Raw genomic sequence first — 54,682 nt, forward strand, 5'->3', positions numbered from 1 at the left:
CGGTCTTGCCCTCCACCAGGTACTGCGACAGCGTCGCGGTATGGCGGAAGTTGGAGGCGATCTGCGGCAGGTCCCGAATGATGAGGCCCGCGGCATGGATCTTGTCGGCTTCGATGTCCTCGGGATTGACGCCGTAGTTGCCGATGTGCGGATACGTGAGCGTCACGATCTGCTGGCAGTAGCTCGGGTCGGTGAGGATTTCCTGGTAGCCGGTCATCGCGGTGTTGAACACCACTTCACCGACGGTGGAGCCGGTGGCTCCGATCGAGTTGCCTTGAAAGACCGTGCCGTCTGCGAGCGCCAGGATGGCGGGCGGGAAACTTCCCTTGAGAGACAAAAGCACTGGGTTCTCCGGATGGTTACGGTCGCCCGGCATCCAGGGCTTTGAAGCCTTGGGACTGCTGCTTAAGGGGAAGATGGCGTGGAATGCGGCCGGGCGACGCTGATTTGCGAGTAAGCCCCCGATTGTAGCCCGGCGGCCGTCGCCTCTTGCCTCGCGGGGCATGAAGATTCGCTCGCCCGTACACCAGCCATGCGTCAATGGCATGAACCCGGCGGGCAACTGAGAATGTTTCTTATCTTTTCAGGGTGGCCGCGCCGCTGGCATGCAGGCAGATGGCCGCGGCCGCGGCCACGTTGAGCGACTCCTCGCCCCCGGGCTGCGCGATCCGGATGTGGTGCGTGGCCAGCGCCTCGAGCGCGGCCGACACGCCCTGCCCTTCATGGCCCAGCAGCCAGGCGCAGGGATGCGGCAGCTTCGCCGCGTGCAGCCAGTCGCCGCGGTGCGAGCTGGTGGCGACCAGCGGCACCGCCAGCGCCTCGAGCGCGGTGGCATCGACACCCTCGATCAGCCGCAGGCCGAAATGGGCGCCCATGCCGGCGCGCAGCACCTTGGGCGACCAGAGCGCCGCCGTGCCCTTGAGCGCGATCACCTGCTGGAAACCGAAGGCCGCGGCACTGCGCAGCACGGAGCCGACGTTGCCGGCGTCCTGCAGTCGGTCGAGCACCACGGTGGGCGCCTCGGGCAGCACCGCGGGCCGTTCGGGCAGCTCGAGCAGGAAGCCCATCGGTGCCGGCGATTCCAGCCCGCTCGCCGCCTTCAGCAGCTCGTCATCGACGACCACGGTCTTGGCGGCATCGCGCGACCACTCGGCCGGTGCCTGCGGCCAGAACGACAGCGAGAACACGGCCACCGCGGGCGTCACGCCGCGCGCCAGCGCAGCGCGGCACAGATGGTCGCCTTCGAGCCAGATGCGACCCAGCTTGCGGTAGGCGCCCGGATCCTGCGCCAGCTTGCGCAGGTCCTTGAGCAATGGGTTGTCGCGCGAGCTGATGCGGCTCGGGCCGGCGGGCGTGGTCATCGGATCAGGGCGCCGGGCGCAGTTCGATGGCCACGACCTGGGTCTGCACCGACACCGCGGGCAGCTGCGACTCGACCTGGGCGACCTGAACGACCGGCACCGCCGGCGCCATGCGCGCCAGCGCGGCCGCCACCGGGCTGAACGAGCGCCGGTGGTGCACGCAGGCGCCGTGCTGCAGCAGGGCCTCGAGATGCTCGGGCGTGCCGTAGCCCTTGTGGCCCGCGAAGCCGTAGTGCGGAAACTCCTGGTGCAGCTGCTCGCAGAGCCGGTCGCGGTGCACCTTGGCCAGGATCGACGCGGCCGAGATCGCCTTCACGCGCGCGTCGCCCTTGACGATGGCCTCGGCCAGCACGTCGAGCTGGGGCAGCCGGTTGCCGTCCACCAGCACCTTGGCCGGCTTCAGGCGCAGGCCCTCGACCGCGCGGCGCATCGCCAGCATGGTCGCCTGCAGGATGTTGTGGGTGTCGATCTCCTCCACGCTGGCCTGCGCGATCGAGCAGCACAGCGCCTGGGCCATGATCTGGTCGTGCAGGCGCTCGCGCTGCAGCGCGGTCAGGGTCTTGGAGTCGGCCAGGCCGCGGATCGGGCGCTGGTCGTCGAGGATCACGGCCGCGGCCACCACCGGCCCGGCCAGCGGACCGCGTCCCGCTTCGTCCACGCCCGCCAGCAGGCCGGGCGCGTCCCAGGCCAGGGGCGCCTGTTCAGCCTTCAAGAACTTTCTGGATCGCATCGGCGCACAGTGTCGGCGTATCGCGCTGCAGTTGCACGTGGAGTTCGGCGAAACGCGCCTCGAGCGCGCGCACCCGCTCGGGAGCGTCGAGCCATTCGAGCGTGGCCTGGGCCAGCGCCTCGGGCGACGCGGCCTCCTGCAGCAATTCGGGCACCACGAAGTCGCGGCACAGGATGTTGGGCAGCCCGACCCAGGGCTGGAGCTGCTTGCGCTGCATCATCCGCCACGAGAGGCTGTTCATGTTGTAGGCGATGACCATCGGCCGCTTGAACAGTGCCGCCTCGAGCGTGGCGGTACCGCTGGCGATCAGCGTGACGTCGCAGGCGGACAGCGCGGCATGCGACTGGCCGTCGAGCAGCGTCACCGCGTCGCCCAGGCCGCTGGCCTTCAGCAGCGCCTCGACCTCGGAGCGCAAGCCCGGCAGGATCGGCGCCACGAAGCGCAGCGCGGGGCGCGCCTTGCGCATCAGCGCGGCGGCCTCGAAGAAGCGGTCCGCCAGGTAGCGGACCTCGGAGCGCCGGCTGCCCGGCAGCAGCGCCACCACCTGGGCGTCGGGCGCGAGGCCCAGCGAGGCGCGCACCGCCGCGCGGTCGACCGTCATGGGAATCACGTTGGCCAGCGGATGCCCGACGTAACTGGCCTGCACGCCCTGCGAGGCCAGCAGCTCGGGCTCGAACGGGAAGATGCACAGCACGTGGTCGGCCGCGGCGCGGATCTTCTCGATGCGCTCGGGCCGCCAGGCCCAGATCGACGGGCAGACGAAGTGCACCGTCTTCATGCCGCGGCCGCGCAGGCCGGCCTCGAGGTCGAGGTTGAAATCGGGCGCATCGACGCCGATGAAGAGTTCGGGCCATTCGCGCAAGAGCCGCGCCTTGAGCTGGCGCCGGATGCCCGCGATCTCGGCGTAGTGGCGCAGCACCTCGATGTAGCCGCGCACCGCGAGCTTTTCCTGCGGCCACCAGCTCTCGAAACCGTGCGCCAGCATGCGCGGGCCGCCGATGCCTGCGGTTTGCAGATCGGGCCAGCGCGCCTGAAGGCCGTCGAGCAGCAGGCCCGCGAGCAGGTCGCCCGAAGCCTCGCCCGCGACCAGCGCAAAACGGCGCGGTTCGGGCCGCTGTGCGTCCTTCTGCATCGCCCTCACCTCAGCGCGCGATGCCGCGCGTCGAGTTGGCGATGAAGGATTCCATCAACGCGATGTCCTCGGCCGCTTCCGGCATCTCGGCGGCCAGCGCGGCAATGCCCGCGCGCGCCTCGTCGAGCGTCTTGCCTTGGCGGTACAACAGGCGATGCATCTGCTTGACCGCCGCGAGCCGCTGGGCCGAAAAGTCGCGCCGACGCAGCCCCACGATGTTGAAGCCGCGAACCGCCAGCGGATTGCCGTCGACCAGCATGAAAGGCGGCACGTCCTGCGACACCGCGCTGGCGAAGCCGACCATCGCGTGGGCACCGATCGAAACGAACTGGTGAATGCCCGTCAACCCGCCGATCGTGACCCAGTCGGCCAGGTGCACATGACCGGCCAGCGTGGTCTGGTTGGCCAGCGTCGTGTGGTTGTCGACATGGCAGTCGTGCGCGATATGGGTGTAGGCCATGATCCAGTTGTCGTGGCCCACGCGGGTCACTCCACCCGCCCCCGGCACGCCGAGGTTGAAGGTGCAGAACTCGCGGATCAGATTGCGGTCGCCGATGACCAGCTCGGTCGGCTCGCCGGCGTATTTCTTGTCCTGCGGGATCGCGCCGAGCGAGGCGAACTGGAAGATCCGGTTGTCGCGGCCGATGGTGGTCCGCCCCTCGATCACGCAGTGCGGGCCGATGGTCGTGCCCGCACCGATACGCACGTGCGGGCCGATCACGGTATAGGGACCGACCGCGACCGACGGGTCGAGCTCGGCCTTGGGATCGACGATGGCCGTCGGATGAACCTGCGTCATGCGCCGATCGTCAGGCGTTGATCTGGCGCATGGCGCACATCAGCGATGCCTCGCAGGCCAGCTCGCTGCCCACCAGTGCCCGACCCTTGAACTTCGAGATGCCGGCCTTCATGCGCTCGATCTCGACCTCCAGCGTGAGCTGGTCGCCCGGCTCCACGGGGCGCTTGAAGCGCGCGCCGTCGATCGCGGCGAAGTAGTAGACGGTGTTGTCGTCGGGCACGATGTCGAGCGAACGGAACGACAGCAGCGCCGCGGCCTGCGCCATGGCTTCGAGCATCAGCACGCCGGGCATCACCGGGCGGTGCGGGAAGTGGCCGTTGAAGAACGGCTCGTTCATGGTCACGTTCTTGAGCGCCGTGATGCGCTTGCCCTTCTCCATGTCCAGCACGCGGTCGACCAGCAGAAAAGGATAGCGGTGCGGCAGCAGCTTGAGGATTTGATGGATGTCGAGCGTCGTCGTCATGGTGGTCTGTTCCTGCATCGTCTTCATTGTTGGGAGGGAGCCTTCTCCAGCGCCTTCAGTCGTTCGCGCAGGCTGTGCAACTGCTTGAGCGTTGCAGCGTTCTTTTCCCAGGTCGCATTGTCATCGATGGGGAACATGCCGGTGTACTGGCCGGCCTTGCGGATGGAGCGTGTCACCACCGTGGCGGCGGACACGTGGACGTTGTCGGCCACGCTCAGGTGGCCCAGCACGATGGCGCCGCCGCCGAAGGTGCAGTTGGCACCGATGGTCGCGCTGCCGGCCACGCCGACGCAGCCCGCCATCGCGGTGTTGCGGCCGACGCGCACGTTGTGGCCGATCTGGATCAGGTTGTCGAGCTTCACGCCGTCCTCGAGCACGGTGTCGTCGAGCGCACCGCGGTCGATGCAGGTGTTGGCGCCGATCTCGACGTCGTTGCCGATGCGCACCGCGCCCAGTTGCTCGATCTTGACCCAGCCCTCCTTGCTCGGCGCGAGGCCGAAGCCGTCGGCACCGATGACCACGCCCGGATGCAGCAGGCAGCGCTCGCCGATCGTGCAGTCCTCGCTCACGGTGACGCGCGACTTCAGCACCGTGCCGGCGCCGATGCGCGCACCGCGCTCGATCACGCACAGCGCGCCGATACGGGCCGTGGGATCGACCTGGGCCTCGGGATGAACCACGGCCGAGGGATGGATGCGCTCGGCCTCGGGCCGCGCATGGCTCGCCTTCCACAGCTGCGTGAGCCGCGCGAAGTACAGGTAGGGGTCGGGCGTGACGATGCAGGCGCCGCGAGCGGCCGCCGCCTCGCTCATCGCGGGCGACACGATCACGCAGCCGGCCCTGGAAGCCGCGAGTTCCTGCTGGTATTTGGGATGGCTCAGGAAGCTGAGCGCATCGGGCTGTGCATTCTGGAGCGGGGACAAGCGCTCGATGGACAGCGTCGCATTGCCACGAAGCTCGCCCCCGAGGGCGTCAACGATGGCTCCTAGCTGCAGTGCCACGCCGGTACGCGGCGTTACTTGCCGCCCGTGGGCGAGGAAGCGGACGAAGGCGTGCTCACCGAGGCGTTGAGCGCCTTGATCACCTTGTCGGTGATGTCGTGCTTCGGGTTGATGTAGATCGCTTCCTGCAGGATCGCGTCGTACTTCTCGGCTTCGGCGACCTGCTTCACCACGCGGTTGGCGCGGTCGTAGACCTGCTGGAGCTCTTCGTTCTTGCGGGCGTTGAGGTCTTCCTGGAATTCGCGGCGGCGGCGCTGGAAGTCGCGGTCCTGCTCGATCAGCGTGCGCTGGCGTGCGTTGCGCTGGCTCTCGGGCAGGGCCGCGGCCTCGCGCTCGAACTTCTCGGACGCGGCCTTCAGGGCGTCGCCCTGCGTGGTCAGGTCCTTCTCGCGCTTGAGGAACTCGGCCTCGAGCTTGGCCTGCGCCGCCTTCGCGGGCTGTGCCTCGCGCAGCACGCGGTCGGGATTGACGAAGCCGATACGAAATGTTTCCTGCGCCTGCGCCCATGCAGGCGCCGCGATCCATGTCATCGCGGGAATCAGCAACGCGCCTGCCGCGGCGCGAATCAAATGCGTCATTAGAAAGAGGTTCCGATCTGGAATTGCAGGCGCTGGATTCTATCCTTCGGGATCAGGATGACGCCCGTGTTCGGGTCCTGCACTTCCTTCTGCTGCCGCACCGGAACGGCGTAGGCGATCCGCAGCGGGCCGAGCGGGGAGATCCAGCTGATGCCGAGACCGACCGACGCGCGGATCTTCTTCGAAGCCTTCCACTGCTCGTCGGTGAGGCCGGCCGAGCGCGAGCCGAACACGTTGCCGGCGTCGAAGAAGCCGTACAGGCGCAGCGTGCGGTCGTTGCCGGCGCCGGGGAACGGCGTGCTGAGTTCGGCGTTGAAGATGGCCTTCTTGGTACCGCCGAGCGCGGCGCCTTCGGTCTGGCCGAGCAGGGGCACGTCGCGCGGGCCGAGCGAGTTCTGTTCGAAGCCGCGCACCGAGCCCAGGCCACCGGCGTAGAAGTTCTTGAAGATCGGGTAGACCTTGCCGCCGAGCGCCTTGCCGTAGCCGACTTCGGAGTTGATCGCGAAGGTGTACTGCTTGTTGATCGGGAAGAACTGCTGGTACTGGTAGTTGGTCTTGAAGTACCGCATGTCGCCGCCGATGCCGACCTCGAGGTTGGCACGTTGCAGGCGGCCCTTGGTCGGGACCAGCGCGCTGTCGCGGTCGTCGCGCGCCCAGCCCACGGTCAGCGGGATGCCCCAGACGCTGTCGTTCGAGCAGCCGTCGATCACGTCGAAATTGAGGCCCGGCACCAGGCTCGGGATCGGACGCGTCGTGCAACCGAAGTAGTTGCGGTAGGAGTTCGGGGTCAGGAACGCGTAGGTGTTCTTGGCGTTGAAGGCATAGCGCTCCACGCCGATGCCGAAGAACACGGTGTCGAGTTCGCTGAACGGCACGCCGAAGCGGATCGAGGCGCCCTGGTTGACCAGTTGGTAGTCGCCGTCGACCGCCGTGTTGTACGGGCGGGTCGTGTTGTGATAGACGCTGATCGTGCGCGAGATGCCGTCCTTGGTGAAGTACGGATCGGTGGTGGTCACCGAGATCGTGCGGTTCGACTTGCTGGTGTTGACCTGCAGGCCCAGGTAGTTGCCCGAGCCGAACACGTTTTCCTGCTGGATGCCGAAAGTCAGCGAGACGCGTTCCGCGCTCGAGTAGCCGGCGCCCAGCTGCAGCGAGCCGGTGGGCTTCTCGGCGACGGTGATCAGCAGGTCGACCTGGTCGGGCGAACCCGGCAGTTCCTGGGTCTCGACGTTCACCTCGGTGAAGTAGCCCAGGCGGTCCACGCGGTCGCGCGAGAGCTTGATCTTGTCGCCGTCGTACCAGGAGGCCTCGTACTGGCGGAATTCGCGGCGGATCACTTCGTCGCGCGTGCGGGTGTTGCCGCCAACGTTCACGCGGCGCACGTAGACACGGCGCGAGGGCTCGCCCTGCAGCACCAGCGTCACGCGGTTGTTGGTGCGGTCGATCTCGGGCTTGGCCTGCACGCGTGCGAAGGCGTAGCCGAAGGTGCCGAAGTAGTCGGTGAAGGCCTTGGTGGTCGCCGTGACCTGCTCGCCGTTGTAGGGCTCGCCCGGCTTGATCGTGACCAGGGTCTTGAATTCCTCGTCGCGGCCGAGGAAGTTGCCGTCGAGCTTGACGCCCGCGACGACGAACTTCTCGCCTTCGGTGATGTTGACCGTGACCGTCAGGTCCTGGCGGTCGGGCGAGATCGCGACCTGGGTCGAGTCGACGCGGAACTCGAGGTAGCCGCGCGTGATGTAGTAGCTCTTCAGCGTCTCGAGGTCGGCATTGAGCTTGGCGCGCGAGTACTGGTTCGACTTGGTGTACCAGCTGAGCCAGCCGCCGCTGTCCTGGTCGAACAGGTCGAGCAGCGTGCTCTCGCTGAAGTCCTTGTTGCCGACGATGTGCACTTCGCGGATGCGCGCCGAATCGCCTTCGGTGACCGTGAAGGTCAGGTTCACGCGGTTGCGCTCGATCGGCGTGACGGTGGTCACGACCTGCGCGTTGTAGAGGCTGCGGCTCACGTACTGGCGCTTGAGCTCCTGCTCGGCGCGGTCGGCCAGGGCCTTGTCGTAGGGCCGGCCTTCGGTCAGGCCCACTTCGCGCAGCGCCTTCTGCAGCGCGGCCTTGTCGAATTCCTTGGTGCCGACGAAGTCGACGTCGGCGATGGTCGGGCGTTCCTCGACGATCACCACCAGCACATTGCCGTTGACGTCGATGCGCACGTCCTTGAACAACCCCAGATCGAACAGCGCACGGATGGCGGCCGAACCGCGATCGTCGCTGTAGGTGTCGCCCACGCGCAGCGGCAGCGACGCGAAGATGGTTCCGGGCTCCACGCGTTGCAGGCCTTCAACGCGGATGTCGCGCACGGTGAAAGGCTCGACGGCCCAGGCTGCCGTGGCCGCCAGCGTGCTGGCCACCAGTGCGGCAACGCTACGCAGGCGAAAGCGACTGAAGTTTTTGTTCATCTGTGAATTGATCCGGCGCGGAAAGGGCCGGCAAGATAGTTAACCAAAGAGCCGCGATGTGTCGTTGAACAAGGCAATCGACATCATGACCAGGAGCAGGGCAACGCCACCGCGCCCAAGCCAGTCCATCCAGACGTCGGAGACGCTTTTACCGGTCAGGCCCTCCCAAAGATAATACATCAGGTGCCCCCCATCGAGGACCGGCAGCGGGAGCAGATTCAGCACGCCCAGGCTCACGCTGATGAGCGCGAGGAACACCAGGTACTGCGTGAAACCGAGGCTGGCGGACTTGCCGGCGTAGTCGGCAATGGTGATCGGGCCGCTGAGATTCTTGATCGAGGCCTGGCCGATGACCATCTTGGCCATCATGCGCACGGTCAGCGCCGAGACCTCCCAGGTGCGGACCACGCCACGCCAGACGCCGTCGACCGGGCCCTGCCGCACGGTCACCATGTCGGGCGGCGCCCCCACGTAGGCGCCGATGCGGCCGACCTTCAGGCCGCCCTCGTCGCGCACCTCGGGCGTGACTTCGAGCGTCTGGACGCGGCCTTCGCGCTCGATCTGCCAGGGCAGCGCGAGCGCCTTGCCCTCCTTGACCGAAGCGCGGATCGCCTCGCGCAGCTGCTGGCCGTCGACGATGGCGGTGTCGCCGATGGCGCGCACCAGGTCGCCGCGACGCAGGCCCGAGCGCTCGCCGGCGCCGCCGGCCATCACCTCGCCGATCTCGGGACGGGTCATGGGCGCGAGCACGCCGATCTTGCGGAACATCTGGGCGTCGGCGTCCTTGGCCTCGATGCGGCTCAGCGGCAGCACCAGCGTGCGGGCCGGCTGGCCGCCCTGCCCCGCCACCTCGAGCGTCAGGTCGTGGCCGTCGAGCGCGCCGCGGGTCATGCGCCAGCGCAGGTCCTCGAAGGACTGGACCTCGGTCAGGTCGTCGCCCTCGAAGCCGGCGCGCGCGATGTGCTCGCCGCCGCGCAGCCCGGCCTGCTCGGCCAGCGAAGCGGCCACCGGCCGCGCCAGGGTCGCCACCGGCTCCTGCACGCCGATCCAGTTCACGGCCGTGTAGAGCACCACCGCCATCAGCAGGTTGGCGATCGGACCGGCCGCGACGATGGCCGCGCGCGAACGCAGCGGCTGGGTGTTGAAGGCGCGATGCCGCTCCTCGGGCGCCACCGGGGCCTCGCGCTCGTCGAGCATCTGCACGTAGCCGCCAAAGGGAAACAGGCCGATGGCGAACTCGGTGTCCTGGCCCGGATGCTGGCGCCGCGGTTTCCAGGCGTAGACGGGCTTGCTGACGCGCCACAGGATGCGGCCGAGCAGCGAGGGGCTGTCGGGGCTGCCGAACGGCAGCGTGGCCACGCCGAAGCGCTTGACCTTCACCCCGCAGGCGACCGCGACCCGGTAGTGGCCGTATTCATGGACGGTGATCAGCAGGCCGAGCGCGACGATGAATGCAACGAGGGTGAGCATCCGGAACCTTGCTTCTTGAAATCGGTGACGCGCGAGGTGTCAGGCGGAAAGGCGCAGCGCCGCGGCATTCGCGGCAGCGCGGGCGCTGGCGTCGAGGGCCAGCAGATCGGCCAGCGACGCCGGCTTGGAGGGCGCGACCGCCTCCAAAGTTTCCATGTTGACCGCATGAATGCGATCGAAGCGCAGCCGGCGCGCCAGGAAGGCCTCGACCGCGACCTCGTTGGCGGCATTCAGCACGGCCGTGGTGCCGGGCACCGCGCGCAGCGCCTGCCAGGCCAGGTCCAGGCCCGGGAAGAGCGCCGCGTCGGGCGCATCGAAGCTCAGGTCGGCCAGTTGGCGGAAATCCAGCCGCGCCGCGCCGCTCTCGATGCGCTCGGGCCAGGCCAGGCCGACGGCGATCGGCACCCGCATGTCGGGCGTGCCGAGCTGGGCGAGGATCGACGCGTCGGTGAACTGCACCATCGAATGGACCACGCTCTGCGGATGGATGACCACCTCGATCTGCTCGGGTGCCACGCCGAACAGGTGCCGCGCCTCGATCACCTCGAGGGCCTTGTTCATCATGGTGGCCGAGTCGACCGAGATCTTGCGCCCCATGACCCAGTTGGGATGGGCGCAGGCCTGCTCGGGCGTGACGCTGCCGAGGGTGTCGGGCGCACGGGTGCGGAACGGGCCGCCCGAGGCCGTGAGGATGATCTTGTCGATGCGCCGCGCCCAGGTGGCGGGATCCTCGGGCAGCGACTGGAAGATGGCCGAATGCTCGCTGTCGATCGGCAGCAGCGTCGCCCCGCCCTCGCGCACCGTGCGCATGAACAGGTCGCCGCCGACCACCAGCGCCTCCTTGTTGGCCAGCAGCAGGCGCTTGCCGGCGCGCGCGGCCGCCAGGCAGGGGCCGAGGCCCGCGGCGCCGACGATGGCCGCCATGACGGCATCGACCTCGTCGTGCGACGCTATCTCTTCGATAGCACCGGCACCCGACAGGACCCGGGTCGGCAGATTGTTCTGCTGGAGCTTTTCGGCCAGCGCGGCCGCATGGGCCTCGCTCGCCATGACCGCGAAGCGCGGCGAGAAGCGCGCGCACTGCGCGAGCATCTCGTCGACCTTGGTGGCGGCCGAGAGCGCGAAGACCTCGAAGCGCTCGGGATGACGCGCGATGACGTCGAGCGTGCTGACGCCGACCGAACCGGTCGAACCGAGCACCGTCACGCGTTGTCTGGGGGAAGTGTTCACAGAAAAGCCAGCATCATTGCAATGGGGAGCGTGGGCAAGAGGGCATCCACCCGATCGAGCACCCCGCCGTGGCCGGGCAGCAGCCGGCTGCTGTCCTTGGCGCCCGCGCTGCGCTTGATCAGCGATTCGACCAGGTCGCCGACCACGCTCATCGCCGCCAGGAAGACCACGCCGAGCAGCAGCAGCCACCAGCCGCGCGTCGCCAGCCGGCTGTAGAGGCTGGCCACCGCGGCCTGCGCCGAGGCATCGGCCCAGACCCAGGCCAGCGCCAGCACCACCACGCCCGCCATGCCGCCCCAGACGCCTTCCCAGCTCTTGCCGGGACTGATCGCGGGCGCGAGCTTGCGCCGCGTGAACTTGAGGCCGAAGGCCCGGCCGGCGAAATAGGCGAAGACGTCGGCGACCCAGACCAGCACCAGGATCGAGAGCAGGAAGTTGATCCCGATCAGGCGCGCCTGCACCGCGGCCAGCCAGGCCACCCAGAGCGCCAGCAACCCGCCCACGAGGCGAATGCCGCGCGGCACCTTGGGCCAGCCCGGCACCGCGGCGCGCAGCAGCGCCGCGCCGCCGAGCACCCAGGCGGCGCTGGCGAGCGTCCACAACAGCAGCAGCGGCCGCTCGAGCAACCCGAGCCACCACGAGAGCGCGCACAGTAGCACCATCTCGAGGCCGAGGAACACGGACACCCGCTGGCCATAGCCGTTGAGGCGCCCCCACTCCCAGGCCGCGGCGCCGATCAGCACCAGCATCACGCAGCCGAAGGGAACGTAGGAAGGATAGAAAAGCGCCGGCAGGAGGATCGCCAGCAGGACGATCGCCGTGAGGATGCGTTGCTTGAGCATGCAGCGGGGTCGTCCGGGGAGAGAGGTTCAGGCCGTCTGGCGCGATCGGGCGTTGGTCGTGACCTGTGCCGATGTCTTGCCGAAGCGGCGCTCGCGGTTCTGGAATGCGGCGATGCCCTCGTCGAGCGCGGACTCGTCGAACTCGGGCCAGAGCTTGTCGCTGAAGAACAGCTCGGCGTAGGCGCTCTGCCAGAGCAGGAAGTTCGACAGCCGCTGTTCGCCGCCGGTGCGGATGAACAGGTCGGGATCGGGCACGTGGGCGAGTGCCATCGCGCGGTCGAGGTTGAGCTCGGTCAGCGGCTCGCCGCGCTCGGCCAGCTTGGCGGCCGCCTGGGCGATGTCCCAGCGGCCACCGTAGTTGAAGCACACGTTGAGCACCAGGCGATCGTTCATCGCCGTGGCGTTCTCGGCGTCGATCAGGCCCTTCACCATCTTCGGCGACAGGCCGCCGCGCTCGCCGACGAAGCGCAGCTGCACGCCGTCGCGGCCGAGCTTCGGCACCTCGCGGGCCAGCGCGCCGACCATCAGGTCCATGAGGCCCGAGACCTCCTCGGGCGGGCGGTTCCAGTTCTCCGAGGAGAAGGCGAACACGGTCAGCACCCGCACGCCGCGGTCGACGCAGGCCTTGACGCAGCGGCGCAGCGACTCCACGCCCTGCTTGTGCCCTGCCACGCGGGGCAGGAAGCGCCGCGTGGCCCAGCGGCCATTGCCATCCATGACGATGGCGATGTGGTGGGGAATGGTCTGCGGCTTGGAGGCGGCCATGGGCAGCCTCAAACGGCCATGATCTCCGCTTCCTTGGCCGCGATCAGGCGATCGATTTCCGCGATGTGGCGGTCGGTCACCTTCTGGATCTCGGCTTCGGCACGCTTCTGGTCGTCTTCCGAAGCCAGCTTGTCCTTGACCAGCTTCTTGACCGACTCGTTGGCATCGCGGCGCAGGTTGCGCGTCGCGACCTTGGCGCTTTCGCCTTCGTTGCGCACCAGCTTGGTCATCTCGCGGCGGCGCTCTTCGCTCATGGCCGGCAGCGGCACGCGGATCAGCTCGCCCATCGAGGCCGGGTTGAGACCCAGGTCGCTTTCGCGAATGGCCTTCTCGATCTTGGCGCCCATGCCCTTTTCCCAGGGTTGCACGCTCAGCGTGCGCGAGTCGAGCACCGACACGTTGGCCACCTGGCTCAGCGGCACCTGCGAACCGTAGTACTCGACATGGATCGAGTCGAGCAGCGCGGCGTTGGCACGGCCGGTGCGGATCTTGGTGAGGTTGTTCTGGAAGGCAGCGATCGACTGGTTCATCTTCGCGTCGGTCGTGCTGCGGATATCGGCAATGGTCATTCTCAAATACTCCTAGGCATGCACCAGCGTGCCCTCGTCCTCGCCCATGACGACGCGCTTGAGCGCGCCGTTCTTGAAGATCGAGAACACCTTGATCGGCAGCTTCTGGTCGCGGCACAGCGCGAAGGCTGCCGCGTCCATGATGCCGAGATTCTGCGCGATGGCCTGATCGAAGGTCAGGCTGGCGTAGCGCGTCGCGTCGGGATGGGTCTTCGGGTCGGCGCTGTAGACGCCGTCGACCTTGGTCGCCTTGAGCACCAGCTCGGCGCCGATCTCGGCGCCACGCAGCGCGGCGGCGGTGTCGGTGGTGAAGAAGGGGTTGCCGGTGCCGGCAGCGAACACCACGACCTTGCCCTCCTCGAGGTACTGCAGCGCCTTGGGCCGCACGTAGGGCTCGACCACCTGCTCGATGGCGATGGCGGACATCACGCGCGCCACCAGCCCCTGCTTGTTCATGGCATCGGCCAGCGCCAGCGAGTTCATCACCGTGGCCAGCATGCCCATGTAGTCGGCCGTGGCGCGGTCCATGCCGACCGAGCCGCCCGCGACGCCGCGGAAGATGTTGCCGCCGCCGATCACGACCGCCACCTCGACGCCCATGTTCACGACCTCGGCCACTTCCGCGACCATGCGCACGATGGTGGCGCGGTTGATGCCGAAGGCGTCGTCGCCCATCAGTGCCTCTCCCGACAGCTTCAACAAGATTCGCTTGTGGGCTGGGCGGGGATCAGACATGGGCAATTTCCTTTAAGAGTGAGCGGGGGCGAGTGTAGAGCTTGGCGGTGAAAAGGCGACAGCATGCACCTGCACGCTGTCGCCTTCTGGCGGGGGACGGTCTCAGGCAGCGGCCTTGGCGGCTGCGACCTGGGCCGCGACTTCGGCAGCGAAGTCGTCGACCTTCTTCTCGATGCCCTCGCCGACCACGTACAGGGTGAAGCCCTTGACGGTGGTGTTGACGGCCTTGAGCATCTGTTCGACGGTCTGCTTGTCGTTCTTCACGAACGGCTGGTTGTGCAGCGAGACTTCCTTGAGGAACTTCTGCACGCCACCCTCGATGCGCTTGGCAACGATGTCGGCGGGTTGCGGCTTCTTGCCTTCGGCTTCGGCGGTCTTGCGGTCTTCTTCCGCCTTGCCCGCGGCCACGGCGCGTTCCTTCTCGATCAGCTCGGCCGGCACGTCCGACGCGGCAACCGACACCGGCTTCATGGCGGCGATGTGCATCGCGACGTCCTTGGCGGCGGCATCGTCACCCTCGAACTCGACCACCACGCCGATGCGCGTGCCGTGCAGGTACGAAGCCAGCTTGCCGTTGCCGGCGAAGCGCTTGAAGCGGCGGAAGCTCATGTTCTCGCCGATCTTGCCGACCAGGCCCTTGCGCACGTCCTCGAGCGTGGGGCCGAAACCGTCCTGCTCGTAGGCCAGCGCGCCCAGCGCGGCGATGTCGGCCGGGTTGTTCTGCGCGACCAGCTTGGCGGCGGCATTGGCCAGCGCCAGGAAGCTGTCGTTCTTGGTGACGAAGTCGGTTTCGCAGTTGATCTCGATCATCGCGCCGGCGGCGTCGTCCACATAGGCAGCCACCACGCCTTCGGCGGTGATGCGGCTCGATGCCTTGCCGGCCTTGTTGCCGAGCTTGATGCGCAGCAGCTCTTCGGCCTTTTCCATGTTGCCGTCGGCCTCGGTCAGAGCCTTCTTGCACTCCATCATCGGCGCGTCGGTCTTGGCGCGCAGTTCGCCGACCATGCTTGCGGTGATTGCAACCATTGTTTCTCTCCGTATTCAGAAAATCAGATTAAAAAAAAGGGGCAACGAAGCCCCTTCTTCAGGCGCGGGGACGCGCAGCTCAGGCCGAAGCGCTTTCTTCGACTTCGACGAATTCGTCGCTACCTTCGGCGATGGCCTTGACCACGTCGCTGGTCGCGCTGTTGCGGCCTTCGATGATCGCGTCGGCGATGCCACGGGCGTACAGCGTGACAGCCTTCGACGAGTCGTCGTTGCCGGGGATCACGTAGTCGATGCCTTCGGGCGAGTGGTTGGAGTCCACCACGCCGATCAGCGGAATACCGAGCTTCTTGGCTTCGGCCACGGCGATCTTGTGGAAGCCCACGTCGATCACGAAGATGGCGTCGGGCAGCGCAGCCATGTCCTGGATGCCGCCGATGTCCTTCTCGAGCTTCTCGATTTCACGGGTGAAGGTGAGCTGCTCTTTCTTGCTCAGGCTGTCGAGGCCGGCTTCCTGCTGGGCCTTCATGTCCTTCAGACGCTTGATCGAGGTCTTGACGGTCTTGAAGTTGGTCAGCATGCCGCCGAGCCAGCGGGTGTCGACGAAGGGCACGCCTGCGCGGCGGGCTTCGGCGGCGACGATTTCGCGCGCCTGGCGCTTCGTGCCGACCATCAGGATCGTGCCGCGGTTGGCCGTCAGCTGCTTGGCGTACTTGGCCGCATCCTGGAACATCGGAAGCGACTTTTCCAGGTTGATGATGTGGATCTTGTTGCGATGACCGAAGATGAACGGGGCCATCTTGGGGTTCCAGAAGCGGGTTTGGTGACCGAAATGGACACCGGCTTCCAGCATTTCGCGCATGGTGACGGACATTGAAGTTACTCCGAAGGTTGGGTCTAAAATCCAGCCCGTTTTTGCACTCCGCTGGACACTGCATGCCGGCTTGGCCGGCAACGCTGCATCAGCGAGGTCGCAACACCTTGATTGGGCTGGTTTGCGAATGTGTTTCGTCGGCGTGGCGCTCCGTCTTGACAGATGAAGTACCGCGTGAGCGAAACCCAAAGAGTATAGCACGCACCTCGGACACCCCTGCCCCGCACGCCTTGCCAGATCCCGAAGCCCCACCTTCCAGCCACCCGTCGGACGCCGTTCGACGGATGCGCGCCCCCGATGCCCCGCCGTGTACCCGGGGAACGCCCCGGGGCGCCAATGCTCTGGCATGCTGCGCTGCACGACGAGACGGCATGGCTGCTGCAAAAACAATAGCTAGGCACCTTCGTCAGATGGGCGTCAGCACTCTTTTTTATCCTGAATCTCAATGAAAATCGCGATCGTGGGCGCCGGCATCATCGGTGTCACCACCGCCTGGGAGCTGGCGTCCGACGGCCATGAAGTGACCGTTTTCGAACGCCGGGGCGCCGCCGCCGAGGAGGCCAGTTTCGCCAATGCCGGCGTGGTGGCGCCCGGCTACGTCACGCCCTGGGCGGCGCCCGGCATGCGCCTGAAGGTGCTGCGCTCGCTGCTGTCCTCGCACGGCGCCATCAAGCTGCGCTGGCCGCTGACCTCGCGCGACCTCGGCTGGATGTCGCGCTGGCAGAAGGCCTGCAAGCTCGAAACCTACCTCGCGAACCGCGCACGCATGCAGCGCCTGGCCTTCTACAGCCGCACCCGGCTGCACGAGGTGAGCGAGGCCCGCGAACTCAGCTACGAGCGCAGCGACGGCTACCTGGTGCTGCTGCGCTCCAAGCGCGAGCGCAAGCTGGTCCAGCCCGGCCTCGAGGTGCTGCGCGGCGCGGGCAGCGTGTTCCGCGAGGTCGATGCCGACGAGGCCCGGCTGATCGAGCCCGCCCTCAATCCCGACACGCCACTGGCCGGCGCGATCCACCTGCCCGAGGACGAGGTCGCCAACTGCCGCCAGTTCGCGCTGCTGCTCAAGTGGGAGGCCGAGTCGCTCGGTGCGCAGTTCCACTTCAACTGCGACATCGCGCCGCTGAGCCGCGCCGCGCCCACCTCGGTGTCGCTGGCCAGCGGTTCCGATGCGCTGTACTTCGATGCGGTGGTGGTCTGCGCCGGACTCGGCTCGGCCTCGCTGCTGCGTCCGCTCGGCCTGCGGATTCCGATGGCGCCGGTCTACGGCCATTCTGTGAGCGCACCGGTGCGCGAGCCGCTCAACGCGCCGCGCAGCGCGATCATGGACGAACGCTACAAGGTCGCGATCTCGCGGCTCGGCCAGCGCGTGCGCGTGGCGGGCAGCGCCGAGATCGGCGGCTCGGCCGACACCTTGAGCCAGCCCGCGATCCTCACGCTCTACAAGGTGCTGCAGGACTGGTTCCCGGGCGCGGCGACCCTGCAGTCGGGCGTGCAGCAGTGGAAAGGCGCGCGGCCGATGCTGCCCGACGGGCCGCCGGTGCTCGGCGCGAGCGGCATTCCGGGCGTGTGGCTCAACCTCGGCCATGGCTCCAGCGGCTGGGCGCTGTCATGCGGCAGCGCGCGCGTGGTGGCCGACCTGATCGCCGGGCAAGACCCCGGCGTGGACCTCGAAGGCCTGGGCGTCGAACGACTGGCAAGCTGAGGCTCAGGCCCCGTCCTTGGGGCCCCACTGGCGCGGATGGGCGGCCGGCCTCTCGACTGGCAGGGGTGGCGGCTCCGGCGGCCGCAGACGCCGGGCCAGCCCGAACAGCAACGCAGGCGCAACCAGCACGCAGACGGCCAGGCACAGCAGGTCCGCCGCCATCAGCAGCCAGCGCCACGCACCCGCGGCGCCATCGATCATGGGATCGAGCCAGCGGATCAGCCCGAAGCCCCAGCCGACACTCGCGGCCCAGGCCAGGTCGCGCAGCGGCACCCATCGCAGCGATTCGGCCAGCAGGAACACGGCCCAGACGATGGCCAGCCACCCCAGCGCCCAAGCCAGGCCTTCACTGAGCACCATGCTGGTGACAACGAAGGCCACGAACCACGCAAGCAGCAGCGCGATCAGCCAGCCGAGAAGCCCGAGACGTTTCATCGCGCGATCATAGGCAGGGGCAGAATCGCCCGATGCACCGCATCACCTCCGCCACCGCAGCCGACCTGTTCGACCTCGCCGCCACGCGCCGCATCGAGCAGGCCGCCGCGGCCGCCCTGCCCGCTCACGCGCTGATGCAGCGCGCCGGGCTGGCCGTGGCACGGCTCGCAATGGCGATCGCGCCGCACGCCCGCACGGTCTGGGTGGCCTGCGGTCCGGGCAACAACGGCGGTGACGGCTTCGAGGCGGCCGCGCAGCTGCGGCAGCGCGGGGTCGAGGTCGAGGTCGTCGTCAGCTTCGCGGGCGACGAGGCCCGCCTGCCGGCCGACGCGAAAGCCTCGCTGCAGCGGGCTCGCGATGCGGGCGTGACCTTCGCCACGGAGCCGCCCGCGCGCTACGAGCTCGCGATCGACGCGCTGCTCGGCATCGGCGCCACCCGCCCGCCCCAAGGCGCGATGGCCGAGTGGCTGCGCCGCATGCATGGCGAGGCGCATCCAGTGCTCGCGGTGGACGCGCCATCGGGCCTGAATGCGGACACCGGCACGCTTTCGCACGGCGACGATCTTCTCGCGCAGAGCGCGGCATCGCGGCGCATCTGCCTGAGCCTACTGACCCTGAAGACCGGCCTCTTCACGGCCCAGGGCCGCGACGCAGCCGGCGAGATCTGGTTCGACGACCTCGGCTGCGGCGTGACAAGCGAACCGCCCGTGGCGCGCCTGCCGGGCGCCCCATCGCTCCCCCCGCGCGCCCACGCCTCCCACAAGGGCAGCTATGGCGACGTGGCCGTGATCGGCGGCGCATCGGGCATGGCCGGCGCGGCATTGCTGGCGGGCTCCGCCGCGCTGCACGCGGGCGCGGGCCGCACCTTCGTCGGCCTGCTCGATCCGGGCGCGGCGCCGGTCGACCTCGCGCAACCCGAACTGATGCTGCGCGACGCCCGTTCGCTCGATCTCTCGGCGATGGCCGTGGTCTGCGGCTGTGGCGGCGGCACCGCGGTGCGCGAGCTGCTGCCGCGCGTGCTGTCGACCGCCCGCGCGCTGGTGCTCGATGCCGATGCGCTCAACGCGATCGCGAGCGACGACGGTCTGCAGACTCAGTTGAAGGCGCGCACGAAACACGGCCGCCCCACGGTACTGACGCCGCATCCGCTCGAGGCGGCGCGGCTGCTCGGCGGCACGGCCGGCGAGGTGCAGGCCGATCGCCAGGCGGCCGCGCGCCGGCTGGCGGCGCAGACGGGCGCCGTCGTGGTGCTCAAGGGATCGGGAACGATCGTGGCCGACGACGCGGGCACGGTGCCCGTCCTCAATCCGACCGGCAATGCCCGCCTCGCGAGCGCCGGCACCGGCGACGTGCTGGCCGGCATGATCGGCGCGGGCCTGGCGGCGGGCCGCAGCGCGTTCGACGCCGCCTGGGAAGCGGCCTGGCACCACGGTCACCTGGCCGACACCTGGCCGGCCGACGCGCCGCCGCTGACGGCCGGCGCGCTCGCGCGCCAGTCGCCCCGCTGACCAGCTTCTAGCCGCGGCCGACGAAGGGCATCTTCGTCGCCATCACCGTGTGGAACAGCACGTTGGCCTCGAGCGGCAGATTCGCCATGTAGAGCACCGACTGGCCGACGATCTTCACGTCGATCAGCGGCTCCACCGCGAGCTCGCCATTGGCCTGCGGCACGCCCTTGGCCATGCGCGCGGCCAGTTCCGTCATGGCATTGCCGACGTCGATCTGGCCCACCGCGATGTCGTGCTTGCGCCCGTCGAGCGACGCCGTCTTCGTCAGACCTTCGACGGCATGCTTGGTCGCCGTGTAGGCGGCCGAGTTCGGCCGCGGCGCGGTGGCCGAAATCGAGCCGTTGTTGATGATGCGGCCGCCCTTCGGCGTCTGCGCCTTCATCGTGCGGAAGGCCTGCTGGATGCAGAAGAACATCCCGTTGAGGTTGATGTCGACCACGCCGCGCCATTGCTCGGGCGTCCAGTCCTCGAAGGAACCGGGCGGGTTGCCGACGCCCGCGTTGTTGAACAGCAGGTCGACGCGACCGAAGCGCTCGACGGTGGCGCCGAACAGCGCCTGCACCGACTCGGCGCTGGCCACGTCGGTCGGCACCGCGAAGGCGCGCGCACCGGCGCCCGATTCCTCGGCCACCTGCTCGAGCGGCTCGAGGCGGCGGCCCGCCAGGGCCACACTCCAGCCGTCGCCCAAAAGGGCCAGCGCCGCGGCGCGGCCGATGCCGGTACCGGCCCCCGTGACGATCGCGATGCCCTTGTTCTTGTCTGTACTCATGCCTGTTGTCTCCTTCTCGGCGTGTTCATGGATTCGAATGGAATGGATGTCGATGAAAGGGCACTCAACCACGGCGCGTCTTGCGCCCCTTCATCTTGTTGGCGGCCTTCTTGACCGCCGACTTGAAAGCCTGCATCGCGGACTGCGGACCGCCCGCGGCCGGTTCCCGTCCGGCGGCGCGAGTGCCGCCGCTCGGCGCCTCGGCCTTCTGGCGCGAACTGCGCTTGGCCGAGGCCTTGACCGGCACGCCGCCGGACGCGGCACCCTTGTCCTTCATGGCGCGCGCGGTGAGCTCCTCGCCCTCTCGCACGAGGCGGAAATCGATCTTGCGGCCGTCGAGGTCGACGCGGCTGACCTGCACCCGCACCCGCGTGCCGATGGCATAGCGGATGCCGGTGCGCTCGCCGCGCAGCTCCTGGCGCATCTCGTCGAACTTGAAGTATTCGCCGCCGAGCTCGGTGATGTGCACCAGGCCCTCGACGTACATCGCATCGAGCGTGACGAAGATGCCGAAGGTGGTGGCCGCGGTGACCACGCCGCCGTATTCCTCGCCGAGGTGCTCGCGCATGTACTTGCACTTGAGCCAGGCCTCGACGTCGCGGCTGGCCTCGTCGGCGCGGCGCTCGTTGGCGCTGCAATGCAGCCCGGCGGCTTCCCAGGCCTGCACTTCCTTGGTCGGTGCGACCGTGGCCTTCTGCGGCTTGGTGGTCGGAGCCTTCACGCGCGAGGCCAGCCGCTTGGCGAGCTTGGCGTGCGCCTCGCCCGGCGTCGGCAGCATCGGCAGCTGGTAGCGCGTCTTGCCGAGGATGGCCTTGATCACGCGGTGCACCAGCAGGTCGGGATAGCGCCGGATCGGGCTCGTGAAGTGCGTGTAGGCCTCGTAGGCCAGGCCGAAGTGGCCGCTGTTGATCGGCGTGTAGATCGCCTGCTGCATCGAGCGCAGCAGCATGGTGTGGATCTGCTGCGCGTCGGGGCGCTCCTTGGTCGCCTCGGCAATGGCTTGGAACTCGCCAGGCGCCGGATCGTCGGTGATGCTCAGGCCCACGCCCATCGCCTTCAGGTAGCCGCGCAGGATTTCCTTCTTCTCGGGCGTCGGGCCCTCGTGCACGCGGTACAGGCCCGGGTGCTTGCCCTCGGCGATGAAGTCGGCGCTGCAGACGTTGGCCGCGAGCATCGCTTCCTCGATCAGGCGGTGCGCCTCGTTGCGGGTGCGCGGTACGATCTTCTCGATGCGGCCGGCGTCGTCGCAGATGATCTGCGTCTCGGTGGTCTCGAAGTCGACCGCGCCGCGCTTGCCGCGCTGCTTGAGCAGGGCCTTGTAGACGTCGGCGAGGTTCAGCAGGTCCTTGACGCGCTCCTTGCGCTTGGCCGCCTCGGGGCCACGCGTGTTGCCGAGGATGGCCGCCACTTCGGTGTACGTGAAGCGCGCGTGGCTGAACATCACGGCCGGATAGAACTGGTAGGCGTAGATCTCGCCATCGGCCGCGACCAGCATGTCGCAGACCATGCACAGGCGCTCGACCTCGGGGTTCAGCGAGCACAGGCCGTTCGAGAGCTTCTCGGGCAGCATCGGAATCACGCGGCGCGGGAAGTACACGCTGGTGGCGCGGTCGTAGGCATCGATGTCGATCGCCGAGCCGGTGCGCACATAGGCGCTGACGTCCGCAATCGCAACCAGGAGGCGCCAGCCCTTGCCACGGCCGACCTTCGCGGGCTCGCAGTACACGGCGTCGTCGAAGTCGCGCGCGTCCTCGCCGTCGATCGTGACCAGCGGCACGTCGGTGAGGTCGACGCGGCCCTTCTTGTCGGCCGGACGCACCTTCTCGGGCAGCGCCTTGGCCTCGGCCAGGCACGCTTCGGAGAACTCGTGCGGCACGCCGTACTTGCGCACCGCGATCTCGATCTCCATGCCGGGGTCGTCGATCTCGCCGAGCACTTCCTTCACCCGTCCCACGGGCTGGCCGAAGAGCGCGGGCGGCTCGGTGAGCTGCACCACGACCACCTGTCCCACCTTGGCGGGACCGGTCGCGCCCTTGGGAATCAGCACGTCCTGGCCGTAGCGCTTGTCCTCCGGTGCCACGAGCCAGATGCCGCCCTCGTGAAGCAGGCGGCCGATGATCGGCTGCTCGGGGCGCTCGATGATCTCGACCACGCGCCCTTCGGGGCGACCGCGGCGGTCAAGCCGCACCACGCGCGCCTTGACGCGGTCCTTGTGCAGCACCGCGCGCATCTCGTTGGGGGGCAGATAGATGTCGGCTTCGCCGTCGTCGCGTTGCACGAAGCCATGTCCGTCGCGATGGCCCTGAACCGAGCCTTCGAATTCATCCAGCAAGCCGCTGGAAGTGACATTATTTTTGATATGATCTCCTTCTTTCCTGAAATTCAAAGCGTACCTGCTTCGGCAAGTATGCGGGCCCAGATGGCGGAATTGGTAGACGCACTAGTTTCAGGTACTAGCGAGTAACATCGTGGAGGTTCGAGTCCTCTTCTGGGCACCAAGTTTAAATAGACTCTCATCGAGTCCTTCGATTCAAGCCACCGGTCTCCGGTGGCTTTTTTCTTGCCCGCTCCGATCATGGTCGTCATCGACATCGTCCGATGGCGCGCGGTCAGTCCGCGCACCCGAGCCTGTGTCGTGAACGCATCATCGTGCGCACAAAATTGCGAGGCCGCGAGAAAATCGTTTTTGATTTGATATACTCGTAGGCTTTCCTGAAATGCCCAGATGGCGGAATTGGTAGACGCACTAGTTTCAGGTACTAGCGAGTAACATCGTGGAGGTTCGAGTCCTCTTCTGGGCACCAGATCCAAGAGCAGCTTCAAAAGGTTCTTGAGATTCTTCGAATGAAGCCACCGTTTCACGGTGGCTTTTTTCTTGTCCGTTCGAATCATCAAACGGGCAACGCGATCAGGTCGTGCCCCTCGGCGCCCACGATGCGCGCGCGCGTGAACTCCCCCACCTTGAGCGTCTTGCTGATCTTCTCGGGCGGCAGCAGACGCACGGTGCCGTCGATCTCGGGAGCGTCGGCGTAGGTGCGTCCCACGCCGCCCTTGCGGCCCATCGCCGGTGCGGAATCGACCAGCACCTGCATCGTCGCGCCCACGCGCTCCTGCAGCTTGGCGATCGACACCGCCTCGGCCACTTCCATGAAGCGCGCACGGCGCGCCTCGCGCTCGGCCTCGGGCAGCATGCCGGGAATGTCGTTGGCGCTGGCGCCCTCGACCGGACTGTAGGCAAAGCAGCCCGCGCGATCGATGCGCGCTTCGCGGATGAAGTCGAGCAGGTGCTCGAATTCCTCTTCCGTCTCGCCGGGAAAACCGGCGATGAAGGTGCTGCGGATCACGAGCTCCGGGCACACCTCGCGCCAGCGCGCGATGCGCTCGAGGTTCTTCTCGCCGCTGGCCGGACGCTTCATGCGACGCAGCACATCGGGATGGCTGTGCTGCAAGGGCACGTCGAGGTAAGGCAGCACCTTGCCGCTGGCCATCAGCGGAATGACCTCGTCCACGCTCGGATAGGGGTAGACATAGTGCAGCCGCACCCAGGCGCCGTAGGGCTCGGCGATCTCGCCGAGCGTGCGCACCAGCTCGAGCATGCGGGTCTTGACCGGCTTGCCGTCCCAGAACCCGGTGCGGTACTTGACGTCCACGCCATAGGCCGAGGTGTCCTGGCTGATCACCAGCAGTTCCTTCACGCCGCCCTCGAACAGCGCCTTCGCCTCGCTCAGCACGTCGCCCACGGGCCGCGACACGAGGTCGCCGCGCATCGAGGGAATGATGCAGAAGGTGCAGCGGTGGTTGCAGCCCTCGCTGATCTTCAGGTAGGCATAGTGGCGCGGCGTGAGCTTGAGGCCCGCCACGCCGAAGCTGTTGGGCACCAGGTCGACGAAGGGATCGTGCGGCTTCGGCAGGTTGGCGTGGACCGCATCCATCACCTCCTGCGTGGCATGCGGGCCCGTGACGGCCAGCACGCTGGGGTGCATCTGCTTCACCAGATTGCCGCCCTGGTCGCCGGTCTTGGCGCCCAGGCAGCCGGTGACGATCACCCGGCCGTTCTCGGCCAGCGCTTCGCCGATGGTGTCCAGGCTTTCCCGGACGGCATCGTCGATGAACCCGCAGGTGTTGACGATCACCAGGTCGGCGCCCTCGAAGGACTTGGCGGTCTGGTAACCCTCGGCGCTCAGCTGCGTGAGGATCAATTCGGAATCGGTAAGGGCTTTGGGACAGCCCAGGCTCACGAAGCCGACCTTGGGGGCGGCCGTCGTGGCTGTTCGTTCGTGGGAGGCAACTTCGCTCATAGCCTCCTATTGTCCCAGCTATCCGGGACGACAGGTATTTCAGGGACGCTTGATGCCAAAGGCGCCCAATACCTGCTCGGTGCTTTTCTGCATCTGTTCCTGCATCTGCAGGAAGACGTTCTTCGATTGCTCGACGTAGTTGCCCATCAGGCCCTGCAGCATCGGCGACTGCATGCTCATGAAGCGCGACCACATCTCGGGCGTCAGGCCCTCGGCCTTCTCGGCGAGCTGCGCCTGCACCTCGGTCATCGCCTGGATGTTCTTCTCGAGGTAGGGCGCCATGTAGCTCTGCATGGCCTGGCCATAAAAGCGGATGATGTTGGCCAGCACCTGTTCGGTGAACATCGGCGCACCGCCCGCCTCCTCTTCGAGAATGATCTGCAGCAGGATGCTGCGCGTGAGGTCGTCGCCCGTCTTGGCATCGCGCACCACGAATTGGGCGCGCTCGATCACCAGTTGCTTGACCTCGGTCAGCGTGATGTAGGTGGACGTCTCGGTGTCGTAGAGCCTTCGGTTCGGGTACTTCTTGATCACACGCTGTACCGGCTTGACCCCGGACTTCTTGCTCTGCACTGCGGACTCCTTCACATGGACGCCCATGTCATCGGATGATTCTAGGGAGCGGTTTTGCTGCATCGCGACAAGGTTTACCCTGACCGCGCGCAACCGCAGGCCGCGCTTTCACTCGGCGGCCGTGGCGTACTCCGCGCCGCAAGCCGCGCAGGCGGCCGATTCGGGCCGCTCCACCGTCTCCTCGCGGAAGCGCAACGGGCTCTTGTGCCCGTAGACGACCCAGCAGCGCGGGCAATGCTCGTGGCCGGCCGTCGGCAGATAGGCGCGGGCGCGCTGCTCGGCGCGCTCCTGCGTGACCGGCATGCCCTGCCGCGCCGCACGCTCGACCTCCCGCGCCGCCATGGTGTCGAGGCGGCCACCCGCACGGTCGTTGATGCCGTAGACGGCCCGCGCGAACTCGATCGGCGCCTGCTTCATCAGCGCGGCCAACCGCGCCTGCGCGCGCTCGCGATCCACCACGATCGGTCGCGCGCTCATCGAATAATCCCCAAGGGGAAATGAAAAGAAAAAAGGCTCTGCACGGCAGCCAAGTTAGCACAAGAAAATGGCCCGGTGGTTGCCCGTGGCGGCCATCCGAATGGGCGATTGCCACGACGGGAAGCCGGCCGAATGTCCGATCCGCCAATCCGGCGGATGGCCGATTTAAGGGAATGCCGCTCGATCGGACCTGGGCATCTCTGCGAAAACGATTCTACCCACGGGTAGGATCCTCATTCACCCTCGAGCCACCACCCCGCCTGGAGCGCCCGGCTCCAGGATTCGGGAAGGACGCATCAACGTCACGCAAGAATCACGGATGGGATGAAGAGGCAGGAGATGAAGCTTCGGACTTCACTGCAAGGGGAGAAGAATCTCCCCAAAATCTCCCGTTGTGCCTGAAGACTGGTCTTCTTCAGAGGGAGATTTGGTAGGCGCGATTGGACTCGAACCAACGACCCCCACCATGTCAAGGTGGTGCTCTAACCAGCTGAGCTACGCGCCTGCGATTGTTTCGAGAAGCTGAAAGTATAGCAGGAGAAATGGCCATTTCCGGGGCGGCGGCCCCTTTTTCATCGGCGTCGCGCAGATCGAACGCCAGCCACCGCCGTGACCACGTTGAGCACCTGCGCGAGACGCGCCGCATCGGCGATCTCCACGGTGAAGGTCATCCATGCCGTGCCCTTGACCGACTGCGTCTGCACGCCGATCACGTTCATCTTCTCGCGCGCGAAGACATCGGAGATGTCGCGCAGCAGGCCCTGCCGGTCGGCCGCTTCCACGGCGACGTCGACCGCATAGACCGGCGCCTCACCCTTGGTCGCGCCCCACTCCACGTCGATCACGCGCTCGCCGTCGCGCGAGGCCATCGTGCGGAAGTTGCTGCAATCCACGCGATGCACGCTCACGCCATGCCCGCGCGTGACGAAGCCCGCGATGGCATCGGGTGGCGCCGGCTTGCAGCACTTCGCGAGCTGCGTCATCAGCGAGGACACGCCGACCACCAGCACGCCGCCCTTGCCCGACTTCTCGCTCGCGCGCGGCTTCTTGATCTGCACGCCGTCGTCGGGATTCGCCGGCGGCTCGGGCGGACGCAGCAGCGTCTCGATGTTGCGCAGCGAGAACTCGTCCTTGCCGACCACTTCGAACAGTTGGTCCGCCGACTTGAAACCCAGTTGCGAGGCGAGGTCCTCGAGCCGCATGGCCGTGCGGCCTTCGCGCTGCAGCAGCTTCTCGACCGCCTCGCGGCCGCGCGCCACCGTCTCGTGCGTGATCTGCGCATTGAACCAGGCACGCACCTTGGCGCGCGCGCGATGGCTAGCGAGATAGCCGAGCTCCGCATTGAGCCAGTCGCGCGAGGGCCCGCCTTCCTTGGCCGCGATCACCTCCACCGTCTGCCCGTTCGACAGCGGCGTGTTGAGCGGCACCATCGCCCCGTCGACGCGCGCGCCGCGGCAGCGATGGCCCAGCGTGGTGTGCACGGTGTAGGCGAAGTCGACCGGCGTCGCGCCCTGCGGCAACTCGACGATCGCCGCATCGGGCGTCAGCACGTAGATGCGGTCGTCGAACAGGCCCTGGCCCTGCAGACCACCCGACAGGTCGCGCTCCCACGCCAACAGCTGGCGCAGCACCGCGATCTTGGCGTCGTACTCGCCGCTGGCCCACACGCCCGCGTAGCCCTTGTGGCCGGCTTCCTTGTAGGCCCAGTGCGCCGCCACGCCATGCTCGGCGTGGTCGTGCATTTCCTCGGTACGGATCTGGATCTCGATCGGCTTGCCCACCTGGCCGTCGACCAGCGCGCGCACCACGGTGTGCAGCGACTGGTAGCCGTTGGGCTTGGGCCGCGCGATGTAGTCGTCGAACTCCTCGTCGATCGGCTGGAAGTGCGAATGCACCCAGGCCAGCGCCGCGTAGCAGTCCTTCACGTCGGGCACCACCACGCGCAGCGCGAGGATGTCGAAGACCTGCGCGAAGTCGAGCGACTTGCCGCGCATCTTCTTGACGATGCTGTAGATGTTCTTCGGCCGCCCCTGCACGACGGCGCGGATGCCCTCGGAGTGCAGCTCGCTCTCGAGCCGCGAGCGCAACTGCTCGACGTAGCTCTCGCGCTCGATGCGCTTCTCGTCGAGCAGGCGCGCGATCAGCTTGTAGGTTTCGGGCTCGAGGAAGCGGAACGAGAGGTCCTCGATCTCCCACTTGACCTGCCAGATGCCGAGCCGGTTCGCGAGCGGCGCGAACACCTGCAGCGATTCGCGCGCCACGCCCTCGGGCACCGGCTTCTTGCTGGCGGCCGCGTAGCGCAGGGTCTGCAGGCGCGAGGCCAGGCGCAGCATCACCACGCGCAGGTCGCGCGAGAACGCCAGCAGCATCTTGCGCACGTTCTCGGTCTGGGCGCCCGCGCCCTCGTTCTGGTGGGCGCGCGCCGCCGCGCGGGCCTGCTCCTGCACGCGCACGAGCTTGGTGGTTTCCACCGCCAGCGCCGCGAAGTTGTCGCCGAAGACCTTGGCGATGACTTCCTGCGGACGGTTGAGATGCGAACAGGCATAGACCAGGTAGCTCGCGCCCTGCATGGCCTCGGAGCCGCCCATCTTCTTGACGATGGCGGCCACCGCGTCGGCGTGCGCCAGCGCGTTCTCGCCGGTGTCGAGCAGTTCGTCGACGATCAGCGGCTCGGCGAAGGCGCGCGCGCGCGCGAGCATGTTCTCCATCACCGGCGAGCGCTCGGCGGTGGCGGCCGACAACGGATAGTCGACGACGATGCCGTCCGAAGCCGGCATCCCCTGGAGGCTGGAAGACTCGCGCTTCACGCCGCCCTCAATCGAACAGGAAGTCCACGACCACCGCGGCCTGCGCGGGATCGACGAAGGTCGGCGCATGGCCGACGCCCTCGAACTCGACCAGCGCCGCATGCGGGCCGCGCTGCGTCATCGCGGTGACGGTCTCGCGCGACAGCAGGTCGGACTGGGCGCCGCGCGTGACGAGCACGCGCGCCGTGATCGCGTCGTAGAGGCCCCACATGATGGCGCCGCCCTGTGCCGCGGCTTCGGGCGTGATGGCGCGCAGGCCGACCGCGAGCGCCGGGTCGTAGTGCAGCATCCACGGACCGTCCGTGCCGGCCGGCGCATCGACCTTGGCCGTGCCATCGGCGCTGCGCTGCGAGGCCAGCACGACCATGGGCCGCGTCAGTTCGAGCCATTGTTCGGGCGTGTGCGGACCGAAGCTGGTGGAGATCGCCCACATCGCGTCGGCCGCCTGCTGCAGGCTGTCGTACCGGCCGCCCTGCCCCACGTAGGCCGCGATGCGCTGGATCGCCGCCGCCTCGATGGTCGGGCCGACGTCGTTGACGACGAAGCGCCGCACCGGCGCCGGCAACGGCAGTTCCTTGTGCCCGGCCAGCACGAAGCCGATCAGGCCGCCCATGCTGGTGCCCACGTAGTCGAACGTCTGGATCGGATGCTGCTGCTGGAGCTGCGCGAGCAGCGCCACCATGTCGCCCGCGTACAGCGGCACCTGATAGGCGGCCGGGTCGCGCAGCCAGTCGCTGGCGCCGCGGCCGGCCACGTCGGGGCAGACCACACGCACCCGGCCTTGGGCGCGCGCCACGAGCGCACGGGCCAGCGCATCGAAATCGCGGCCCTGCCGGGTCAGGCCGTGCACGCAGAGCACCACGTGCGGGCTGCCCGCGTCGCCCCACTGCCAATAGGCCATGCGGTGGCCGCCGTGGGTGTCGTTGCACGCCACGTGGTGAAGCGTCGGTTCGGTCATGGAAACAGGGCCGTTCTGGTGCGGATAATCTTCTCGTCGCATCCTAATTCATCCGGAGATTCATCTTCATGCTCAAAGGCAAAACCGCTCTTGTCACGGGGTCCACCAGCGGCATCGGGCTCGCCATCGCCCAGTCCCTCGCCCAGCAGGGCGCCGACATCGTGCTCAACGGCTTCGGCGACGCCGAGGCGCCCAAGGCGCAGATCGCCGCGCTCGGCGTGCGCGCCGAGTACCACGGCGCCGACATGAGCAAGCCCGACCAGATCGAGGACATGATGAAGTTCGCCGCCGCCAGGTTCGGCCGCGTCGACATCCTGGTCAACAACGCCGGCATCCAGCACGTGGCCAAGGTCGAGGACTTCCCGCCCGAACGTTGGGACGCGATCATCGCGATCAACCTCACGAGCGCCTTCCACACCACGCGGCTGGCGATTCCCGCGATGCGCGAAGCCAACTGGGGCCGCGTCATCAACATCGCCTCGGCCCACGGCCTGGTGGCATCGGCCCAGAAATCGGCCTATGTGGCGGCCAAGCACGGCATCGTCGGCTTCACGAAGTCGGTGGCGCTCGAGACCGCGACCACCGGCATCACGAGCAACGCGATCTGCCCGGGCTGGGTGCTGACGCAGCTGGTGCAAAAGCAGATCGACGACCGCGCGGCACGCGAAGGCATCAGCGCCACGCAGGCACAGAACGACCTGCTGGGCGAGAAGCAGCCCTCGCTGCAGTTCACCACGGTGGAACAGCTCGGCGGGCTCGCCGTGTTCCTGTGCTCGCCCGCGGCCGACCAGGTGCGCGGCGTGGCCTGGCAGATGGACGGCGGCTGGACCGCGCAATAGGAAGAAACACGGGCGGAGCGCGCCAGGCGCCCCGCCCCCGCAGCCCTTACTTGAGCTGCACCGATCCCGAGACGTTGACCACCACGCTGGTCTTGCCCGCCTCGATCGGCACCTGCGCGTCGGCCGAGAAGGACTTGGCCGACGCCGCCATCATGCGCGGACGGATCGGTCCGCCGTCGTTCGCATTCACCGACACCTCGCGCAGCGTGTAGCCCGCGAAGCCGAAGTTCTTCGAGAGCTCGGTCGCCTTCTGCTTGAAGGCGTCGATCGCGAGCGTCTGCGCCTCGGTCTCGGTCTTCGCGCGCTGCTCGCGGCTCAGGCCGAAGCCCACGTTGCCGACGGTCAGCGTCGTGATGCGACCGGCCGTCTGGGCGATGCGCGGGAAGTCGCGGCCCTCGAGCACGAGCTCGGCCGTGCCCTGCCAGCCGTTGATCTTGCCTTCGCGCGTGTAGCGCGGCGACAGGCTGAAGTTGCCGGTGCGCACGTCGAGCTGGCCGGCCTGCGCGTTCTTGCGCGCCTCGGTCAGCGCCGCATCGAGCGCGGTCTTCAGTTGCGTCTGCACGCTGCCGGCATCGGTGCCGTCGCGCGTGGTCACGAGCGTCATGCTCAGCAGGTCCTGCTGCACCTCGACGGTTCCGTTGGCGCTGAGCTGCAGCACGTTCTGCGGCGGCGCCACGACGGCGTTCTGCGCCATGGCCGCGCCGGCCAGGCCGGCCCATGCGGCACACGCTGCGATCAAGGTGATGGTTCTTTTCAAGATTGGCTCTCCCAGGTTGTAGGTACGCCGATGACGTACGAGAAGAAGGCGGGCACTCGGTGCACCCGCCCTCGCGGCGCGAGCCATGGCTCGCGCACTGCGCTCAAGGTCGCTGGCTGCGCGGCGCGGGCAGGAGCCGCGCGGCCGGCATCGGCGCCGGCACGATGCGTTCGGCCGGCTGCGATTCTGCCGAATGCGCGGAGATGCCCGGCGTGCTCCACTGCCCGCGCACCTGCTGCCGCAATTCGTACAGCTCGGCCGGCGTGAGGCGCCGTCCCGCGATGGCTTCGCCGCGGCGCATCTCGTCGCGTTGTGCAGCGCGGTGCGCGGCCACCGCGGCCCGCAGATCGTAGCGGCGCCCATCGGCCACCCGAAGGAATTCGGCCGCCGAGATCGACGGCACACAGGCACACGCGAGCAGCAGCAAGGGTGTGGCGGATGAAAGAAATCTCTGCGCAAAAGTCATAGGGCAGAGGCACTGTGCCACCGCCGCGCTTACATCGGATGACTGGACCGCGAGCGGTCGCAAGTTTTGTAACTTAGTGTCAGTCTCAAAGCAAATCCGGCTCAACCGGCTTCCAACACCTTCAGAATCGGCGCTGTTACAAATTCGACGTTGTAGAAATGACTCAAGTTCCCGCTCGCACCGACAAGATCGTGATCGTCGACGACGACGCCCGCATCCGCGACCTGCTTCGCCGCTACCTGACCCAGGAAGGCTTCGAGGTGATCGTGGCCGAGGACGGCAAGGCGCTCAACCGCATCCTGTTGCGCGACACGGTCGACCTGATCGTGCTCGACCTCATGATGCCCGGCGAAGACGGCCTGTCCATCTGCCGCCGCCTGCGTGCCGCCAACGACCGCACGCCGATCATCATGCTCACCGCCAAGGGCGAAGACGTCGACCGCATCGTCGGTCTCGAGGTCGGCGCCGACGACTACCTCGGCAAGCCCTTCAACCCCCGCGAACTGCTGGCGCGCGTGCACGCCGTGCTGCGCCGCCGTCCGCCGCTCGAGGCGCCCGGCGCGCCATCGACCGAGAACGAGACCGTCACCTTCGGCCCGTTCACCTTCGACCTGGGCTCGCGCACGCTCAAGAAGGACGGCGAGGAACTCTCGCTGACCACCGGCGAGTTCGCGATGCTCAAGGCGCTGGTGCGCCACCCGCGCCAACCGCTGTCGCGCGAGAAGCTGGCCCAGCTCGCGCGCGGCCGCGAGTTCGAGCCCTTCGACCGCAGCCTCGACGTGCAGATCTCGCGCCTGCGCAAGCTGGTCGAGTCCGACGCCGCGGCACCGCGCTACATCCAGACGGTGTGGGGCGTGGGCTACGTCTTCGTGCCGGACGGCACGGCCTGACGCGGCACCAGCGGTGGCCATCGGCCTCCCCTCCGGAAGAGAAGCCCCCCAGGAGGACGGCGCCCAGGTCACGATGCCCAGCCCGCTCGAGGGCGCGGCGCAGCGTGACCGGCGCCCCGGGCTCAAGCTCGGCTTCAGCCTGTTCTGGCGCACCTTCTTCCTGCTCGCCCTCCTGCTGATCGGTTGCACCGTCGCCTGGCTGCAGACCTTCCGCTCGCTCGAATACGAACCGCGCGCGATCCAGACCGCGCACCAGATCGCCTCGCTCGTGAACCTCACGCGCGCGGCGCTGGTGTACTCGGACGCGATCACGCGCGTGTCGCTGATCAAGACGCTGGCCGACCAGGAAGGCGTGCGCATCCTGCCGCGCGAACCCAACGACCGCGTGCAGCCCTACACCAGCGGCGCGCTCGACCAGCGCGTGACCGAGGAACTGATCGACCAGCTCGGCGCCGGCACCACGGTGGCCAGCCGCGTCAACGACGAGGCCGGCCTGTGGATCGGCTTCACGATCGAGAGCGACACCTACTGGCTGCTGCTCGACCCCACGCGCTTCAGCCGCGTGGGCGGGCGCACCTGGCTGGTCTGGCTCAGCACCGCCATGGCGCTGTCGCTCGCGGGCGCGGCACTGATCACGCGGCTCATCAACCTGCCGCTCAAGCAGCTCTCGCGCGCCACCATGCAGGTGCGCGAGGGCGAGTACGAGGCGCATCGGCTCGACGAGCGCGCGCGCACCAACGAGATCCGCGCGGTCAACATCGGCTTCAACCGCATGGCCGACCAGCTCGCCAAGATCGAGCAGGACCGCGCGATCATGCTGGCAGGCATCTCGCACGACCTGCGCACGCCGCTCGCGCGGCTGCGCCTCGAGACCGAGATGAGCGTGGCCGACGAGGACGCGCGCGACCACATGGCGGCCGACATCGCGCAGCTCGACGCGATCATCGACAAGTTCCTCGACTACGCGCGGCCCGACCATGTCGATCCCAAGCCGGTGCTGCTGCGCGACGTGGTCGACTCCTGCACCTACGCCGTGCAGGACTACGAGGAGATGAGCATCACGGTCGACGTGCCGCCCGACCTGCGCGTGATGGGCGACGAGGTCGAGCTCACGCGCGTGATCTCCAACCTGGTCGAGAACGCGCGCCGCTACGGCAAGACGCCCGCCACCGGCATCGCCGACGTGGTGATCCAGGCGCAGGCGAGCAACGACGCCGTGCTGATCAAGGTGCGCGACCGCGGCGCCGGCGTGGAGCCGGCCCAGCTCGCGCAGCTCACCAAGCCCTTCTTCCGCGGCGATGCGGCGCGCACCTCGGCCGCGGGCGCGGGCCTGGGCCTGTCGATCGTGGCGAAGAACATCGAGCGCATGGGCGGCACCTTCGCGCTCACCAGCACGCCGGGACGCGGCCTCGCGGCGCACATCCGCATGCCGCGCGCGATGCCGGTGCCGCCGCGGCCGGTGCAGCCGCCGGTGCGCAAACTCTGAGAGAAAGAAGAAGTCGCGCGCTCAGCGGTGCAGCAGCACCACAGCGCGCGCTTCCATCGCGCGGCCCTCGCCCACCGGGCCCAGTTTCTCGGCCGTCTTGGCCTTCACGTTGACCTGCTCGCCCGCGATGCCCAGCGTCTGCGCGATGCGCTCGCGCATGGCAGGGATGTGCGGTGCCAGCTTCGGCGCCTGCGCGATCACGGTGCTGTCGACATTGCCGATCTGCCAGCCCTCGGCGCGCACGCGGCGCGCCGCCTCGGCCAGCAGCACGGCCGAGTCGGCGCCGCGGAACTGCGCATCGGTGTCCGGGAAATGCCGGCCGATGTCGCCCAAGCCCGCGCCGCCGAGCAGCGCGTCGGTGATCGCATGCAGCAGCACGTCGGCATCGGAATGGCCGAGCAGGCCCGTGACATGGGGCACCTCGACGCCGCCGAGGATCAGCTTGCGCCCCGCCACCAGCTGATGGACGTCCCAGCCCTCGCCGACGCGGATGTTGAAGGCGCCACTCATGCGAGCACCTTCTTGCGCGCCAGCAGCAGCGCCTCGGCCAGCGCGAAGTCCTCGGGATAGGTGACCTTGAAGTTCTGCGCGCTGCCCGGTACCAAGAGCGGCGTCAGCCCGACCGCCTCGATCGCGCCCGCCTCGTCGGTCACCGCGTCGCCGGCACGCTCGAGCGCGTCGAGCAGCATGCCGATGCGGAACATCTGCGGCGTCTGCGCGAGCCACTTGTCGGCGCGCGGCAGGGTCTGCGCCACGCGGCTGTCGGCGGTCGACACCTTGAGCGTGTCGGCCAGCCGGTGCGCCAGCAGGCCGCCGACGGCATCGTGCTCGCAGGCCGCGATCAGCGCCTCGATCTGGCTCGGCGTCACGAGGCAGCGCGCCGCATCGTGCACCAGCACCCAGTCGTGCGCGCCGGCCCCCTTCTGCCGCAGCGCCAGCAGGCCGTTGCGCACCGAGGCCGCGCGCGTCACGCCGCCCACGCGCAGCAGGTGCTCGTCCTGCAGCGGAAAGAGCGGCAGCGCGGCGTCCACGTCGCGGTCCTCGGGCGCCACCACCAGCGCGATGCCGGCGAAGCGCCCGTTCAGCGCGCGGAAGGCCTCCAGCGTGTGCGCCACCATCGGCGCCCCGGCCAGCCGCCGGTACTGCTTCGGCTGCGGGGACTGCGCATGGCCGGCACGGTGGCCGGAACCGGCGCACGGGATCAGCACGAAGAGGCGGGAAGAAGACATGGTGCGGCAGACGGTCGGCCAGTGCGCCGACAAGCAGAAGAAGGGCCGCCATTCTAGAATCGACCCCATTGCACACCCCTCGCCAGTCGGCGCGGGGTGTTGTGCATTTCCAGCAAGCCTTTATGGACCTCCCCCATCTCACGGCGGGCAAGCGCTTCACGCTGCCGCGCCCCCCGCTGTCGGCCGATGCACTGCTGCTGGCCCAGCTCGCGCGGCGCGAAAAGTCCGCGGGTCGCGCCACGGCCATGTTCACGGCCGATGCCAACGACGCCCAGCGCCTGATCGACGAGATCGCCTTCTTCGCGCCCGAGCTGCGCTGCGCCCTGTTTCCCGACTGGGAGACGCTGCCCTACGACAGCTTCTCGCCGCACCAGGACCTGATCAGCGAGCGCCTGGCCACGCTGTGGCGCATCAGTCAGAAGGAAGCCGACGTGGTGCTGGTGCCCGCCACCACCGCGCTCTACCGGCTCGCGCCGCCGTCCTTCCTCGCGGGCTACACCTTCCATTTCAAGACCAAGCAGAAGCTGCAGGACGCCAAGCTCAAGGCGCAGCTCACGCTGGCCGGCTACACCCACGTCACGCAGGTGGTGAGCCCGGGCGAGTACGCGGTGCGCGGCGGCCTGATCGACCTGTTCCCGATGGGCTCGCCGGTGCCCTACCGGGTCGACCTGTTCGACGACGAGATCGACTCGATCCGCACCTTCGACCCCGACACCCAGCGCAGCCTCTACCCGGTGCCCGAAGTACGGCTGCTGCCGGGCCGCGAGTTCCCGATGGACGACGACGCGCGCGCGCGTTTTCGCGGCCGCTGGCGCGAGCTGCTCGAGGGCGACCCGACCAAGAGCCGCATCTACAAGGACATGGGCAACGGCGTGGCCACCGCCGGCATCGAGTACTACCTGCCGCTGTTCTTCGACGAGACGGCAACCGTGTTCGACTACCTGGGCCCCGACACCACCGTCGTGCTGCATGGCGAGCTCGAGCCCGCGTTCCAGCACTTCTGGCAGGACACCGGCGAGCGCTACCGCCTGGTGCGCGGCGATCCCGAGCGCCCGGCGCTGCCGCCCGAGGCGCTGTTCCTCAACGCCGAGCAGTTCTACCAGCGCGTGAAGCCGCATGCGCAGCTCTCGATCCGCTCGACCGCCGACGCCGCGCCCTTCGCCGAGTTCGACACCCTGCCCGCCTTCTCGGTGGTGCGCGGCGCCGACGATCCGCTGGTGCGGCTCAAGGCCCACATCGCCGCCACGCCGCACCGCGTGCTGATGATCGCGGAGAGCGACGGCCGGCGCGAGAGCCTGCTCGACTTCCTGCGCGCCAGCGGCGTGAGCCCGCCGGCCTTCGACTCGCTGGCCGAGTTCGAGGCCGCAACCGACGAGAAGATCGGCATCGCCACCGCCGCGCTGGCGGCCGGCTTCGCCTGGCGCGAACAGGGCATCGACTTCGTCACCGAGACCGAGCTGTTCGCCACCGGCAGCACCGGCCGGCGCCGCAACAAGAAGCAGGAACAGGTCAGCGACGTCGAGGCGCTGATCAAGGACCTGTCCGAGCTCAACGTGGGCGACCCGGTGGTGCACTCCGCGCACGGCATCGGCCGCTACCGCGGCCTGATCCACATGGACCTGGGCCAGGGCAGCGATGCCGAGGGCAAGCCGCTGCTGCAGGAGATGCTGCACCTGGAGTACGCCGACAAGGCCACGCTCTACGTGCCCGTGAGCCAGTTGCACCTGGTGAGCCGCTACACCGGCGTCAGCGCCGACGAGGCGCCGCTGCACAAGCTCGGTTCGGGCCAGTGGGACAAGGCCAAGCGCAAGGCCGCCGAGCAGGTGCGCGACTCGGCCGCCGAGCTGCTCAACATCTACGCGCGCCGCGCCGCGCGCGAGGGCCATGCCTTCCGCTACTCGCCGGCCGATTACGAGGTGTTCGCCAACGACTTCGGCTTCCAGGAAACCGCCGACCAGAAGGCCGCGATCCATGCCGTGGTGCAGGACATGATCTCGCCGCAGCCGATGGACCGCCTGGTCTGCGGCGACGTCGGCTTCGGCAAGACCGAGGTCGCGCTGCGCGCCGCCTTCATCGCGGTCACCGGCGGCAAGCAGGTGGCCTTCCTCGCGCCCACCACGCTGCTGGCCGAGCAGCACTACCAGACGCTGGTCGACCGCTTCGCCAAGTGGCCGGTGAAGGTGGCCGAGATGAGCCGCTTCCGTTCAACCAAGGAAATCACGACCGCCGCCAAGGGTCTGGCCGAGGGCACGGTCGACATCGTGGTCGGCACCCACAAGCTGCTCTCGGAGTCGGTCAAGTTCAAGAACCTCGGGCTGCTGATCATCGACGAGGAGCACCGCTTCGGCGTGCGCCATAAAGAGGCGATGAAGGCGCTGCGCGCCGAGGTCGACGTGCTCACGCTCACCGCCACGCCGATCCCGCGCACGCTGGGCATGGCGCTCGAGGGCCTGCGCGACCTCAGCGTGATCGCCACCGCGCCGCAGCGCCGGCTCGCGATCAAGACCTTCGTCCGCAACGAGGGCACCGGCGTGATCCGCGAGGCCGTGCTGCGCGAACTCAAGCGCGGCGGCCAGGTCTACTTCCTGCACAACGAGGTCGAGACCATCGAGAACCGGCGCCAGAAGCTCGAGGAGATCCTGCCCGAGGCGCGCATCGCCGTGGCCCACGGCCAGATGCCCGAGCGCGAGCTCGAGCGCGTGATGCGCGACTTCGTGGCCCAGCGCTACAACCTGCTGCTGTGCTCGACCATCATCGAGACCGGCATCGACGTGCCGACCGCCAACACCATCGTGATGAGCCGCGCCGACAAGTTCGGCCTGGCGCAGCTGCATCAGCTGCGAGGCCGCGTCGGCCGTTCGCACCACCAGGCCTATGCCTACCTGATGGTGCCCGACACCGAGGGCCTGACCAAGCAGGCGGCGCAGCGGCTCGACGCGATCCAGCAGATGGAGGAGCTGGGCTCGGGCTTCTACCTCGCGATGCACGACCTCGAGATCCGCGGCACCGGCGAGGTGCTCGGCGAGAACCAGAGCGGCAACATGATGGAGATCGGCTTCCAGCTCTACAACGAGATGCTCAGCGAGGCCGTGCGCTCGCTCAAGGCCGGGCAGGAACCCGACCTGCTGTCGCCGCTGTCGGTCACGACCGAGATCAACCTGCACGCCCCCGCCCTGCTGCCCGACGACTACTGCGGCGACGTGCACCTGCGGCTGTCGTTCTACAAGAAGCTCGCCACCGCGAAGAACCCCGACCAGATCGACACCCTGCTGGAGGAGATCGTCGACCGCTTCGGCAAGCTGCCGCCGCAGGCCCAGACCCTGATCGACACCCACCGCCTGCGCGTGCTCGCGCGGCCCTACGGCGTGGTCAAGGTCGACGCGGCGCCGGGCGTCATCAACATCACCTTCAAGAAGGATCCGCCGGTCGACTCGATGGCGATCATCCACCTGATCCAGAAGAACAAGCACATCAAGCTGGCCGGCAACGAGAAGCTGCGCATCGAGCGCGAGCTCAAGGAGCCGAAGGAGCGGGCGCAGATGGTGCGCGATGTGTTGCGCAGCCTGGGCCAACCCACCACCAAGGAAAGCATTCCCGCATGAGCGCCGTCGCAGAAATCTCCCCTGGCCTCGTCCTGCAGCGTTTTTCGCCGCCGCTCGCCCTCCAGGACTTCAAGCTCATCGCCTTCGACATGGACTCGACGCTGATCAGCATCGAGTGCATCGACGAGATCGCCGATGCCGTCGGCAAGAAGGCCGAGGTGGCCGCGATCACCGAGGCCACGATGTGTGGCGAGATCAAGGACTTCAAGGAAAGCCTGCGTCGCCGCGTCGCGCTGCTGAAAGGCGTGCCGGTCGGCGCGCTGCAGCAGGTCTACGACGAGCGGCTGAAGCTCAACCCCGGCGCGGCCGAACTGGTGGCGGCCTGCAAGGCGGCGGGCCTCAAGGTGCTGCTGGTCTCGGGCGGCTTCACCTTCTTTGCCAACCGCGTGAAGGAGCGCCTGGGCATCGACTTCGCGCGCTCGAATCTGCTCGACGAGGCCGACGGCCAGCTCACGGGCCAGGTCGCGATGCAGAGCTGGGGCGACATCTGCGACGGCGCCGAGAAGCGCCGCACCCTGCTCGAGGTGGCCTCGCTGATGGGCATCTCGGCACAGGAATGCATCGCGGTGGGCGACGGCGCCAACGACCTGCCGATGATGGGCGAGGCCGGGCTGTCGGTGGCCTACCACGCCAAGCCCAAGGTGCGCGAGCAGGCGATGGTGGCGATCAACGAAGGCGGGCTCGACCGCCTGCTCGAGGTCGTCCGGCCCTGACCGGTCAGGCCGGGCTGCCGGCCGCCGGCGACCTGGCCGCGGTGCCCAGCAGCCGCTCGCGCATCGACGGCACCACGGTGTCGGCCGCGCGCTCGAGCTGCTCCACCAGGCCGCCCACGCCGACCGCGAAGCGCGCGCCCGAGGCGCTCGAAGCCGAACCCAGCGCGATGATGCCGATGCCCTCGGTGACCACGCCGCGCGAGAACGCATAGCCGCGCTCGCGCGTCTCCTGCACGCGCGCCTTCACGTAGTCGGCATCGACGTCCTGCCCGCCGGGCTTGAGGCGCGCATTGCTGCGATGGATGGTGCGCGCCACGTGGTCGTCGCTGCTGGCCGCGAGCAGCGCCCAGCCGGTGCCCGACATGCACAGCAGCCGGCGCGTGCCGGGTTGCACGTTGAACTGGATCGCGCGGCTGCCGAAGATCACGTGCACGTATTGCGCGTAGATGTCGTTCTCGACCGCGAGGATGGCGGTGAAGCCGGTCTCGCGCGCGATATCGCCGAGCACGGTGAGCAACTGCCCGCCCTGGAACATCGAGTCCATCACCCAGTCGCCGATCGAGGCCAGGCGCGGCGTGGCGAGGTAGGCGCGCAGCGAGGAGTCGTAGCGCAGATAGCCCAGCGTGGCGACGCTCTTGAGCAGCACCTGTGCGCTCGACAGCGGGTAGCCGAGCCGCTCGGAGATCTCGCGCACCGTCACCGGCCGCCGCACCTCCCGCAGGTACTCGAGCACCTGAAACACCCGCCCCGCCGTCTTGATGACCGATTGCTCCACTTCATGTTCTCCGCGGTCCCAGCCGGCATGTTGCGCGCTCGACCGCCCGGGCCGGACCGCGCGCGATGCTACTGCAACTCGATGCCGGTGATGCCCATCAGCCGCTTCCAGCGCTCGATCTCCTCGGCCTGGTAGCGGCGCAGTTCGGGCGCCGAGGACATGATCAGTTCGGTGCCCTGCTTGCGGTAGTAGGCCTGGATCTCGGGTGTCTGCGCGGCCTTCGCGAACAGCGCGCCGAGCTGCTCGAGCGCGGCCGGCGGCGCCTTCGAACTCACGGCGGCGGCAACCCAGTTGAACGCGAGGTAGTCGGGATAGCCGGCCTCGCCGACGGTGGGCACCTCGGGCAGCACGATCGAGCGCTTGGGCGCGGTGAAGGCCAGCGGCCGCACGCGGCCCGAGCGCGCGAGCTCGTTGGCGCCGGTGGCATCGACCACCGCGAAATCGACCTCGCCCGTGAGCACCGCGTTGACGGCCTCGCCCGCGCCCTTGTAGTTGATGCCGGCGGTCTTGATCTTCGCCATCTCGTTGAACCATTCGGAGTAGAGCGTGTACGACATGGAGCCGCTCGCGTAGTTGAGCTTGCCCGGCCGCTTGCGCGCATCGGCCACGAGGTCGGCCAGCGAACGGTGGGCCGAGGCGGCCGGCACGATGACCAGGCAGGCGCCGCGCGACAGCAGCGTGATCGGCGCGAAGTCGGCGATCGGGTCGTAGGGCAGCTTGCGGAAGGTGGCGGCGTTGGTGGTCAGCGTCGAGTTGCTGCCGATGAACACCGTGTGGCCGTCGTGCGGCGGATTCAGCGCCGTCTGCACGCCGATGAAGCCGTTGCCGCCGGGCTTGTTCTCCACCGTCACCGCCTGGCCCGAGAGGTCGCCGATGCTCTTGGCGAACAGGCGCGCCGTGATGTCGGTGCCGCTGCCGGGCGGGAACGGCACGATGAAGCGCATGGCGTGCGAGGGAAAGGCCTGCGCCTGCGCGAGGCCGGGCAAGCTCGCGGCACCGGCCAGCGCCGCGCCGGTGCCGAGCAGCAGCCGGCGGCGGTCGCGAGAGAAATCACTCATGGGGTCGTCTCCTGGTTTCCTGTCTTCAGCGCCGCGAGCCCAAGAGCTCGCGCGCCACCACCCAGCGGTGCACCTCGCTGGGTCCTTCGTAGATGCGCATCAGCCGGGTCTCGTTGGCCATCTGCTGCAGCGGCATTTCCTTGGTCATGCCCATGGCGCCGAAGACCTGCATCGCCATGTCGATCACGTCCCAGGCCATCTCGGTGGCGTAGACCTTGATCATCGAGACCTGCGAGCGCGCCTCCTCGCCGCGGTCGATGCGCGCGGCGGCCTCGTAGGTCATGAGGCGGCAGGCGTGGATGCGCGTGGCGGCATCGGCCACGCCCCATTGCACGCTCTGGCGGTCGGACAGCAGCGCGCCGAAGGTCTTTCGCATCGGCGCGTACTCGCAGACCATGTCGAGCGCGCGCTGGGCGCGGCCGATGCACCAAGCCGCCATCTGCACGCGCCGGCTCGACAGCCGCGCCTGCATCGGCGCGAAGCCCTGCCCTTCCTTGCCCAGCAGCTGGCCGGCGCCGACGCGGCAGTCCTGCAGCACCACCTCGTAGGTCGACACGCCGCCGAGCATCGGGATGCGGCGCTCGACGATGAAGCCCGGCGTGTCCTTGTCGACGATGAAGGCCGAGATGCCGCCGCGCGAGCCGAGCGCCTTGTCGGTCACGGCCATCACGATGGTCCAGTCGGCGCGCGCGGCGCGGCTGATCCAGATCTTGCGGCCGTTGAGCACCCAGTTGCCCTGCGCGTCGCGCTCGGCGCGCGTGCCCATCGCCGACGGATCGGCGCCCGCGCCGGGCTCGGAGATGGCGATCGCCGAGACCGTCTCGCCGCGCGCATAGGGCGCGAGGTAGCGCTCGGTCTGCGCCGCGTCGGCCGTCTTCAGCAGCATGCGCAGGTTCGGCGAATCGGGCGGCAGGTCGTAGGGCACGATGGTCTTGCCGAGTTCCTCGTTGACGCCCACCATCGCCGTCACCGGCAGGTCGGAGCCCCCGAGTTCGGCCGGCGCATCGAGCCCCCAGAGGCCGAGCTCGCGCGAGAGCGCATCGAGCCGCTCGTGCTCCTCGGGCCTCAGCATCAGCTGCCCGCCCTCGGCTTCGCGTTTCAGCACCGCCGGCTCCAGCGGCAGCAGCTCGTCGCGCACGAAGCGCGCGACCAGGTCCTTGAGCATGCGGTGCTCGTCGTCGAGTTCGAAGTTCATGCCCCGCCCCTCACTCGCCGGCCACCGCGCGGCTGGCCTTGAGCCGCGCGATGGCTTCCTCGCCGAGGCCGGCCTCGCGCAGGATCTCGCTGGTGTGCTGCCCCACCGTGGGCGCCTGGCGGTACACGCGGGTCGGCGTGGCCGAGAAGCGCGCCGTGGGCCGCAGCTGGCGGATCGGCCCTTCGGTCGGATGCTGCGCGTCCTCGAACAGGCCCACGGCCTTCAGATGCGGATGCGCGGGCAGGTCGTCGAGCGCATAGATCGGCGTGGCCGGGATGTCGAGCTTCTCGCACAGCGCCATCCACTCGGCCGTGGTCTTCAGCGGCGACAGCTCGCGCAGGTGGCCGTAGAGCGCGCGCACCTGCGCATTGCGCTCCTGCCGATTGGCGATGCTGTAGCGCTCGGCCAGCTCGGGCTGGCCGACCTCGACGAAGAAGGCCTGCCAGTGGCGCTCGGTGTAGGGCAGCATGCTGATCCAGCCGTCGCGCGTGCGCGCCGGCTTGCGCCCGCCCTCGAGCAGCCGCGGATAGCCGGCCTTCACCGCCGACCCCTGGAAGGTCATGCCGCCCATGTGCTCGGCCAGCACGAAGGCCGCCATGGTCTCGAGCATCGGCACCTCGACGTACTGGCCCTGCCCGCTGCGCTCGCGGTGCAGCAGCGCCGCCAGCACCGCGTTGCAGACCGCGAGGCCGGTGGTCTTGTCGGCGATCAGGCTGGGCGTGTAGTCGGGCTGCTCGCGTCCCACCGAACCCACGCCCACCAGCCCGCAGGCGGCCTGGATGATGTCGTCGAAGGCCGGCTTGTCGCGGTGCGGACCGTCCTGGCCGAAGCCGGTGGCGGCGCAATACACCACCTTCGGATTGAGCTTCGCCACCGCGTCGTAGCCGAGCCCGAGGCGCTCGACCGCGGCCACGCGCATGTTGTGCACCACCACGTCCACCTGCGGGATCAGCGCGCGCAGCGCGGCCACGCCCTCGGGCGACTTGAGGTCGACCGCGAGCGAGCGCTTGTTGCGGTTCACGGCCAGGAAGATCGAGCTCATGCCCGGGTGCTGCGAGATGCCGTTGGCGCGCATCATGTCGCCCTCGGGCGGCTCGACCTTGATCACGTCGGCGCCGTAGTCGGCCAGCATCTGGGTGGCCAGCGGGCCGAGCACCACGGCCGTGAGGTCGAGCACGCGGATGCCCTGGAGCGGGCCCGAGGGCGCATTGGAAGTCGTATCGGTCATAGGGAGAAAGGAAGAGGGATTCAGTTGGGCAGGCCCACGAGATGCCGCGCCATCACCACGCGCTGGATCTGGCCCGTGCCCTCGACGATGTCGAGCGCCTTCACGTCGCGGAACAGCTTCTCGATCAGGTGGTCGCCGCGGCCGCCCGCCAGGCCCAGCACCTCCATCGCGAAGCTCGTGGCCTCGAAGGCGGCCGGCGGCGCGAGCGCCTTCGAGGCCGAGGCCTCGAGCATGTTGGGCTGGCGCCGGTCGGCCAGCCAGGCCGCGCGCAGCGCCATCAGCAGCGCGGCCTTGAGCTTGCGGCGCGAGCGCTCGAGCCGGTCGCGCAGCCGCAGGTCGGAGGCCAGGCCCTGGGCCTGCATGAAGGCCGCGGCCTCGTCGAGCGCGGCGCGGCCGATGCCCACCGCCATGCCGGCGATGGCCGGACGGCCCGCGTTGAAGGTGTTCATCGCGCCCTTGAAGCCGCCCGAGCGTTGCTCGTAGTACGCCTCGCCGCCGAGCAGGTTGGCCGCGGGCACGCGGCAGCCCGAGAGGAAGAAGGAGGTCGACTCGTAGGCCTTCAGGCCCATCTTCTTCTCGATGCGGAAGTCGCCGAAGCCCGGCGTGCCGCGCTCGACCACGAAGGCGCGGTGGCCCGCGCGGCCCAGCGCCGGATCGATGGTGGCGAACACCACGGTCCATTCGGCGCGGCCCGAGTTGCCCGAGAAGGACTTGGCGCCATCGAGCACCCAGTGGTCGCCGTCGCGCCGCGCGCGGGTCTTGATGTTGGCCACGTCGGAACCGCCCGAGGGCTCGGTCATCGCGAAGGCACCCCAGATCGGGCGCTGCGGATTCACGAAGGGCGAGAGAAAGCGCTGCTTCTGCTCGGGCGTTCCCATCGAGAGGATCGGCGGTTCGCCCAGGCCCGGGCCCGGCAGCGCGACGCCGATGCCGCGGTCCCAGTAGGCGCCCTCCTCGGCCAGCAGCACCTGGGCCACGGCCGAGCCGGCCTTGTTGGGCGCGGGCGCATCCGCGCCGTCGGGTGCCGCGTCGGCCGCGCGCCAACGCGTGCGGCCGAAGCCCTCGGCCAGCATGCGCACGAAGAAGGGGTCGTCCACCGGCAGCGGCGCGCCCGCGCGGTCGGCGCGCCGGCCCGCGGGCCGCATCTCGTCGCGCCCGAGGCGGCGCAGGGTCTGCAGGCGGGCCTGGTCGTCAGCGCTGATCGAAAAATCCATCTCAGGCTCCCTGGGTCGTTGGGTCGGTGGTGGCAAGAAAGTCGATCGGCGCGGCGATCGCGGCCGGCAGCGCGTCGTCGCGCGCGGCATCGGCGCCGCCGAGCAGCAGGCCCAGCGCGCGCAGTTCGCGCAGTTGCTTCTCGACCGGGTAATCGCGCATGAAGCCCGCGCCGCCGAGGATCTGCACCGCGTTGGCGCCGATGAAGACCGCGTTCTCGATCGCCTCGATCAGCGCCGTGGCCGCGGCCTCGCGCGCGGGCCGGCCGGCATCGAGCCGCCAGGCGGCCTCGTGCAGCAGTTGGCGCGCGGCGTCCACCGCGCTGTGCATGTCGACGATCAGGAAGGCCAGCGCCTGGTGGTGCGCGATCGGCTTGCCGAAGGCGACGCGCTCGAGCGCGTAGCGGCGCGAATAGTCGGCCGCCGCATGCATCTGGCCGACCAGCAGCGCCGCGAGCTGCACGCGCGCATGGGCCAGCGCGAGCGCGGCGGCCGCGGAATCGGTCCACGCGGCCTCGACCGGCGCGCGGTCCACGCGCAGCTCGCTTGCGCCCGCGGCACGCAGACCGGCGCCGGGCAGCTCGGTGAGCACGATGCCCTGCGTGACCAGGCGCAGCCCGTCGCGGCTCAGCACCGCGAGCAGGTCGATGCGGTCGGTCGGCAGCCAGGCCCCGTGGCCGCTCAGCGCATCGCCATCGCTCGTCCATTGGCCGCGCGCATCGAACACCAGCGCCGCGCGCGCATCGGGCCGTGCCAGCAGCGGCTGCAGATGGCGCTGCAATGCCGCCTCGCCGCCGAAGGCCAGCAGCGCCTGCGCGACCGCGCCGACCGGCTGCAGCGCCAGTGCCGCGCCGGGGCAGCCGGCCGCCAGCCGCTCGGTCACCAGCACGCGCGCGAGCGCGCCGAGGCCGGCACCTCCCGCGGACTCGGGCCAGTCGATGCGGTCGAAGCCGATCTGGGCCGCCTCGCGCCGCACGGCCTCGGGCAGCGCGCGCTGCGCCTCGAAGGCGCGCTGCGAGGGCAGCAGCTGTTCGTCGGAAAAACGCTGGGCCGTCTCGACCACCAGCGCGAGTTCTTCATCGAGTGCGAAATCGATCATGGCGTGCTCCGACGCGGCTCAATGACGTCCGAAGACGGGATCGCGGCGCTGCGCCATCGCAGCCACGCCCTCGCGGAAGTCCTGGGTCTGGAAGTGCTGGCGCTGCTCGCCGGCCTCACGCTCGACCGCGGCACGCACCGCCTCGACCAGCCCGACGCGCAGGCTCGCGCGCGTCGACTCGACCGCGATCGGCGCCGAGATCGCGATCTCCCCGGCCAATGCCTGGGCGCGCTCGCGCACCTGGTCCTGCGGCGCCAGCTCGTCGACCAGGCCGATGCGCAGCGCCTCGGCGCCGTCGATGCGGCGGCCGGTATAGAGCAGCAGCGCGGCCTGCTGCGCGCCGACCAGGCGCGGCAGCGTGTGGCTCAGCGCGAAGCCCGGGTGGAAGCCCAGGCGCGCGAAGTTGGCGCTGAAGCGCGCCTCGGCACAGGCGACGCGGAAATCGGCCACCAGCGCGAGCCCCAGCCCGCCGCCCACGGCCGGGCCCTGCACCGCCGCGATCACCGGCTTGGTCACCGCGAACAGCCGGATCGCCTGCCGGTAGAGCTCGCCCGGGTCGCGCCGCGCGCCGGCCGCGGGCGTGGGCGACGAGAAATCGGCGCCCGCGCAGAAGGAGCGCCCCTGCGCCGCCAGCACGATGGCGCGGCATGCCGGGTCGGCCTGCAGCGACTCGAAGGCCTCGGCCAGCGCCGAGATCAGCGCGAGGTCGAAGAAGTTGTGGGGCGGCCGGCACATCTCCACCGTGGCCGTGTGGCCGGCGCGGTGGATCGAGAGGTCGGACGGATTCGCTGCTGTGCTCATGGGACTCCTGTCTGGCTGTTCTTTTTCAACGATATAACAGATACATGTTTTTTAAAAGCACATATGTATTATTATTTGGCCAGCCCGAAGCCCGGGCAGGTCGGCGAACGACCGGTTCAGTCACGAACTCAGGAGCAAAAAAAATGGAGACAAGCAGGCGCCGGCTGTTGCTGGCATTGGCGGGTACGGCGGGCGCGGCGGTGGCGGGACCGGCCTTCGCGCAGGGCACGGCCTTCCCGACGCGGCCGATCAAGATCGTGGTGCCATTCACGCCCGGCAGCGGCTCGGACAACTCGGCGCGCTACTTCGGCGACCAGCTCGCCGTGCAGCTCGGCCAGGCGGTGGTGGTCGAGAACAAGCCCGGCGCCAACGGCATCATCGCGCTGCAGCAGGTGAAGAACGCGCCGGCCGACGGCTACATGCTGCTGCTGGCGAGCAACTCGCCGATGGCCGTGAACCCGCTGACCATCAAGGACCTGGGCTACGACTCGGTGAAGGACTACAAGCCGGTGTCGGGCCTGACGCGCGGCATGAACGTGGTGGTGGTCTCGAACGACTCGCCGTTCGCGAGCATCGAGGCGCTGCTGGCTGCCAGCAAGAGCAAGTCGCTCACCGTCGGCACCTACTCCGCGGGCTACCAGCTCGCGGCGGCCTGGCTCGCCAACGTGGCCGGCGGCGACTTCACCAACGTGCCCTACAAGGGACAGGCGCCGATCATGACCGACGTGATCGGCAACCAGCTCGACTTCGCGCTGGTCGACCTCGGCGGCGCGATGCCGCTGATCAAGGGCGGCAAGCTGCGCCCGCTCGCGGTCTCGGGCGAAGCGCGCAACCCCGACCTGCCGAGCGTGCCGACGATCCGCGAGAAGGGCTTCAACGAGTACGTGCAGTACAGCTGGGTGTCGTTCTACGTGCGTTCGCAGACGCCCGACGACATCACCGCGAAACTCGCCGAGGCACTGCAGAAGACGCTGGCCACCGAGGACGCACGCGCCTTCGTGCGCAAGTCGGGCGCCGAGCTCATGCCCTACCCGCCCGAGAAGATGCAGCGCTTCCACCTCGAGGAGATCGCGCGCTTCCGCAAGATCGCGGCCATCGCCAACATCAAGCCCGAGTGACCCAGAATGGCGGCATGAACCAAGCCGTCCCCTCGTCCGAAGCCCCCCTCTACAACGCGCCGGCGCTGGTCGCCTATGCCGATGCCCTGCTGCAGAAGTGCGGCCTCGCCGCGCCGATGGCCGCGAGCGTGGCGCGCACGCTGGTCGAGGGCGACCTGCTGGGCCACGACACCCACGGCCTCGCGCTGCTCGCGGGCTATGCGAAGGAACTCGAGGCGGGCGGCATGGCGCGCGAGGGTGTGCCCGAGGTGCTGTCGGACCGCCCCGCCGCCGTGCTGTGGGACGGCCGGCGCCTGCCCGGCCCCTGGCTCATGGAGCAAGGCCTCGACCTGCTGATCCCGCGCGCCCGCGAACTCGGCACCGCCTCGCTGGTGATCCGCCGCAGCCACCACATCGCCTGCCTCGCGGTCTACATGCTGCGCGCGCTGCAGGAGGACATGCTGATGCTGCTGGCCTGCTCCGACCCCAACACCGCGAGCGTCGCGCCCTTCGGCGGCACGCAGGCCGTGTTCACGCCCAACCCGCTGGCGCTGGGCTTCGGGCTCTCGCAGGGCGGCGTGATGGTCGACATCTCGGCCTCGATCACCACCAACGGCATGAGCAACCGCAAGCGCGCGGCCGGCGAGACCTTCGCCGAGCAGTGGCTGATCGATGCGCAGGGCCGGCCCTCGAACGATCCGCAGGTGCTGTTCGACAGCCCGCCCGGCACCTTGCTGCCGGTGGGCGGCCTGAGCCATGGCCACAAGGGCTACGGCATGGCGCTGCTGGTGGAGGCGCTGACCGGCGGCCTCGCCGGCCATGGCCGCGCCGATCCACCCGAGGGCTGGGGCGCGACGGTGCACGTCACGCTGCATGACCTGCATGCCTTCGGCGGCAAGGCGGCGTTCCTGCGGCAGATGGACGAGGTCGCCGAACGCTGCCGCGGCAATGCGCCCATCGACCCGGCGAAGCCGGTGCGGCTGCCGGGCGAAGGCGGGTTGAAGCGTCGGGAGGCGCAATCGAGGGACGGGGTGCGGCTGCACCCGTCGATCGCGCGTTCGCTGCAGGAGGTGGAGCAGCGGCACGGCCTGCGGCTGGCGCAGGCGCTGACCCGATGACCTAGGCGGCGGGAGTGACGCGCACGGCCGTCACTTCCAGGGCTTCGCCCAACCGCAGCTTGCGCATCAGGTCCATCGCCGCCAGGCGTTCGGCGGGCGGCAATGCCTCCTTCAGGCCGAAGGCATCGGACAGCTCGTCGACCTCGTGCTCCCCGGTCACGCCGGTGAGCTCGCGCACCTCGAAGCCGATCGACGCGAGGAAGGGCAGCAAGGCCTCCTCGGTGAAGTAGTGGAGATGGAACGGCGGCGCGAACCACTTCCATCGGTCGAGCCGTCGCTGCGCGACCAGACCGCCCCAGCAGGGCACCGCGATGTCGAGCACGCCGCCCGGCAGCAACAGGTCATGGATACGCCGCAGCGCCGCATAGGGATCGGGCATGTGCTCGAGTGCGTGAAAGCTCACCACCGCGTTCGCGCGCGGCAGGGACAGGGCCGCATCGGACAGGGTGCCGCAATAGCCGCGCCCTCCATTGGCGTTGAGAAACGCGATCCCTTCGGGCGAGGGATCGACGCCGATGCAGTCGTACCCGAGCTTTCCGAGCTCCAGCATGACCAGGCCGTGCATGCAGCCGACCTCGATCACGGTGGCATCGCCGGGCTGGCCGAATCGCTCGAGGATGCGGGCAATGTGCCGGGCATGGTTGGCCTTGTCCGACGGATCGGCCCGGTAGCGCGCCACATCGTCGTCGCCGATGTCGGTGAAGGCGTTCCGGGCGCCATAGATGGCGGCCAGTTCCTCGTTGGACGGCAGCGGCCACATCAGTTGCGCCTTGCAGCCCAAGCACTTGACCAGGTCGCCGTGGTAGTGCTTGATCATCTTGAGCGCCTCATGGCCGCCGCACGCGGGACAGGTGAACGGCGCCCGCAGGCCCAGGGATTCCAGGCCGCCGTGGGCATGGGCGAGGTCCCGCTCGAGCGACGCCAACCGCATCGCGCCGTCGGCAAGGGTGGCTTCGAGCTGATCGATCCGCCGTGTCTTCGCGCCGATCTCGGCCAGGCCGGCGTCGATGTCGGCGCGCGCCGCCTGTGCGGTCGACGTTCGCTGCATGGTGTAGCCGAGTGCTCCCAGGAATGACTTCGCCGCCGTCTTGATCATGCAATGCCCCGTGTCGACCGTGGAGGGGAAGGCGATGCCGGTCATCGCCCGTCGAACCGGTTTTCTACCACCGGGCGCCAGGAGGGCCTTGCCTCCATGCGCGCTCGATGCCCGTAGGACTATTCAGCGTCGGACGGTTCCGCCGGCCGCGCCTTGCGCGTGGCCGGCTTCGCGAGGATCTCGAGGTAGAACTGCTTGCCGCCCTCGGCCACCACGTGGTCGATGCTGGCGGTGATGGCCGACAGGTGGATGGTCTCGGCGTTGTCGGCGGTGCTGCCGAAGCGGCAATCGAAGTCCCAGAAATCGGCGCCGGCTGGCAGTGCATGGCCACGCTCGCGCTTGATGTACTTGCGGATTTCGTGCTTGATGGCTTCGAGGAGGCGGTCGGGGTGCTTGCCCTCGACCTGAAGCTGGAAGGTTTTTCTCATGGGTGATGGTAACCAATGCCCCGCCGCGCCACTGTGTACAGTCGGCGGCTCAACGGAAAGCAGGTGAAAGACATGGCGCGCGCGAACGACTGGGCAAGCAAGGTGATGGCATTGATCAACGGCGGCAATCCCACCGCGGCCATCGCGCAGATCAAGGTCGCGCCCTCGGTCAAGGACCTGAAGGCGCTGCAGACCATCATGACGCTCTCGAAGATGAAAGGCCTCTATCCGAACGTGGATGCGGCCATCGCGGACAACCTGGCGCTGCTCGCGGCGCCCCGGCTGCACCGCTCGCCCTGAGAACCGGCCTTACAGCGCCTGGCCGAGGCGCTTGACGCCCTCTTCGATCTTCGCCACGTCGGCGGTCGCGAAGCTCAGGCGCAGGGTCGCCACGTCGGGGTTCTCGGCATAGAACGGCGCGCCGGGCACGAAGGCAACCAGCTTCTCGATCGCGCGCTTGGCGAGTTCGTTGGCGTTGGCCAGCTTGCCGTTGGCGCCCGTGAGGCGGGCCCAGAAGAACAGGCCGCCATTGGGCTGGGTGAAGCTCACCGCATCGCCGAGCTCGCGCTGCAGCGCCTGGCCCATGGCCTTGGCGCGCTGGCCGTAGACCTCGCGCACATGCGCCAGCGTGGCCGGCATGCGGCCGCTCTTGAGGTACTGGGCCGCGGTGGCCTGCGAGAAGGTGCTGGTGTGGGCGTCGCTGAACTGCTTGCACATGGTGGCCTTGGCCAGCAGTTCGGCCGGCGCGATCATCCAGCCGATGCGCAGGCCCGGGCTCAGCACCTTGCTGAGGCTGCCGCAGTGCGCGAGCAGCTCGCGGCTGCCGGGCACGTCCTTGCTCAGCGCCATGATCGACGGGGGCGGCGCCTCGCCGAAGTAGAGGTCGCCGTAGGGGTCGTCCTCGACGATCAGCGTCTGGTACTTGACGGCCAGCTCGAGCACCTTCTTGCGGCGCTCCAGGCTCAGCATCGCGCCGCTGGGGTTGCCGAAGGTGGGGATCAGGTAGACGAACTTGGGCTTGTGCTCGGCGATCAGCTTCTCGAGCTCGTCGGTCTTCACGCCGTTGGCATCGATCGGCGCGCTGATGAGCTGCGCGCCGTAGAGGCGGAAGCACTGGATGGTGGCGAGGAAGGTCGGGCCCTCGACGATCACCTTGTCGCCGGGCGAGATCATGGTCTTGCCCAGCAGATCGAGCGCCTGCTGGCTGCCGGTGGTGACGATCAGGCCGCTGGGGTCGACCTCGACGCCCTTGGTCTTCATGAAGGCGCTGAGCTGCGCGCGCAGCGGCTCGTAGCCTTCGGTGGCGCCGTACTGCAGCGCGCCGCCGGCCTCCTCGGTGAGTGCCTTCTGGCTCGCCTCCTTGAGGCCCTCGACGTCGAACATCGCGCTGTCGGGGAAGCCGCCCGCGAAGCTGATGATGCCGGGCTTGCCCAGCAGCTTGAAGAGTTCGCGGATGGCGGAGGTTTCGACGTTGTCGAGGCGGGAGGCGAATTGCATGGTCAGTCTCACTTTCTGGCCGCCATTGTGGCGAAAGCCGCGGGAAATTAAGTTGCGTAGGTCATTCCCGTTTCAGCGATATATTGCGCCTGCCTTTGTCCCGCCCCATGAAAAAAGAAAACATCGCGCCCTTCTTCGCCGTCCTGCAGGCCGCCAACCCGACGCCCGAGACCGAACTCGAATACGACACGCCCTTCGAGCTACTGGCCGCCGTGCTGCTGTCGGCGCAGGCCACCGACGTGGGCGTGAACAAGGCGACGCGCAAGCTGTTCCCCGTGGCCAACACGCCGCAGGCGATCCTCGACCTCGGCGTCGAGGGCCTGGAGGGCTACATCAAGACCATCGGGCTGTACCGCAGCAAGGCCAAGCACCTGATCGAGGCCTGCCGCATGCTGGTCGAACAGCACGGCGGCGAGGTGCCGCGCACGCGCGCCGAGCTCGAGGCGCTGCCCGGCGTGGGCCGCAAGACCGCCAACGTGGTGCTCAACGTGGCGTTCGGCGAAGCCACGATCGCGGTCGACACCCACATCTTCCGCGTCGGCAACCGCACAGGGCTGGCGCCGGGCAAGAACCCGTTGGAGGTCGAGCTCAAGCTCGAGAAACGCGTGCCGCTCGAATACCGGCTGCATGCGCACCACTGGCTGATCCTGCACGGGCGCTATGTCTGCGTGGCGCGCACGCCGCGCTGCTGGGACTGCGCGGTGTCGACCTACTGCGACTACAAGCCGAAGACGCCGGCACCCAAGCGCTGAAGCCGCATCAGGCCGGCCGAAGCTCGACCACCTGCCAGCCGCCGAAGGGCAGCGGCGTCGACGGCCACTCGGTGGCATCGCGCGGACAGCGCGTGCCCGCGTGCAGCAGCGACACGGCCCGCAGCACGCCCGCATGCGCGACCCACAGCGCATCGCCCTGCCCGGCCTGCCACTCGTCGTAGGCGCCGGCCACGCGTGCCATGAAGACACGCACGCTCTCGCCATGCGCGCCGGCGCGGGTGTCGGCGAAGTCGGCGGTCCAGGCATCGAGCTCGGCGCGCGCGATGGCCGACCAGGACTGCCCTTCCCAGGCGCCGAAATCCATCTCGGCGATGCGCGCGTCGTGCTGCACGGCGAGGTCGGGCCGCAGCGCGGCGATCGCGCCGGCCAGCGCGGCGCAGCGCCGCAGCGGCGACGACAGCACGGCGAGCCCCGGCGGCAGCTCCCGCGCGATGCGCTCGGCGGCCGCGCGCGTGGCCTCGGCCTCGGCCTCGAGATCGCTCGCGCCGTAGCACAGGCCCGCTTCGGCAATCACCGGCGCATGCCGCAGCAGCCAGAGCCTGCGCATGCTCATGCCCGCCATGCCAGCGCGAGGTAGATCGCGATCTCGCAGACCTGCTGCGTGGCACCCAGCCCGTCGCCCGTGAAGCCCTGCAGCCGGCGCCGGAAGAGCCGCGCCATCCACAGCGCCGCCAGCGCCGCCGAGAGCAGCGCCGCCAGCGCATGGGCCGCGCCGTGCGACAACGCGAGCAGCGCCAGCGCGGGCAGCGCCCACAGCACGCCGATCGCGAGCGCGCCGCCGCTGATCGCATCGGCCAGCGGCTTGGCCTTGCTCGCGCCGCTGTCGCCCACATAGGGCAGCCAGCGGATCAAGGCGAGCGGCGCGAGCCGCGACAGCACATGCGCGCCGACGATGGCCGCGGCCACCGCGTGCAACCCGCCGCCGGCCAGCACCGCGATCAGCGCGCACTTGAGGCCCAGCGCCAGCACCAGCGCGATCGCGCCGAAGGCACCGATGCGCGAGTCCTTCATGATCTCGAGCGCGCGCGCCCGGTCGGCCGAACCGCCCAGGCCATCGGCCACGTCGGCCAGGCCGTCCTCGTGGAAGGCGCCGGTCAGCAGCACGGTCGCGACCGTGCTCAGCACCGCAGCCGCGAACGCGCCCGCCAAGCCGGGCAGGCCCATCGCCACGCCCACGAACACCAGCGCCGCCACGCCGCCGGCCAGCCAGCCGATGCCCGGCAGGTGCGCCGCGCTCGCGCGAAGCATCTGCGGGCTGTAGCCGACCCAGGACGCGAGCCGGCCCGTGACCGGCACGCGCGTGAAGAACTGCAGCGCGAGCAGGAAGTGCCGCAGGCCGCTCATCGATCTCAGGCGTCCTTGCGCGAGACGCCGGCCGATTCGAAGCTCGCCATCTCGCGCACGATGCGGCAGGCCGACTCGAGCAGCGGCCAGGCCAGCGCGCCGCCCGAGCCCTCGCCCAGGCGCAGGCCCAGGTTCAGCAGCGGCTCGAGCTGCAGCCGCTCGAGCAGCAGCGCATGGCCCGGCTCGGCCGAGACATGGGCCGCCACGCAGCGCTGCGCCACATGCGGTCGCAATGCCTGCGCCACCAGCACGGCGGCGCTCGCGATGAAGCCGTCGAGCACGATCACGCGCCGCTCCTCGGCCGCCTGCAGCACCGCGCCGACCAGCGTCGCGATCTCGAAGCCGCCGAGCGCGGCCAGCGCGTCGAGCGGCGCTGTGGCGCCGGCATGCAGCGCCAGCACCTCGCGCAGCACGGCGCGCTTGCGCGCCAGCCCGTCGGCGTCGAGCCCGGTGCCGGCGCCGGTGCAGCGGTC

At 68.9% G+C, this 54,682-nt stretch carries 53 protein-coding genes and 3 tRNA genes (2 of these 56 cut by a window edge); 13 read left to right on the forward strand and 43 right to left on the reverse strand.

What is annotated here, in order from left to right:
* The 17 genes from carA to rpsB form a co-directional block, all read right to left on the reverse strand.
* On the reverse strand, window positions 1-343 hold the 5' end (the start) of the coding sequence (carA, locus tag R0232_RS19295; protein ID WP_431509098.1) for a glutamine-hydrolyzing carbamoyl-phosphate synthase small subunit. Its footprint begins 866 nt before the window's first position; only the first 343 of its 1,209 coding nucleotides appear in the window; its start codon is at window positions 341-343; its stop codon lies beyond the left edge, outside the window.
* A gap of 232 nt (window positions 344-575) precedes the next feature.
* Window positions 576-1,361, reverse strand: coding sequence for a TrmH family RNA methyltransferase (locus tag R0232_RS19300; protein WP_431509099.1), 786 nt, complete (start codon window positions 1,359-1,361; stop codon window positions 576-578).
* Between the two features lie 4 nt (window positions 1,362-1,365).
* On the reverse strand, window positions 1,366-2,091 hold the full coding sequence (rnhB, locus tag R0232_RS19305; RefSeq protein ID WP_431509100.1) for a ribonuclease HII: 726 nt from the start codon (window positions 2,089-2,091) through the stop codon (window positions 1,366-1,368).
* Window positions 2,063-3,223: a lipid-A-disaccharide synthase gene (gene lpxB, locus R0232_RS19310; RefSeq protein WP_431509101.1), complete on the reverse strand. Its 1,161-nt coding sequence runs from the start codon at window positions 3,221-3,223 to the stop codon at window positions 2,063-2,065. The genes rnhB and lpxB overlap by 29 nt, the downstream gene beginning before the upstream one ends.
* Window positions 3,224-3,233: 10 nt before the next feature.
* Window positions 3,234-4,022: an acyl-ACP--UDP-N-acetylglucosamine O-acyltransferase gene (gene lpxA / locus R0232_RS19315; RefSeq protein WP_093342260.1), complete on the reverse strand. Its 789-nt coding sequence runs from the start codon at window positions 4,020-4,022 to the stop codon at window positions 3,234-3,236.
* Between the two features lie 10 nt (window positions 4,023-4,032).
* Window positions 4,033-4,485 (reverse strand): 3-hydroxyacyl-ACP dehydratase FabZ, encoded by a 453-nt coding sequence (gene fabZ, locus R0232_RS19320; protein ID WP_057591688.1) that lies wholly within the window; start codon window positions 4,483-4,485, stop codon window positions 4,033-4,035.
* Window positions 4,486-4,508: 23 nt separating this feature from the next.
* Window positions 4,509-5,486: a UDP-3-O-(3-hydroxymyristoyl)glucosamine N-acyltransferase gene (gene lpxD / locus R0232_RS19325; RefSeq protein ID WP_431509102.1), complete on the reverse strand. Its 978-nt coding sequence runs from the start codon at window positions 5,484-5,486 to the stop codon at window positions 4,509-4,511.
* 14 nt (window positions 5,487-5,500) lie between these two features.
* The gene (locus R0232_RS19330; RefSeq protein ID WP_093342263.1) at window positions 5,501-6,064 is read right to left on the reverse strand and encodes an OmpH family outer membrane protein; all 564 of its coding nucleotides are present in this window, start codon (window positions 6,062-6,064) and stop codon (window positions 5,501-5,503) included.
* On the reverse strand, window positions 6,064-8,514 hold the full coding sequence (gene bamA, locus R0232_RS19335; protein ID WP_093342264.1) for an outer membrane protein assembly factor BamA: 2,451 nt from the start codon (window positions 8,512-8,514) through the stop codon (window positions 6,064-6,066). Before bamA ends, R0232_RS19330 begins: the two co-directional genes overlap by 1 nt.
* A gap of 39 nt (window positions 8,515-8,553) precedes the next feature.
* Complete coding sequence (gene rseP / locus R0232_RS19340) at window positions 8,554-9,984, reverse strand: RIP metalloprotease RseP (protein ID WP_431509103.1); 1,431 nt, start codon at window positions 9,982-9,984, stop codon at window positions 8,554-8,556.
* Window positions 9,985-10,023: 39 nt separating this feature from the next.
* On the reverse strand, window positions 10,024-11,214 hold the full coding sequence (ispC, locus tag R0232_RS19345) for a 1-deoxy-D-xylulose-5-phosphate reductoisomerase (RefSeq protein ID WP_431509104.1): 1,191 nt from the start codon (window positions 11,212-11,214) through the stop codon (window positions 10,024-10,026).
* Window positions 11,211-12,056, reverse strand: coding sequence for a phosphatidate cytidylyltransferase (locus tag R0232_RS19350; RefSeq protein ID WP_208510885.1), 846 nt, complete (start codon window positions 12,054-12,056; stop codon window positions 11,211-11,213). Before R0232_RS19350 ends, ispC begins: the two co-directional genes overlap by 4 nt.
* A 27-nt stretch (window positions 12,057-12,083) precedes the next feature.
* Window positions 12,084-12,821, reverse strand: a complete 738-nt coding sequence (gene uppS, locus R0232_RS19355; RefSeq protein WP_431509105.1) for a polyprenyl diphosphate synthase — start codon at window positions 12,819-12,821, stop codon at window positions 12,084-12,086.
* An 8-nt stretch (window positions 12,822-12,829) separates the two neighbouring features.
* Window positions 12,830-13,390, reverse strand: coding sequence for a ribosome recycling factor (gene frr / locus R0232_RS19360; RefSeq protein ID WP_093342271.1), 561 nt, complete (start codon window positions 13,388-13,390; stop codon window positions 12,830-12,832).
* A gap of 12 nt (window positions 13,391-13,402) precedes the next feature.
* Window positions 13,403-14,125 (reverse strand): UMP kinase, encoded by a 723-nt coding sequence (pyrH, locus tag R0232_RS19365; protein ID WP_057591659.1) that lies wholly within the window; start codon window positions 14,123-14,125, stop codon window positions 13,403-13,405.
* 102 nt (window positions 14,126-14,227) lie between these two features.
* The gene (tsf, locus tag R0232_RS19370) at window positions 14,228-15,151 is read right to left on the reverse strand and encodes a translation elongation factor Ts (RefSeq protein WP_093342272.1); all 924 of its coding nucleotides are present in this window, start codon (window positions 15,149-15,151) and stop codon (window positions 14,228-14,230) included.
* Window positions 15,152-15,230: 79 nt separating this feature from the next.
* Window positions 15,231-15,983, reverse strand: a complete 753-nt coding sequence (rpsB, locus tag R0232_RS19375) for a 30S ribosomal protein S2 (RefSeq protein WP_093342273.1) — start codon at window positions 15,981-15,983, stop codon at window positions 15,231-15,233.
* Between the two features lie 445 nt (window positions 15,984-16,428).
* Between rpsB and R0232_RS19380 the strand changes: the two genes are divergently transcribed.
* Complete coding sequence (locus R0232_RS19380; RefSeq protein ID WP_431509106.1) at window positions 16,429-17,682, forward strand: D-amino acid dehydrogenase; 1,254 nt, start codon at window positions 16,429-16,431, stop codon at window positions 17,680-17,682.
* Window positions 17,683-17,685: 3 nt separating this feature from the next.
* Here the strand turns inward: R0232_RS19380 and R0232_RS19385 are convergent, their stop codons facing one another.
* Window positions 17,686-18,117 (reverse strand): hypothetical protein, encoded by a 432-nt coding sequence (locus tag R0232_RS19385; protein WP_431509107.1) that lies wholly within the window; start codon window positions 18,115-18,117, stop codon window positions 17,686-17,688.
* Between the two features lie 32 nt (window positions 18,118-18,149).
* Between R0232_RS19385 and R0232_RS19390 the strand changes: the two genes are divergently transcribed.
* Complete coding sequence (locus R0232_RS19390) at window positions 18,150-19,625, forward strand: NAD(P)H-hydrate dehydratase (protein ID WP_431509108.1); 1,476 nt, start codon at window positions 18,150-18,152, stop codon at window positions 19,623-19,625.
* Window positions 19,626-19,632: 7 nt separating this feature from the next.
* On the opposite strand, the gene R0232_RS19395 is transcribed toward R0232_RS19390, so the two are convergent.
* Both R0232_RS19395 and rnr read right to left on the reverse strand, forming a co-directional pair.
* The gene (locus R0232_RS19395) at window positions 19,633-20,394 is read right to left on the reverse strand and encodes an SDR family oxidoreductase (RefSeq protein WP_209541413.1); all 762 of its coding nucleotides are present in this window, start codon (window positions 20,392-20,394) and stop codon (window positions 19,633-19,635) included.
* Window positions 20,395-20,458: 64 nt separating this feature from the next.
* Window positions 20,459-22,726 (reverse strand): ribonuclease R, encoded by a 2,268-nt coding sequence (rnr, locus tag R0232_RS19400; protein WP_371268787.1) that lies wholly within the window; start codon window positions 22,724-22,726, stop codon window positions 20,459-20,461.
* Window positions 22,727-22,807: 81 nt separating this feature from the next.
* Here rnr and R0232_RS19405 point away from each other — a divergent pair.
* Together R0232_RS19405 and R0232_RS19410 are read left to right on the forward strand one after the other, a co-directional pair.
* A tRNA-Leu gene (locus R0232_RS19405) sits at window positions 22,808-22,892 on the forward strand.
* Window positions 22,893-23,113: 221 nt separating this feature from the next.
* Window positions 23,114-23,198: transfer RNA gene (locus tag R0232_RS19410), tRNA-Leu, on the forward strand.
* 87 nt (window positions 23,199-23,285) lie between these two features.
* Here the strand turns inward: R0232_RS19410 and rimO are convergent.
* The 6 genes from rimO to R0232_RS19440 all read right to left on the reverse strand — a co-directional run bounded on the left by rimO (window position 23,286) and on the right by R0232_RS19440 (window position 29,507).
* Window positions 23,286-24,692, reverse strand: coding sequence for a 30S ribosomal protein S12 methylthiotransferase RimO (gene rimO / locus R0232_RS19415; RefSeq protein WP_431509109.1), 1,407 nt, complete (start codon window positions 24,690-24,692; stop codon window positions 23,286-23,288).
* 39 nt (window positions 24,693-24,731) lie between these two features.
* Window positions 24,732-25,292 (reverse strand): polyhydroxyalkanoate synthesis repressor PhaR, encoded by a 561-nt coding sequence (gene phaR, locus R0232_RS19420; RefSeq protein ID WP_057591651.1) that lies wholly within the window; start codon window positions 25,290-25,292, stop codon window positions 24,732-24,734.
* An 81-nt stretch (window positions 25,293-25,373) separates the two neighbouring features.
* Window positions 25,374-25,742 (reverse strand): hypothetical protein, encoded by a 369-nt coding sequence (locus tag R0232_RS19425; protein WP_431509110.1) that lies wholly within the window; start codon window positions 25,740-25,742, stop codon window positions 25,374-25,376.
* Window positions 25,743-26,170: 428 nt separating this feature from the next.
* A tRNA-Val gene (locus tag R0232_RS19430) sits at window positions 26,171-26,247 on the reverse strand.
* Window positions 26,248-26,314: 67 nt separating this feature from the next.
* Window positions 26,315-28,519 carry a RelA/SpoT family protein gene (locus R0232_RS19435; protein ID WP_431509111.1) on the reverse strand — a complete coding sequence of 735 codons (2,205 nt, stop codon included), beginning with the start codon at window positions 28,517-28,519 and terminating at the stop codon, window positions 26,315-26,317.
* A 37-nt stretch (window positions 28,520-28,556) separates the two neighbouring features.
* Window positions 28,557-29,507, reverse strand: coding sequence for an alpha/beta fold hydrolase (locus tag R0232_RS19440; RefSeq protein WP_431509112.1), 951 nt, complete (start codon window positions 29,505-29,507; stop codon window positions 28,557-28,559).
* A 68-nt stretch (window positions 29,508-29,575) separates the two neighbouring features.
* Here R0232_RS19440 and R0232_RS19445 point away from each other — a divergent pair, with 68 nt between their 5' ends.
* Window positions 29,576-30,346, forward strand: coding sequence for a 3-hydroxybutyrate dehydrogenase (locus R0232_RS19445; RefSeq protein ID WP_093342285.1), 771 nt, complete (start codon window positions 29,576-29,578; stop codon window positions 30,344-30,346).
* 46 nt (window positions 30,347-30,392) lie between these two features.
* Here the strand turns inward: R0232_RS19445 and R0232_RS19450 are convergent, their stop codons facing one another.
* Entirely contained in the window at window positions 30,393-31,103 is a 711-nt protein-coding gene (locus R0232_RS19450) for an SIMPL domain-containing protein (RefSeq protein ID WP_431509113.1), read from the reverse strand.
* A gap of 103 nt (window positions 31,104-31,206) precedes the next feature.
* Window positions 31,207-31,530 (reverse strand): hypothetical protein, encoded by a 324-nt coding sequence (locus tag R0232_RS19455; protein ID WP_256222452.1) that lies wholly within the window; start codon window positions 31,528-31,530, stop codon window positions 31,207-31,209.
* 197 nt (window positions 31,531-31,727) lie between these two features.
* On the opposite strand from R0232_RS19455, the gene ompR reads away from it, so the two are divergent.
* A complete protein-coding gene (gene ompR / locus R0232_RS19460; protein WP_093342288.1) occupies window positions 31,728-32,459 on the forward strand; it encodes an osmolarity response regulator transcription factor OmpR in 732 nt (243 codons plus the stop codon).
* A 73-nt stretch (window positions 32,460-32,532) separates the two neighbouring features.
* A complete protein-coding gene (locus tag R0232_RS19465) occupies window positions 32,533-33,945 on the forward strand; it encodes a sensor histidine kinase (RefSeq protein ID WP_093342290.1) in 1,413 nt (470 codons plus the stop codon).
* A gap of 21 nt (window positions 33,946-33,966) precedes the next feature.
* On the opposite strand, the gene ispF is transcribed toward R0232_RS19465, so the two are convergent.
* Together ispF and ispD are read right to left on the reverse strand one after the other, a co-directional pair.
* A complete protein-coding gene (gene ispF / locus R0232_RS19470) occupies window positions 33,967-34,455 on the reverse strand; it encodes a 2-C-methyl-D-erythritol 2,4-cyclodiphosphate synthase (protein ID WP_208510877.1) in 489 nt (162 codons plus the stop codon).
* Window positions 34,452-35,174 (reverse strand): 2-C-methyl-D-erythritol 4-phosphate cytidylyltransferase, encoded by a 723-nt coding sequence (ispD, locus tag R0232_RS19475; protein ID WP_093342490.1) that lies wholly within the window; start codon window positions 35,172-35,174, stop codon window positions 34,452-34,454. Before ispD ends, ispF begins: the two co-directional genes overlap by 4 nt.
* Before the next feature lie 122 nt (window positions 35,175-35,296).
* On the opposite strand from ispD, the gene mfd reads away from it, so the two are divergent.
* Together mfd and serB are read left to right on the forward strand one after the other, a co-directional pair.
* A complete protein-coding gene (gene mfd, locus R0232_RS19480; protein ID WP_431509114.1) occupies window positions 35,297-38,776 on the forward strand; it encodes a transcription-repair coupling factor in 3,480 nt (1,159 codons plus the stop codon).
* Window positions 38,773-39,489 (forward strand): phosphoserine phosphatase SerB, encoded by a 717-nt coding sequence (serB, locus tag R0232_RS19485; protein WP_431509115.1) that lies wholly within the window; start codon window positions 38,773-38,775, stop codon window positions 39,487-39,489. Before mfd ends, serB begins: the two co-directional genes overlap by 4 nt.
* Window positions 39,490-39,493: 4 nt before the next feature.
* On the opposite strand, the gene R0232_RS19490 is transcribed toward serB, so the two are convergent.
* The 7 genes from R0232_RS19490 to R0232_RS19520 form a co-directional block, all read right to left on the reverse strand.
* A complete protein-coding gene (locus R0232_RS19490; protein WP_057591639.1) occupies window positions 39,494-40,264 on the reverse strand; it encodes an IclR family transcriptional regulator in 771 nt (256 codons plus the stop codon).
* Window positions 40,265-40,332: 68 nt separating this feature from the next.
* Window positions 40,333-41,322 carry a Bug family tripartite tricarboxylate transporter substrate binding protein gene (locus R0232_RS19495; protein ID WP_208510872.1) on the reverse strand — a complete coding sequence of 330 codons (990 nt, stop codon included), beginning with the start codon at window positions 41,320-41,322 and terminating at the stop codon, window positions 40,333-40,335.
* Window positions 41,323-41,347: 25 nt separating this feature from the next.
* Entirely contained in the window at window positions 41,348-42,517 is a 1,170-nt protein-coding gene (locus R0232_RS19500; RefSeq protein WP_431509116.1) for an acyl-CoA dehydrogenase family protein, read from the reverse strand.
* A 10-nt stretch (window positions 42,518-42,527) separates the two neighbouring features.
* Entirely contained in the window at window positions 42,528-43,745 is a 1,218-nt protein-coding gene (locus R0232_RS19505) for a CaiB/BaiF CoA transferase family protein (RefSeq protein ID WP_431509117.1), read from the reverse strand.
* Between the two features lie 20 nt (window positions 43,746-43,765).
* Complete coding sequence (locus R0232_RS19510; RefSeq protein ID WP_431509118.1) at window positions 43,766-44,959, reverse strand: acyl-CoA dehydrogenase family protein; 1,194 nt, start codon at window positions 44,957-44,959, stop codon at window positions 43,766-43,768.
* 1 nt (window position 44,960) lies between these two features.
* On the reverse strand, window positions 44,961-46,055 hold the full coding sequence (locus R0232_RS19515; protein ID WP_431509119.1) for an acyl-CoA dehydrogenase family protein: 1,095 nt from the start codon (window positions 46,053-46,055) through the stop codon (window positions 44,961-44,963).
* Between the two features lie 18 nt (window positions 46,056-46,073).
* On the reverse strand, window positions 46,074-46,856 hold the full coding sequence (locus R0232_RS19520) for an enoyl-CoA hydratase/isomerase family protein (RefSeq protein ID WP_431509120.1): 783 nt from the start codon (window positions 46,854-46,856) through the stop codon (window positions 46,074-46,076).
* 143 nt (window positions 46,857-46,999) lie between these two features.
* Between R0232_RS19520 and R0232_RS19525 the strand changes: the two genes are divergently transcribed.
* On the forward strand, window positions 47,000-47,974 hold the full coding sequence (locus R0232_RS19525; protein ID WP_431509121.1) for a tripartite tricarboxylate transporter substrate binding protein: 975 nt from the start codon (window positions 47,000-47,002) through the stop codon (window positions 47,972-47,974).
* A 14-nt stretch (window positions 47,975-47,988) separates the two neighbouring features.
* Window positions 47,989-49,071: an Ldh family oxidoreductase gene (locus tag R0232_RS19530; RefSeq protein WP_431509122.1), complete on the forward strand. Its 1,083-nt coding sequence runs from the start codon at window positions 47,989-47,991 to the stop codon at window positions 49,069-49,071.
* Window position 49,072: 1 nt separating this feature from the next.
* Here R0232_RS19530 and R0232_RS19535 read toward each other — a convergent pair whose 3' ends face one another.
* The gene (locus R0232_RS19535) at window positions 49,073-50,212 is read right to left on the reverse strand and encodes a class I SAM-dependent methyltransferase (RefSeq protein WP_431509123.1); all 1,140 of its coding nucleotides are present in this window, start codon (window positions 50,210-50,212) and stop codon (window positions 49,073-49,075) included.
* A 74-nt stretch (window positions 50,213-50,286) separates the two neighbouring features.
* Complete coding sequence (locus R0232_RS19540) at window positions 50,287-50,595, reverse strand: DUF6172 family protein (protein WP_208510863.1); 309 nt, start codon at window positions 50,593-50,595, stop codon at window positions 50,287-50,289.
* Between the two features lie 72 nt (window positions 50,596-50,667).
* On the opposite strand from R0232_RS19540, the gene R0232_RS19545 reads away from it, so the two are divergent.
* On the forward strand, window positions 50,668-50,895 hold the full coding sequence (locus R0232_RS19545; RefSeq protein WP_431509124.1) for a hypothetical protein: 228 nt from the start codon (window positions 50,668-50,670) through the stop codon (window positions 50,893-50,895).
* A gap of 9 nt (window positions 50,896-50,904) precedes the next feature.
* Here the strand turns inward: R0232_RS19545 and R0232_RS19550 are convergent, their stop codons facing one another.
* Entirely contained in the window at window positions 50,905-52,092 is a 1,188-nt protein-coding gene (locus R0232_RS19550; RefSeq protein ID WP_208510862.1) for a PLP-dependent aminotransferase family protein, read from the reverse strand.
* Between the two features lie 107 nt (window positions 52,093-52,199).
* On the opposite strand from R0232_RS19550, the gene nth reads away from it, so the two are divergent.
* Window positions 52,200-52,844: an endonuclease III gene (nth, locus tag R0232_RS19555; RefSeq protein ID WP_208510861.1), complete on the forward strand. Its 645-nt coding sequence runs from the start codon at window positions 52,200-52,202 to the stop codon at window positions 52,842-52,844.
* A gap of 7 nt (window positions 52,845-52,851) precedes the next feature.
* Here nth and R0232_RS19560 read toward each other — a convergent pair whose 3' ends face one another.
* The 3 genes in view from R0232_RS19560 to cobT are tightly spaced (at most 5 nt apart) and all read right to left on the reverse strand, a layout consistent with a single transcriptional unit that may run on beyond the window.
* Window positions 52,852-53,418 carry a histidine phosphatase family protein gene (locus tag R0232_RS19560; RefSeq protein WP_431509125.1) on the reverse strand — a complete coding sequence of 189 codons (567 nt, stop codon included), beginning with the start codon at window positions 53,416-53,418 and terminating at the stop codon, window positions 52,852-52,854.
* The gene (locus R0232_RS19565) at window positions 53,415-54,209 is read right to left on the reverse strand and encodes an adenosylcobinamide-GDP ribazoletransferase (RefSeq protein ID WP_431509126.1); all 795 of its coding nucleotides are present in this window, start codon (window positions 54,207-54,209) and stop codon (window positions 53,415-53,417) included. Before R0232_RS19565 ends, R0232_RS19560 begins: the two co-directional genes overlap by 4 nt.
* Window positions 54,210-54,214: 5 nt before the next feature.
* Window positions 54,215-54,682, reverse strand: the end of a protein-coding gene (cobT, locus tag R0232_RS19570) for a nicotinate-nucleotide--dimethylbenzimidazole phosphoribosyltransferase (RefSeq protein WP_431509127.1). The gene runs 579 nt beyond the window's last position; only the last 468 of its 1,047 coding nucleotides appear in the window; its start codon lies off the right edge, out of view; its stop codon occupies window positions 54,215-54,217.

Source organism: Variovorax sp. DAIF25 (genome assembly GCF_050711835.1).
GTDB lineage: Bacteria > Pseudomonadota > Gammaproteobacteria > Burkholderiales > Burkholderiaceae_C > Variovorax.

What these genes read in the sequence shown, in the direction of transcription:
- mfd (WP_431509114.1), top strand. Translation starts at nt 35,297, where the DNA reads ATGGACCTCCCCCATCTCACGGCGGGCAAGCGCTTCACGCTGCCGCGC.
- ispF (WP_208510877.1), bottom strand. Translation starts at nt 34,455, where the DNA reads ATGAGTGGCGCCTTCAACATCCGCGTCGGCGAGGGCTGGGACGTCCAT.
- R0232_RS19540 (WP_208510863.1), bottom strand. Translation starts at nt 50,595, where the DNA reads ATGAGAAAAACCTTCCAGCTTCAGGTCGAGGGCAAGCACCCCGACCGC.
- R0232_RS19510 (WP_431509118.1), bottom strand. Translation starts at nt 44,959, where the DNA reads ATGGATTTTTCGATCAGCGCTGACGACCAGGCCCGCCTGCAGACCCTG.
- R0232_RS19385 (WP_431509107.1), bottom strand. Translation starts at nt 18,117, where the DNA reads ATGAAACGTCTCGGGCTTCTCGGCTGGCTGATCGCGCTGCTGCTTGCG.
- R0232_RS19505 (WP_431509117.1), bottom strand. Translation starts at nt 43,745, where the DNA reads ATGACCGATACGACTTCCAATGCGCCCTCGGGCCCGCTCCAGGGCATC.
- R0232_RS19445 (WP_093342285.1), top strand. Translation starts at nt 29,576, where the DNA reads ATGCTCAAAGGCAAAACCGCTCTTGTCACGGGGTCCACCAGCGGCATC.
- R0232_RS19435 (WP_431509111.1), bottom strand. Translation starts at nt 28,519, where the DNA reads ATGCCGGCTTCGGACGGCATCGTCGTCGACTATCCGTTGTCGGCCGCC.
- R0232_RS19390 (WP_431509108.1), top strand. Translation starts at nt 18,150, where the DNA reads ATGCACCGCATCACCTCCGCCACCGCAGCCGACCTGTTCGACCTCGCC.
- R0232_RS19530 (WP_431509122.1), top strand. Translation starts at nt 47,989, where the DNA reads ATGAACCAAGCCGTCCCCTCGTCCGAAGCCCCCCTCTACAACGCGCCG.
- lpxA (WP_093342260.1), bottom strand. Translation starts at nt 4,022, where the DNA reads ATGACGCAGGTTCATCCGACGGCCATCGTCGATCCCAAGGCCGAGCTC.
- R0232_RS19465 (WP_093342290.1), top strand. Translation starts at nt 32,533, where the DNA reads ATGCCCAGCCCGCTCGAGGGCGCGGCGCAGCGTGACCGGCGCCCCGGG.
- R0232_RS19395 (WP_209541413.1), bottom strand. Translation starts at nt 20,394, where the DNA reads ATGAGTACAGACAAGAACAAGGGCATCGCGATCGTCACGGGGGCCGGT.
- serB (WP_431509115.1), top strand. Translation starts at nt 38,773, where the DNA reads ATGAGCGCCGTCGCAGAAATCTCCCCTGGCCTCGTCCTGCAGCGTTTT.
- lpxB (WP_431509101.1), bottom strand. Translation starts at nt 3,223, where the DNA reads ATGCAGAAGGACGCACAGCGGCCCGAACCGCGCCGTTTTGCGCTGGTC.
- rimO (WP_431509109.1), bottom strand. Translation starts at nt 24,692, where the DNA reads ATGAGCGAAGTTGCCTCCCACGAACGAACAGCCACGACGGCCGCCCCC.
- R0232_RS19535 (WP_431509123.1), bottom strand. Translation starts at nt 50,212, where the DNA reads ATGACCGGCATCGCCTTCCCCTCCACGGTCGACACGGGGCATTGCATG.
- R0232_RS19300 (WP_431509099.1), bottom strand. Translation starts at nt 1,361, where the DNA reads ATGACCACGCCCGCCGGCCCGAGCCGCATCAGCTCGCGCGACAACCCA.
- rseP (WP_431509103.1), bottom strand. Translation starts at nt 9,984, where the DNA reads ATGCTCACCCTCGTTGCATTCATCGTCGCGCTCGGCCTGCTGATCACC.
- phaR (WP_057591651.1), bottom strand. Translation starts at nt 25,292, where the DNA reads ATGGGCGTCCATGTGAAGGAGTCCGCAGTGCAGAGCAAGAAGTCCGGG.
- bamA (WP_093342264.1), bottom strand. Translation starts at nt 8,514, where the DNA reads ATGAACAAAAACTTCAGTCGCTTTCGCCTGCGTAGCGTTGCCGCACTG.
- R0232_RS19525 (WP_431509121.1), top strand. Translation starts at nt 47,000, where the DNA reads ATGGAGACAAGCAGGCGCCGGCTGTTGCTGGCATTGGCGGGTACGGCG.
- rnhB (WP_431509100.1), bottom strand. Translation starts at nt 2,091, where the DNA reads ATGCGATCCAGAAAGTTCTTGAAGGCTGAACAGGCGCCCCTGGCCTGG.
- rpsB (WP_093342273.1), bottom strand. Translation starts at nt 15,983, where the DNA reads ATGTCCGTCACCATGCGCGAAATGCTGGAAGCCGGTGTCCATTTCGGT.
- R0232_RS19380 (WP_431509106.1), top strand. Translation starts at nt 16,429, where the DNA reads ATGAAAATCGCGATCGTGGGCGCCGGCATCATCGGTGTCACCACCGCC.
- R0232_RS19500 (WP_431509116.1), bottom strand. Translation starts at nt 42,517, where the DNA reads ATGAACTTCGAACTCGACGACGAGCACCGCATGCTCAAGGACCTGGTC.
- tsf (WP_093342272.1), bottom strand. Translation starts at nt 15,151, where the DNA reads ATGGTTGCAATCACCGCAAGCATGGTCGGCGAACTGCGCGCCAAGACC.
- R0232_RS19350 (WP_208510885.1), bottom strand. Translation starts at nt 12,056, where the DNA reads ATGCTCAAGCAACGCATCCTCACGGCGATCGTCCTGCTGGCGATCCTC.
- nth (WP_208510861.1), top strand. Translation starts at nt 52,200, where the DNA reads ATGAAAAAAGAAAACATCGCGCCCTTCTTCGCCGTCCTGCAGGCCGCC.
- ompR (WP_093342288.1), top strand. Translation starts at nt 31,728, where the DNA reads ATGACTCAAGTTCCCGCTCGCACCGACAAGATCGTGATCGTCGACGAC.
- R0232_RS19560 (WP_431509125.1), bottom strand. Translation starts at nt 53,418, where the DNA reads ATGAGCATGCGCAGGCTCTGGCTGCTGCGGCATGCGCCGGTGATTGCC.
- ispD (WP_093342490.1), bottom strand. Translation starts at nt 35,174, where the DNA reads ATGTCTTCTTCCCGCCTCTTCGTGCTGATCCCGTGCGCCGGTTCCGGC.
- fabZ (WP_057591688.1), bottom strand. Translation starts at nt 4,485, where the DNA reads ATGACGACGACGCTCGACATCCATCAAATCCTCAAGCTGCTGCCGCAC.
- R0232_RS19495 (WP_208510872.1), bottom strand. Translation starts at nt 41,322, where the DNA reads ATGAGTGATTTCTCTCGCGACCGCCGCCGGCTGCTGCTCGGCACCGGC.
- pyrH (WP_057591659.1), bottom strand. Translation starts at nt 14,125, where the DNA reads ATGTCTGATCCCCGCCCAGCCCACAAGCGAATCTTGTTGAAGCTGTCG.
- uppS (WP_431509105.1), bottom strand. Translation starts at nt 12,821, where the DNA reads ATGGCCGCCTCCAAGCCGCAGACCATTCCCCACCACATCGCCATCGTC.
- R0232_RS19330 (WP_093342263.1), bottom strand. Translation starts at nt 6,064, where the DNA reads ATGACGCATTTGATTCGCGCCGCGGCAGGCGCGTTGCTGATTCCCGCG.
- frr (WP_093342271.1), bottom strand. Translation starts at nt 13,390, where the DNA reads ATGACCATTGCCGATATCCGCAGCACGACCGACGCGAAGATGAACCAG.
- R0232_RS19520 (WP_431509120.1), bottom strand. Translation starts at nt 46,856, where the DNA reads ATGAGCACAGCAGCGAATCCGTCCGACCTCTCGATCCACCGCGCCGGC.
- R0232_RS19440 (WP_431509112.1), bottom strand. Translation starts at nt 29,507, where the DNA reads ATGACCGAACCGACGCTTCACCACGTGGCGTGCAACGACACCCACGGC.
- R0232_RS19425 (WP_431509110.1), bottom strand. Translation starts at nt 25,742, where the DNA reads ATGAGCGCGCGACCGATCGTGGTGGATCGCGAGCGCGCGCAGGCGCGG.
- R0232_RS19515 (WP_431509119.1), bottom strand. Translation starts at nt 46,055, where the DNA reads ATGATCGATTTCGCACTCGATGAAGAACTCGCGCTGGTGGTCGAGACG.
- R0232_RS19545 (WP_431509124.1), top strand. Translation starts at nt 50,668, where the DNA reads ATGGCGCGCGCGAACGACTGGGCAAGCAAGGTGATGGCATTGATCAAC.
- R0232_RS19565 (WP_431509126.1), bottom strand. Translation starts at nt 54,209, where the DNA reads ATGAGCGGCCTGCGGCACTTCCTGCTCGCGCTGCAGTTCTTCACGCGC.
- R0232_RS19550 (WP_208510862.1), bottom strand. Translation starts at nt 52,092, where the DNA reads ATGCAATTCGCCTCCCGCCTCGACAACGTCGAAACCTCCGCCATCCGC.